This is a genomic window from Rhodococcus sp. O3 (genome assembly GCF_048897285.1).
Taxonomy (GTDB): domain Bacteria; phylum Actinomycetota; class Actinomycetes; order Mycobacteriales; family Mycobacteriaceae; genus Rhodococcus.
Window position 1 is genome coordinate 1 of sequence record NZ_JBMBTE010000024.1, and the last position, 53415, is coordinate 53415.

The 53415-nt window shown below is 68.7% G+C and carries 51 protein-coding genes and 1 pseudogene; 32 read left to right on the forward strand and 20 right to left on the reverse strand.

The window, feature by feature from the left end; genetic code table 11:
- Positions 1–34: 34 nt before the first annotated feature.
- Together ACN675_RS09710 and ACN675_RS09715 are read right to left on the reverse strand one after the other, a co-directional pair.
- Positions 35–835, reverse strand: a complete 801-nt coding sequence (locus tag ACN675_RS09710; protein ID WP_420750660.1) for an enoyl-CoA hydratase/isomerase family protein — start codon at positions 833–835, stop codon at positions 35–37.
- Positions 836–854: 19 nt separating this feature from the next.
- The gene (locus tag ACN675_RS09715) at positions 855–2057 is read right to left on the reverse strand and encodes a cytochrome P450 (RefSeq protein ID WP_420750661.1); all 1203 of its coding nucleotides are present in this window, start codon (positions 2055–2057) and stop codon (positions 855–857) included.
- Between the two features lie 148 nt (positions 2058–2205).
- Here ACN675_RS09715 and ACN675_RS09720 point away from each other — a divergent pair, with 148 nt between their 5' ends.
- The 10 genes from ACN675_RS09720 to ACN675_RS09765 are packed head-to-tail and all read left to right on the forward strand — an operon-like array spanning position 2206 to position 14141.
- Complete coding sequence (locus ACN675_RS09720; RefSeq protein WP_420750662.1) at positions 2206–3441, forward strand: cytochrome P450; 1236 nt, start codon at positions 2206–2208, stop codon at positions 3439–3441.
- 25 nt (positions 3442–3466) lie between these two features.
- Positions 3467–4963, forward strand: coding sequence for an acyl-CoA carboxylase subunit beta (locus tag ACN675_RS09725; RefSeq protein WP_420750663.1), 1497 nt, complete (start codon positions 3467–3469; stop codon positions 4961–4963).
- 41 nt (positions 4964–5004) lie between these two features.
- Positions 5005–6207, forward strand: coding sequence for an amidohydrolase family protein (locus ACN675_RS09730; RefSeq protein WP_420750664.1), 1203 nt, complete (start codon positions 5005–5007; stop codon positions 6205–6207).
- Positions 6208–6240: 33 nt separating this feature from the next.
- Positions 6241–7863, forward strand: a complete 1623-nt coding sequence (locus tag ACN675_RS09735; protein WP_420750665.1) for an AMP-binding protein — start codon at positions 6241–6243, stop codon at positions 7861–7863.
- 2 nt (positions 7864–7865) lie between these two features.
- Entirely contained in the window at positions 7866–8708 is an 843-nt protein-coding gene (locus ACN675_RS09740) for an amidohydrolase family protein (protein WP_420750706.1), read from the forward strand.
- Between the two features lie 20 nt (positions 8709–8728).
- On the forward strand, positions 8729–9763 hold the full coding sequence (locus ACN675_RS09745) for an acyl-CoA dehydrogenase family protein (RefSeq protein ID WP_420750666.1): 1035 nt from the start codon (positions 8729–8731) through the stop codon (positions 9761–9763).
- Between the two features lie 40 nt (positions 9764–9803).
- Positions 9804–11000 (forward strand): acyl-CoA dehydrogenase family protein, encoded by a 1197-nt coding sequence (locus ACN675_RS09750; RefSeq protein WP_420750667.1) that lies wholly within the window; start codon positions 9804–9806, stop codon positions 10998–11000.
- Positions 11001–11012: 12 nt separating this feature from the next.
- Positions 11013–12215 carry an amidohydrolase family protein gene (locus ACN675_RS09755; protein ID WP_420750668.1) on the forward strand — a complete coding sequence of 401 codons (1203 nt, stop codon included), beginning with the start codon at positions 11013–11015 and terminating at the stop codon, positions 12213–12215.
- 1 nt (position 12216) lies between these two features.
- On the forward strand, positions 12217–13122 hold the full coding sequence (locus ACN675_RS09760) for an alpha/beta hydrolase (protein ID WP_420750669.1): 906 nt from the start codon (positions 12217–12219) through the stop codon (positions 13120–13122).
- Between the two features lie 14 nt (positions 13123–13136).
- The gene (locus tag ACN675_RS09765) at positions 13137–14141 is read left to right on the forward strand and encodes an aromatic ring-hydroxylating oxygenase subunit alpha (protein WP_420750670.1); all 1005 of its coding nucleotides are present in this window, start codon (positions 13137–13139) and stop codon (positions 14139–14141) included.
- A gap of 109 nt (positions 14142–14250) precedes the next feature.
- Here the strand turns inward: ACN675_RS09765 and ACN675_RS09770 are convergent, their stop codons facing one another.
- On the reverse strand, positions 14251–15036 hold the full coding sequence (locus ACN675_RS09770) for an alpha/beta fold hydrolase (protein WP_420750671.1): 786 nt from the start codon (positions 15034–15036) through the stop codon (positions 14251–14253).
- Between the two features lie 604 nt (positions 15037–15640).
- On the opposite strand from ACN675_RS09770, the gene ACN675_RS09775 reads away from it, so the two are divergent.
- The 3 genes from ACN675_RS09775 (at position 15641) to ACN675_RS09785 (ending at position 20430) form a co-directional block, all read left to right on the forward strand.
- Positions 15641–17881, forward strand: a complete 2241-nt coding sequence (locus ACN675_RS09775) for an NADP-dependent isocitrate dehydrogenase (protein ID WP_420750672.1) — start codon at positions 15641–15643, stop codon at positions 17879–17881.
- 439 nt (positions 17882–18320) lie between these two features.
- Complete coding sequence (locus ACN675_RS09780) at positions 18321–19508, forward strand: hypothetical protein (protein ID WP_420750673.1); 1188 nt, start codon at positions 18321–18323, stop codon at positions 19506–19508.
- A gap of 115 nt (positions 19509–19623) precedes the next feature.
- Positions 19624–20430, forward strand: a complete 807-nt coding sequence (locus ACN675_RS09785) for a crotonase/enoyl-CoA hydratase family protein (protein ID WP_420750674.1) — start codon at positions 19624–19626, stop codon at positions 20428–20430.
- 18 nt (positions 20431–20448) lie between these two features.
- Here ACN675_RS09785 and ACN675_RS09790 read toward each other — a convergent pair whose 3' ends face one another.
- The 6 genes from ACN675_RS09790 to ACN675_RS09815 form a co-directional block, all read right to left on the reverse strand.
- Positions 20449–20652, reverse strand: a complete 204-nt coding sequence (locus ACN675_RS09790) for a zinc-ribbon domain-containing protein (RefSeq protein WP_420750675.1) — start codon at positions 20650–20652, stop codon at positions 20449–20451.
- A gap of 21 nt (positions 20653–20673) precedes the next feature.
- On the reverse strand, positions 20674–22023 hold the full coding sequence (locus ACN675_RS09795) for a permease prefix domain 1-containing protein (protein WP_420750676.1): 1350 nt from the start codon (positions 22021–22023) through the stop codon (positions 20674–20676).
- Positions 22023–22388, reverse strand: coding sequence for a PadR family transcriptional regulator (locus ACN675_RS09800; protein ID WP_420750677.1), 366 nt, complete (start codon positions 22386–22388; stop codon positions 22023–22025). The genes ACN675_RS09795 and ACN675_RS09800 overlap by 1 nt, the downstream gene beginning before the upstream one ends.
- 93 nt (positions 22389–22481) lie before the next feature.
- Positions 22482–23780 (reverse strand): amidohydrolase family protein, encoded by a 1299-nt coding sequence (locus tag ACN675_RS09805; RefSeq protein ID WP_420750678.1) that lies wholly within the window; start codon positions 23778–23780, stop codon positions 22482–22484.
- Between the two features lie 60 nt (positions 23781–23840).
- Positions 23841–23987, reverse strand: coding sequence for a DUF1059 domain-containing protein (locus ACN675_RS09810; RefSeq protein WP_197255683.1), 147 nt, complete (start codon positions 23985–23987; stop codon positions 23841–23843).
- Positions 23984–25204 (reverse strand): CaiB/BaiF CoA transferase family protein, encoded by a 1221-nt coding sequence (locus tag ACN675_RS09815; RefSeq protein ID WP_420750679.1) that lies wholly within the window; start codon positions 25202–25204, stop codon positions 23984–23986. Before ACN675_RS09815 ends, ACN675_RS09810 begins: the two co-directional genes overlap by 4 nt.
- A gap of 163 nt (positions 25205–25367) precedes the next feature.
- On the opposite strand from ACN675_RS09815, the gene ACN675_RS09820 reads away from it, so the two are divergent.
- The 10 genes from ACN675_RS09820 to aroB all read left to right on the forward strand — a co-directional run bounded on the left by ACN675_RS09820 (position 25368) and on the right by aroB (position 35267).
- Positions 25368–26828: an aldehyde dehydrogenase family protein gene (locus ACN675_RS09820; RefSeq protein ID WP_420750707.1), complete on the forward strand. Its 1461-nt coding sequence runs from the start codon at positions 25368–25370 to the stop codon at positions 26826–26828.
- 61 nt (positions 26829–26889) lie between these two features.
- Positions 26890–28065, forward strand: a complete 1176-nt coding sequence (locus ACN675_RS09825) for a thiolase family protein (RefSeq protein ID WP_420750680.1) — start codon at positions 26890–26892, stop codon at positions 28063–28065.
- Positions 28066–28112: 47 nt separating this feature from the next.
- Positions 28113–28874, forward strand: coding sequence for a crotonase/enoyl-CoA hydratase family protein (locus ACN675_RS09830; RefSeq protein ID WP_420750681.1), 762 nt, complete (start codon positions 28113–28115; stop codon positions 28872–28874).
- A gap of 27 nt (positions 28875–28901) precedes the next feature.
- Positions 28902–29672: an SDR family oxidoreductase gene (locus ACN675_RS09835; protein WP_420750682.1), complete on the forward strand. Its 771-nt coding sequence runs from the start codon at positions 28902–28904 to the stop codon at positions 29670–29672.
- 87 nt (positions 29673–29759) lie between these two features.
- A complete protein-coding gene (locus ACN675_RS09840) occupies positions 29760–31217 on the forward strand; it encodes an MFS transporter (protein ID WP_420750683.1) in 1458 nt (485 codons plus the stop codon).
- Positions 31218–31230: 13 nt separating this feature from the next.
- Positions 31231–31719: a hypothetical protein gene (locus tag ACN675_RS09845; RefSeq protein ID WP_420750684.1), complete on the forward strand. Its 489-nt coding sequence runs from the start codon at positions 31231–31233 to the stop codon at positions 31717–31719.
- Between the two features lie 16 nt (positions 31720–31735).
- Positions 31736–32335 (forward strand): prepilin peptidase, encoded by a 600-nt coding sequence (locus tag ACN675_RS09850; protein WP_420750685.1) that lies wholly within the window; start codon positions 31736–31738, stop codon positions 32333–32335.
- A 48-nt stretch (positions 32336–32383) separates the two neighbouring features.
- A complete protein-coding gene (gene aroC, locus ACN675_RS09855; RefSeq protein WP_420750686.1) occupies positions 32384–33571 on the forward strand; it encodes a chorismate synthase in 1188 nt (395 codons plus the stop codon).
- Between the two features lie 5 nt (positions 33572–33576).
- Positions 33577–34161, forward strand: a complete 585-nt coding sequence (locus ACN675_RS09860; RefSeq protein ID WP_420750687.1) for a shikimate kinase — start codon at positions 33577–33579, stop codon at positions 34159–34161.
- Entirely contained in the window at positions 34158–35267 is a 1110-nt protein-coding gene (gene aroB, locus ACN675_RS09865; RefSeq protein ID WP_420750688.1) for a 3-dehydroquinate synthase, read from the forward strand. Before ACN675_RS09860 ends, aroB begins: the two co-directional genes overlap by 4 nt.
- A gap of 72 nt (positions 35268–35339) precedes the next feature.
- On the opposite strand, the gene ACN675_RS09870 is transcribed toward aroB, so the two are convergent.
- The gene (locus ACN675_RS09870) at positions 35340–35759 is read right to left on the reverse strand and encodes a hypothetical protein (protein WP_420750689.1); all 420 of its coding nucleotides are present in this window, start codon (positions 35757–35759) and stop codon (positions 35340–35342) included.
- A 662-nt stretch (positions 35760–36421) separates the two neighbouring features.
- On the opposite strand from ACN675_RS09870, the pseudogene ACN675_RS09875 reads away from it, so the two are divergent.
- A pseudogene (locus ACN675_RS09875) lies at positions 36422–36523 on the forward strand (acyl dehydratase); the annotation flags it as partial.
- 89 nt (positions 36524–36612) lie between these two features.
- Here ACN675_RS09875 and ACN675_RS09880 read toward each other — a convergent pair.
- The 5 genes from ACN675_RS09880 to ACN675_RS09900 all read right to left on the reverse strand — a co-directional run bounded on the left by ACN675_RS09880 (position 36613) and on the right by ACN675_RS09900 (position 42131).
- Positions 36613–38805, reverse strand: a complete 2193-nt coding sequence (locus ACN675_RS09880) for an acyltransferase family protein (RefSeq protein ID WP_420750690.1) — start codon at positions 38803–38805, stop codon at positions 36613–36615.
- Between the two features lie 122 nt (positions 38806–38927).
- On the reverse strand, positions 38928–39701 hold the full coding sequence (locus ACN675_RS09885; RefSeq protein WP_420750691.1) for a DUF6544 family protein: 774 nt from the start codon (positions 39699–39701) through the stop codon (positions 38928–38930).
- Between the two features lie 63 nt (positions 39702–39764).
- Positions 39765–40451, reverse strand: a complete 687-nt coding sequence (locus ACN675_RS09890; RefSeq protein WP_420750692.1) for a DNA alkylation repair protein — start codon at positions 40449–40451, stop codon at positions 39765–39767.
- Between the two features lie 298 nt (positions 40452–40749).
- Positions 40750–41217, reverse strand: coding sequence for a DIP1984 family protein (locus ACN675_RS09895; RefSeq protein ID WP_420750693.1), 468 nt, complete (start codon positions 41215–41217; stop codon positions 40750–40752).
- A gap of 89 nt (positions 41218–41306) precedes the next feature.
- Complete coding sequence (locus ACN675_RS09900; RefSeq protein ID WP_420750694.1) at positions 41307–42131, reverse strand: MBL fold metallo-hydrolase; 825 nt, start codon at positions 42129–42131, stop codon at positions 41307–41309.
- A 35-nt stretch (positions 42132–42166) separates the two neighbouring features.
- On the opposite strand from ACN675_RS09900, the gene ACN675_RS09905 reads away from it, so the two are divergent.
- A complete protein-coding gene (locus ACN675_RS09905) occupies positions 42167–44239 on the forward strand; it encodes a phage holin family protein (protein ID WP_420750695.1) in 2073 nt (690 codons plus the stop codon).
- Positions 44240–44390: 151 nt separating this feature from the next.
- Here ACN675_RS09905 and ACN675_RS09910 read toward each other — a convergent pair whose 3' ends face one another.
- Positions 44391–45551 (reverse strand): patatin-like phospholipase family protein, encoded by a 1161-nt coding sequence (locus ACN675_RS09910; RefSeq protein WP_420750696.1) that lies wholly within the window; start codon positions 45549–45551, stop codon positions 44391–44393.
- A gap of 272 nt (positions 45552–45823) precedes the next feature.
- Here ACN675_RS09910 and ACN675_RS09915 point away from each other — a divergent pair, with 272 nt between their 5' ends.
- A complete protein-coding gene (locus ACN675_RS09915) occupies positions 45824–46642 on the forward strand; it encodes a class II glutamine amidotransferase (protein ID WP_420750697.1) in 819 nt (272 codons plus the stop codon).
- Between the two features lie 91 nt (positions 46643–46733).
- Here the strand turns inward: ACN675_RS09915 and ACN675_RS09920 are convergent, their stop codons facing one another.
- The 4 genes from ACN675_RS09920 to ACN675_RS09935 all read right to left on the reverse strand — a co-directional run bounded on the left by ACN675_RS09920 (position 46734) and on the right by ACN675_RS09935 (position 48716).
- Positions 46734–46937, reverse strand: a complete 204-nt coding sequence (locus tag ACN675_RS09920) for a cold-shock protein (protein ID WP_068158269.1) — start codon at positions 46935–46937, stop codon at positions 46734–46736.
- A 137-nt stretch (positions 46938–47074) separates the two neighbouring features.
- Positions 47075–47341, reverse strand: coding sequence for a hypothetical protein (locus ACN675_RS09925; RefSeq protein ID WP_420750698.1), 267 nt, complete (start codon positions 47339–47341; stop codon positions 47075–47077).
- A 48-nt stretch (positions 47342–47389) separates the two neighbouring features.
- Positions 47390–47986, reverse strand: coding sequence for a TIGR03086 family metal-binding protein (locus tag ACN675_RS09930; RefSeq protein WP_420750699.1), 597 nt, complete (start codon positions 47984–47986; stop codon positions 47390–47392).
- 169 nt (positions 47987–48155) lie between these two features.
- A complete protein-coding gene (locus tag ACN675_RS09935) occupies positions 48156–48716 on the reverse strand; it encodes a B-4DMT family transporter (RefSeq protein WP_420750700.1) in 561 nt (186 codons plus the stop codon).
- Positions 48717–48822: 106 nt separating this feature from the next.
- On the opposite strand from ACN675_RS09935, the gene ACN675_RS09940 reads away from it, so the two are divergent.
- The 6 genes from ACN675_RS09940 to ACN675_RS09965 form a co-directional block, all read left to right on the forward strand.
- Positions 48823–49920 carry a M24 family metallopeptidase gene (locus tag ACN675_RS09940; RefSeq protein ID WP_420750701.1) on the forward strand — a complete coding sequence of 366 codons (1098 nt, stop codon included), beginning with the start codon at positions 48823–48825 and terminating at the stop codon, positions 49918–49920.
- Between the two features lie 34 nt (positions 49921–49954).
- The gene (gene efp / locus ACN675_RS09945) at positions 49955–50518 is read left to right on the forward strand and encodes an elongation factor P (RefSeq protein ID WP_420750702.1); all 564 of its coding nucleotides are present in this window, start codon (positions 49955–49957) and stop codon (positions 50516–50518) included.
- Positions 50519–51049, forward strand: coding sequence for a transcription antitermination factor NusB (nusB, locus tag ACN675_RS09950; RefSeq protein ID WP_420750703.1), 531 nt, complete (start codon positions 50519–50521; stop codon positions 51047–51049).
- 190 nt (positions 51050–51239) lie between these two features.
- Entirely contained in the window at positions 51240–51860 is a 621-nt protein-coding gene (pyrR, locus tag ACN675_RS09955) for a bifunctional pyr operon transcriptional regulator/uracil phosphoribosyltransferase PyrR (protein WP_197252147.1), read from the forward strand.
- Positions 51857–52801: an aspartate carbamoyltransferase catalytic subunit gene (locus ACN675_RS09960; protein WP_420750704.1), complete on the forward strand. Its 945-nt coding sequence runs from the start codon at positions 51857–51859 to the stop codon at positions 52799–52801. The genes pyrR and ACN675_RS09960 overlap by 4 nt, the downstream gene beginning before the upstream one ends.
- On the forward strand, positions 52798–53415 hold a 618-nt coding region (locus tag ACN675_RS09965; protein ID WP_420750705.1), incomplete at its 3' end, for an amidohydrolase family protein. The genes ACN675_RS09960 and ACN675_RS09965, both read left to right, overlap by 4 nt.

Genomic DNA, 53415 nt, shown 5'->3' on the forward strand with positions numbered 1-53415 from the left:
TGAATGTACCGTTCGCTCGGAAAACAGGGGCGCGTCAGCGCTCGGCAACGGGGGTGCGGCGATAGATCGGGTCGCGCTTCTCGGCGAACGCCGCGAACGCTTCGAGGACATCCGGTGTCGCCAGGTTCACGGCCTGCGCCGCGGCCTCGCCGTCGAGCGCTTCGTCGAGGGTCCGGTCGATCCCGTTGTCGATCAGGGACTTGGTCTGCGCCAGCGCGATCGGTGGTCCGGCCGCCAGTCGGGTCGCGAGGGCGGTGACGAACACGTCGATCTCCGATTCGGGCTGCAGCCACGTGACCAGCCCGAGCGCGTGTGCTTCGTCGGCGCCGATCATGTCGGCGAGCATCGTCAGCCGCTTGGCCTGCTGCAGCCCGACGAGGCGCGGCAGCAGCCACGAACCGCCGGTGTCGATCGACAGGGCTCGCCGGGCGAAGATCTGGCAGAAGTGCGCCTCCGGGGTCGCGACCACGAAATCGCAGCCCAGCGCCAGATTCCATCCGGCTCCCACCGCGACGCCCCGCACCTTCGCAATCGTCGGGACCGGTAGACCGTGCAGCAGTCGCACGGTGTCGTTGACGCGGCGGGTCTCCTCGGCCGGGTCGGGGAATTCGTCCATGCCCGCGGTGGCGGACAGGTCGGCCCCGCTGCTGAACGCGCCGCCCGCGCCGGTCAGCACGACCGCGCGGACGTCGTGCCCCGGTTCGACGTCACGCAACCGTTCGCCCAGCAACGTCCACATCTGCGAGGTGATCGCGTTGCGACGGTCCGGGCGGTGCAGGGTCAGCGTGAGCACACCGTCGGTGAGGTCGGTGAGCAGGACGGACTCGTCGGTCACGTGCGTTTCCTTTCGAATCTCAGACGACGTCGAACGTGACCGGCAGCCGGTTGGGGGAGCGGAACGGCTGCCCGCTGATGTGCGGATCGCGGTCGTCCTGCAGGCGGAAGTTCGTCAGCCGCGTGAGCAGGCATTCGACGGCGACCCGCGTCTCCATCCGGGCCAGGTGCAGGCCCAGGCAGGTGTGGGCGCCGGCGGTGAAGCTGATGTGCGGCAGCGTCTTTCGGAAGATGTCGAACTCTTCCGGCCGCTCCCACCGGTCCTCGTCCCGGTTCGCCGAACCGAGAACGAGATCGACGACCGCCCCGGCCGGGACGGGAACACCGCCGAGTTCGGTGTCCTCGGTGGTGTACCGCTGCACGAACGTCAACGGGGTCTCGTAGCGCAGACCCTCCTCGACGGCCTGCGGAATCAGACCGTGATCGGCCTGCACGGCGGCGAACTGGTCCGGGTGCCGCAGCAGCAGGTACAGCAGGTTGCCCGACGACCGGTAGGTGGTCTCCAGGCCGGCCGGGAGCAGCAGGCGCAGGAACGAGTAGATCGCCTCGTCGGTCAGGTTCTCGCCCTCGACCTCGGCGGTCACGAGATCGCTGATGATGTCGTCGGTCGGCTGCGACCGTCGCTGTTCGATGTGGCCGAGGAAGTAGTTCTTCAGCTCCTCGGAGGCCTCCAGTGCGCGCGGCACGTTGCCCGCGTAGCTGATGATCGACACCGCGGCCCTGCGGAAGAACGGCAGGTCTTCCGCGGGCAGCCCGAGCAGCCGCGCGATCACCCGGGTCGGGAATTCGAACGTGAAGTCCGCGACGAGATCGGCGTGGCCCTCGCCGGCGAACTCGTCGATCAGCGCGTTGCAGATCGGCCGCACGATCTCCGGTTCCCACACCCGCAGCGACTGCGGCTTGAACGCCGCCGACACCAGGTTGCGGTGCGCGCGATGTTTCGTGCCGCTCATCGCGAGGATGGTCGGTCCCATGAATACACCGATGGTCGCGTCGTACAGCTTGGAGCTGAACACGCGGTCGTTGCGCAGGGCGGCGCTGACCGTCGAATAGGTGAGTGCGGCATACGAATCCGCCGGGCGCAGTGATTCCGGGGTGCGCGAGTAATCCATGACCGTGCCGTGGAAGACGCCGCCCTCGCGGCGGCGCGCGGCGAAGAACGGATAGGGGTCGCGGAAGTCGAGTGTGGCGGTGGCCGATTCGTCTCGGACGGAGCTGTCCACTGATCACCTCTGGAGGTTGCTTCCCATCACCCGGAGATTGCGGTCCGCCGTAACGGAAAGAGTTATAGAATGCTTGACAGTAAGGCTCACTATAAATCACTCTGGTGCCCGGAACAACGCTTCTCGGACGGAACGGAAAGTGCCACGGATGAGCATGTCGATCGTCGAGCAAGCCGCGAAAGTGCTGGCAGAACCCGCGGCCTACGCCGACGAGCCGCACCTGCACGCCGCGCTGACGACACTGCGCGCCGAGGCGCCGGTGGCCTATGTCGACGTGCCGTCCTACAAGCCGTTCTGGGCGGTCACCAAGCACGCCGACATCATGGCGATCGAACGCGCGAACGAGCGCTTCACCAACTGGCCGCGGCCGGTGCTGATGCCCGAGGAATCCGACGCCATGCAGGCTGCTGCCGGCGTCCGGACCCTGATCCACATGGACGACCCGCAACACCGGGTGGTGCGGGCGATCGCCGCCGACTGGTTCCGCCCGAAGTCGATGCGCGCCATGGAGATCCGGATCGAGGAACTGGCGAAGCGCTACGTCGATCGGATGCGGGAGTACGGCGGCGCGTGCGACTTCGTGCAGGACATCGCTATCGACTTCCCGCTCTACGTGATCATGTCGCTGCTCGGTGTCCCCGAATCCGACTTCCCGAAGATGCGCAAGCTCACCCAGGAACTCGTCGGCAGCGACGACGACGAACTCAAACGTGCCACGCCCGCCGACGAGAAGATCAATTCACTGCTCGAGATGTTCGAGTACTTCTCGGCGCTCACCGCGGCCCGCCGCGAAGATCCCACCGACGATCTCGCGTCGACCATCGCCAACGCCCGCATCGACGGAGAGCCGCTGTCGGACATCGACACCATGTCGTATTACACGCTCATCGCCACCGCCGGACACGACACCACCAGCAGCAGCATCTCCGGGGGACTGCACGCGCTGATCGAGAACCCGGATCAGCGCGAAACACTCTGTGCAGACCTCGATCTCATGCCGCGGGCAACCGAGGAGATCATCCGGTGGGTCACCCCGGTCAAGGCGTTCATGCGCACGGCCGCCGAGGACACGACCCTGCGGGGCGTGCCGATCGCGGCGGGTGATTCGCTGCTGCTGTCCTACGTGTCCGGCAACCGCGACGAGGACGTCTTCGACGATCCGTTCCGGTTCGACATCACCCGCGATCCCAACAACCACGTCGCGTTCGGGTTCGGTGTGCACTTCTGCCTCGGCGCCGGGCTGGCGCGGCTCGAGATCCGCAAGTTCTTCACCGAGCTGCTGCCGCGGCTCACCGCGATCGAACTCGACGGCGAACCCGCGAGCACCGCGACCACGTTCGTCGGGGGGCTCAAGCACCTACCGATCCGTTACACGCTGACCTGACCGCCCTCACCTCGAAGGACCACGCATGACCGATGCCGGGACCTGGGACGACACGCTCGCGGACCTCGAGCGCCGGCGCGACCACGCGCTGGCGATGGGCGGGACCGAGCGCGTCGCCAAACACTGCGGCAAGGGCAAACTCGACGCCCGCGCCCGGATCGAACGCCTCCTGGACCCGGGCACCTTCCACGAATTCGGCACCCTCGTCGGCGGCGACGTGCCGGCCGACGCGATCGTCGCCGGATCCGGGCTGATCCACGGGCTGCCCGTCATGGTCGGTGCCGAGGACTTCACCACCCTCGCCGGCACCATCGCGCCCGGCAGCAACTCCAAGCGGTACCGGCTCGCCGAACTCGCGGTGCGCAACAAGGTGCCGCTCGTGATGCTGCTCGAGGGTGCCGGTTTCCGTCCCACCGGCGACCACTACGGCCGCACCCCGACGGACCTGCTCGCGCAGGCCCGGTGCTCCGGGAAGGTGCCGATGGTCACCGCGGTGCTCGGCCCGTCCGCCGGGCACGGCGCCCTCGTCGCACCGGTCGCGGACTTCGCAATCATGAGCCGGCAGGGATCGATCTTCACCGCCGGACCACCCGTGGTGAAGATGTCCACCGGCGAGGACGTGACGAAGGAAGACCTCGGCGGGCCCGACGTCGCGCTCACGAGCGGGGTGATCCACAACGTCGCCGACACCGACGAGGACGTCCTCGACGAGATCCGCCGCTACCTGTCGTACTTCCCGCCGAGCGCCTGGTCGTACCCGCAGATGACCGAACCCGACGAGTACTCGAACCCGCGTGAGACACCGGAACTGCTCGACATCGTCTCGCGCGACAACCGGCGCACCTACGACATGCGTGCCGTCATCGACGTCGTGTTCGACACCCACGACTGGTTCGAGGTGCAACCGAAGTACGGCCAGGCGATCATCTGCGCGCTCGCGCGCCTCGGTGGGCATCCGGTCGCGGTGGTCGCGAATCAGCCGCAGGTGCTCGCCGGATCGATCGACGCGGCCGCGGCCGACAAGGCCGCGCACTTCATCGCCGTGGCCGACGCTTTCCACCTGCCGCTGGTGTTCCTCACCGACAACCCGGGCATGCTGCCCGGCAGTGAATCCGAACGCGAGGGCGTGCTGCGCGCCGGCGCCCGCATGTTCGTCGCGCAGACGACCGCGACCACCCTGAAACTGCACGTGACGCTGCGCAAGGCGTACGGATTCGGGTCGATGGTGATGTCGCTCATCGGGTTCGACGGCCAGGCCGCCACCTACGCGTACCCGGGGGCGACGATGGGTGCGATGAGTGCGGCGGCGCTGAGCAACGCCTCCGGCGCCGACGCCGACCTCGACGCCACGCTGCGAGCCATGGAACTCGAAGCATCCTACCGGTCGGCCGAACAGATGGGGTTCGACGAGCTGATCCGGCCCGAGGAAACCCGCAACGCGCTGCTGCTGTCGCTGCAGCGCGGCATCTACGCCCGGCAGGCCGTCGCGGAACCGGTGATCCGCACCGCGATCGTGCCCTGACCCGTCGACACGACCCGCTCGAGACACGAAAGAAGGAACCGATGACCAGCCTCGATTACCGTGCGATCGACGTCGACAACCACTACTACGAGCCGCTGGACGCCTTCACCCGGCACCTCGACAAGAGCTTCCGCCGCCGCGGAGTGCAGATCGTGCAGGACGGGCGGCGGAACACCGCCATCATCGGCAACAAGGTGAACCGGTTCATCCCGAACCCCACCTTCGACCCGATCATCGTGCCCGGCTGCCTGGACCCGCTGTTCCGTGGGCAGGTACCCGAAGGCGTCGACCCGGCCACGCTGATGAAGGTCGAGGAACTCGAGCTGCGACCCGAGTACCGGGACCGGGACGCCCGCGTCGCCGTGGTGGAGCAGCAGTCGCTCGACACGATCTTCATGTTCCCCACATTCGGGTGCGGCGTGGAAGAAGCCCTGCGCGAAGACATTCCGGCCACCATGGCGTCGTTGCACGCATTCAACCTGTGGCTCGACGAGGACTGGGGATTCGACCGGCCCGACGGGCGGATCCTCTCGGCCCCGATGATCTCGCTCGCCGATCCGGAGGCCGCGGTGGCCGAGGTCGACTTCGTGCTCGACCGCGGCGCCCGCATCGTGCACATCCGGCCGGCGCCGGTGCCGGGCATCGGCAAGCCCCGATCGCTCGGCGACCGCGCACACGACCCGGTCTGGGCGCGCCTTGCCGAATCGAACGTGCCGGTCGCCTTCCACCTCGGCGACAGCGGCTACCTGAAGATCGCCGCGATGTGGGGCGGCAAGGACACCTTCGAGCCGTTCGGTCCGGGCGACGCCCTCGACAAGATCCTCGTCGACGACCGGGCGATCCACGACACGATGGCCTCACTGATCATCCACGGTGTCTTCGACCGGCATCCGGGGTTGCGCGTGGCCAGCATCGAGAACGGCTCCGACTGGGTGCACCGCCTCGCCAAGCGGATGACGAAGCTCGCGAACCAGTCGCCGCGCTCGTTCCCCAACGACCCGGTCGAGACACTGCGCGAACACGTGTGGGTGGCACCGTACTACGAGGACGACCTACCGCGTCTGGCCGAGCAGATCGGAGCCGACCGCATCCTGTTCGGCTCCGACTGGCCGCACGGCGAAGGCCTGGCCGAACCGATGTCGTTCACCGACGAACTCACCGCATTCGATGCGGCCGATACCCGGAAGATCATGCGGGACAACGCCCTGGCGTTCCTCGGCGCCCCGATCACGGCGTCGGTCTGAGCCGGCGGCCGGGACACGGATCAGGAGGATGCGTTGACGGAATGGAGCCTGGGCGCGGTGTTCGACGCCGTCGCCGACGCGGTCCCCGACCGCACCATGACGGTGTGCGGCGAGCGCCGGAGCACCTTCGGAGAATCCGCCTCGAGGACACGCCGATTCGCGAACTTCCTCGCAGACCGCGGTTTCGGGGAACACACCCCGCGACACCGGCTCGACCGATGGGAATGCGGACAGGACCGCATCGCGCTGATCATGCGCAACGACCTGTACCCGGACCTGATGATCGCGTGCGCGAAGGCGCGGGTGGTACCGGTGAACATCAACCACCACTACACGCCCCGCGAGATTCACGACCTGCTCGCCTACATCGCCCCGCGCGGGATCGTCTACCATCGATCGTTCGGGCCGGTCGTCGCCCAGACCGCTCCGCCCGGGGTGGACCTGCTGGTTTCCGTCGACGACGGCGCCGACGTGCCCGAACTCGCCGGGGCGGTACCGTTCGAGGAGGCCGTCGAACTCGGCGATCCCGACACCGTGATCGCGACCTTGCCCGACGACCTGATCATGCTGTGCACCGGCGGCACCACCGGCCGGCCCAAGGGCGTGCTGTGGCGGCAGGGCGACATGTACGTCTCGTCGATGAACGGCGCCGACCACGACTCCGCCGAACCCGTGCAGGCGCTGGCCCGCGCGACCGGGCAGGTGTGGTTCGCCGCGTCGCCGCTCTCGCACGCCGCCGGCACCTGGACCACCTTCGCCGGACTGCTCGCCGGACAGACCGTCGTGCTCTACGACGACCGGGAGAAGTTCGACGCGCGCACCGCACTCGAAACGGCCGAGCGGGAGAAGGTCACGCTGATGACCATCGTCGGCGACGCCTACGCCGGACCGCTCGTCCGCGAGATGCAGCGCCGCCCCTACGAACTGTCGTCACTGTCGGTCATCGGCACCGGGGGAGCGGCGACCAACCCGGTGCACAAACGGGCACTACTCGAACAACTTCCGCACGCCTTCCTCGTCGAAGGGTACGGCTCGTCGGAAACCGGTGGGATGGGATACGGGCGCAGCACCCGCGGCGCCGAGGTCGACACCTTCGACCCGATGCCCGGCGGCACCGCGGTATCCCACGACCGCACCCGGCTGCTGATCCCGGGCGACTCCGAAATCGGCTGGGCCGCCCGCACCGGCCGCGTCCCGCTGGGTTACTTCGACGACCGCGCCGCCACCGAAGCGACCTTCCCGATCATCGACGGGCAACGCCTGGCGATCCCCGGCGACCGCGTCACCGTCGACGCCGACGGCTCCCTGCGACTGCTCGGCCGCGATTCGCTGGTCGTCAACACCGGCGGTGAAAAGGTGTTCGTCGAGGAGGTCGAGGAGGTGTTGCGGGCGCAACCCGGCGTCGTCGACGCGCTGGTCGTCGGCAGATCCAGTCCCCGCTGGGGTCAGGAGATCGTGGCGCTCATGCAGTCCGCGGACGGTGAGTCCGCCGAATTCGCACTGCGGCAGGCGTGCCGCGATGCGCTGGCCGGGTTCAAGGCACCGAAGGCCTTCGTGTTCGTCCCCGAGATCCGGCGGCTCGGGAACGGAAAACCCGACTACCGATGGGCGGCACAGCAGGTCGCCGAGACGGCACTCGGGAAGGACGGAGCGTGAGCATGCCGAAGGTCCTCGACTGCCTGGTGAACGTGCACTTCGGCGAACGCGAACAACCGGCGTGGATGCTCGAGGTGCGAGACAAGTACTTCAAGGGGCCGCAGTCGATGTATCGGCAGGTGGACCTGGCCGAACTGCTCGACGAGATGGACGAACAGGGCGTCGAGAAGGCGATCCTGATGTACTCGATGGTCAAACCGTCACCGACCGCGCTGAAGTTCGTCGAGGAGATGCCGGACCGGTTCGCGCTCGCCGTCAACGGCGTGGACCTGCTGCACCCGGTGTCGTCGCTGCGTGAACTCGCCGCGCTCGTGCACGATCTGCCGGTCGCGTACACGACGGTGGGACCGAGCTTCTGGGGCGACGGCATGTACCCGCCCACCGACGCCGTGTACTACCCGCTGTACTACAAGTGCGCCGAACTGGGCCTGCCGTTGTGCATGAACACCGGCCTCCCGGGCCCACCCATTCCCGGCGAGGTCCAGAATCCGATCCACCTCGATCGGGTCTGCTACCGCTTCCCGGAACTGAAGCTGTGCATGATCCACGGCGCCGACCCCTGGTGGGACGTCGCGATCCGGCTGCTCATCAAGTACGACAACCTGCGGCTGATGACCTCGGCGTGGTCACCCAAGCGGCTGCCGGACAGCCTGCTGCACTACATGCGTACCCGCGGCAAGGACAAGGTGATCTTCGGATCCGACTGGCCGGTGCTGCCGATGCGCCGCCTCGTCCCCGAGGCGATGGCGCTGGACCTGCCGGACGACGTCCGCGACAACTACCTCTATCGCAACGCACAGGAATTCTTCTTCGGCGGCCGACCTTCGGGCGACACGGCCGAATGACGGGACAGGGGGCACACGGGATGGACCGCTACGAATTGCGCAGGCAGGACTACAGCCTGTCCGAGGACCAGACGGAACTGCAGGCCGCGTACGCGAAGTTCTTCCGGTCGCGCAGTCCCCTCGAGGTCGTCCGCGCCGCCGAACCCGGCGGATTCGACAAGAACCTGTGGGAACAACTGTGCGCGACCGGCGCGACATCCATGGCGCTGCCCGAAGACGTCGGCGGCGACGGCGCGACCCTCGTCGACCTGACCCTCGTCGCCGAGGAACTCGGCCGCACCCTTGCCCCGGTGCCGTGGATCGACCACGTGTGCGCCTCCCGGCTGCTCGCGCGGCTCGGTGCGTGCGACACCCCCGACATCGTCACCGGACGCGAAATCGTCGCGCTGGACCCTCGATTCGATGCTCCGCCCGGCAGGCGCCTCGTCCCGTCGGGATCGGTCGCCGACCGCATCGTCGTCCGTGACGGCGACGACCTCGTGCGGCTCGAATTCGACACCCGGCCCGCGAAGGTCGACAACATCGGCAAGCTGCCGGCGGCATGGATCGATCCGGCCGCCGCGGATCGTCGCACCGTGCTCGCGAGCGGACCCGAGGCGGTCGCGCAGTACGATCGGGCGCTCGAGGAATGGCGGCTCCTGACCTCCGCCGCGCTCGTCGGACTGACCGAGGAAACACTCACCATCGCAGCGGAATTCGCCAAGAACCGCTACACGATGGGGGTGCCGATCTCGACCCTGCAGGGCATCTCGCATCCGCTCGCGAACATCGCGATCGTCGTAGCCGGTGCCCGGAACCTGACGCGGCGGGCCGGGTGGTTCCTCGACAACGAACCCGACGCGGCGCCGGTGCTCGCGTCGGCGGCGTTCGTGTACCTGGCCGAAGAGGCACCGCGCGCGGCGACGATGGCCGTGCACGTGCAGGGCGGACTCGGGGTCTCGGCCGAATCGGCGGCCTCGGCCTACCTGGTCCGCGCCCGCGGCTGGGCACTGGCCGGCGGCGACCCCGTCGACGCCGCCGTTCGGGTCGCCGAGAGCTTCGCCACGCAGGCCTAGCCGAGTCGACAAGACCAGGCCGACAACAGCAGGGGGAACCATGGATTTCTCACTCGTGGAACTGTCCGACGAGGACGCCGCCTTCCAGCGGCGGGCACGCGCCTTCCTCGACACGCACGTCACCGACGAGGTGCGCCGCCGCGACCGGGAGACCGGCGACAACTTCGACGAGGGCGTGCACCTGGCGATGGGCGCCGAAGGCTGGCTCGCCGCGGAACGCGCACCCGAATCCGAGGGCGGCCTGAACCGGCTGCGGCGCCGGTTGTGGGACCTCGAGAAGCGGCGCGCCGAGGTGCCGTGGGTGACCGCGGGCACCACCGCCATCGTGACCACCTCGATCGAGCAATACGGATCGCCCGAGGTGCGCGCCGAGGTGCTGCCGAAGATCGACAGCGGCGAGGTCCGGCTGTGCCTGGGCTACACCGAACCCGAGGGCGGCTCCGACGTCGCGACCTGCAAGACCCGGGCGGTGCGGGACGGCGACGACTGGATCATCAACGGCTCCAAGATGTTCACCACCGGCGCCCACAACTGCCAGTACGTCTTCCTCATCACCAACACCGATCCCGACGCCCCCAAGCACAAGAGCCTGACGATGTTCCTCGTCCCGCTCGACACCCCCGGCATCGAGATCCAGGGACTGCGCACCGTCGACGGCGATCGCACCAACATCGTCTACTACTCCGACGTGCGCGTGCCCGACAAGTACCGGCTCGGCGAGGTCAACGGCGGCTGGGCCGTGCTGATGGGTCCGCTCGCCGAGGAACACGGCATGGTCGACGCCGCGAACGACGGTCTGCAGGACGTGTCCATCCTGATCCATCAGGGCACCACCATGGCGACCCGCGTCGACCGCGTCGCGCGGATCCTCGGACAGGAGGGCCCGGACGGACGCCGGCCGCTCGACGACCGGGCGGTCGCGTACCGGCTCGGCCGCAGCATCGCCCGGATGGAAGCGGCGCTGTCCGCGCCGCACATGTTCGGGCGCGTCGCGATCGCCCAGACGATGCGCGACATCTCCCCGGACCTGATGGACATCCTCGGTTCCGCATCCGCACTGCCCGTCGACACCGAAGGTGCCGCCGACGACGGCGGCGCCGAGCACCTGTTCCGGTGGGCCCCGCTGTGCGGCATCTACGGCGGCACCCTCGAGGTGTTCAGGAACATGATCGCCCAGCACGTGCTCGGTCTCGGCCGGCCCAACTACTCGCAGCCCGCACGCGCCAAGGCGCACTGAGGAGCGTTCACCATGGCGACGAATCCGCACCCGTTCCCGATCTTCGACTCGGACAACCACATGTACGAGACGCGGGACGCGCTGACCAAGTACCTCCCGGACCACGCGAAGGACGCGATCCGCTACGTCGACATCGACGGGCGCACCAAGATCGTCGTGCAGAACACCATCAGCGAGTTCATTCCCAACCCGACGTTCTCCGTCGTCGCCGCGCCCGGGGCGCAGGAGGACTACTTCCGCAACGGCAACCCCGAGGGCAGGTCGGCGCGAGAGATCATGGGCAAACCCATCAAGTCGATCCCCGCGTTCCGGGACCCGGCGGCGCGGCTCGAGAAGCTGAACGAACAGGGTCTCGACTACGCCCTGATGTTCCCGACCCTCGCCAGCCTCGTCGAGGAACGTCTCAAGCACGATCCGGAACTGACCCACGACGTCATCCACGCGTTCAACCGGTGGATGTACGAGCACTGGAGCTTCGACTACGAAGGCCGCATCTTCGCGGTCCCTGTGGTCACCCTGCCGATCGTGGACCGGGCACTCGAGGAACTGCAGTGGTGCCTCGAACGCGGCGCGAAGACGGTGCTCGTCCGGCCCGCGCCGGTGCCGGGCTTCCGCGGCAGCCGCTCGTTCGGGTTCGAGGAGTTCGATCCGTTCTGGAAAGCCTGTGTGGACGCCGGGATTCCGGTGTCGATGCACGCGTCGGACAGCGGCTACTCGCAGGTCCTCGACATCTGGGAACCGGCCACCGAGTACAAACCCTTCGCGCCCACCGCATTCCGCACCGCTGCGATAGGTTCGCGCGCGATCGAGGACGCGATGACCGCGCTCGTGTGCCACGGCGCACTGTCGCGGAATCCGGATCTGCGGATCCTGTCCATCGAAAACGGCTCCGATTGGCTGCCCACCCTGTTCCGGAACCTGCGGCACGCCTACGACAAGATGCCGCAACTGTTCCTCGAGGACCCGATCGAAGCGTTCCGGCGTTGCATCTACGTGAACCCGTTCTGGGAGGACGACTACCGGGAGGTCGTCGACATGCTCGGCGCGGACCGCGTCGTCTACGGCTCGGACTGGCCGCACCCGGAGGGCCTGGCCGATCCGCTGAGCCTGCTCGCGCAGCTCGACGGACTGTCTGCCGAGGATGCGCGGAAGGTCATGGGAGGCAACATGCTCGACCTGCTCGGTCTCGACACCGCGGTCGCTCGGGGCGCCTGACGTGGCCGGCATCGCGGCCGCGGGTCCGACTCCGAACGGGCTCGGTACGGTCACCGAACGCGTCGTCGACATCGACGACATCCCCATGTCGGCGTTGTGCGCCGAGGTCGCCGAACCGCGCGCCGTCGTGGTCGCGTTGCACGGCGGCGCGACCACCTCGCGGTACTTCGATCTGCCGGGCAGACCCGAACTGTCCCTGTTGCGCGCCGGCGCCGCGCTCGGCTACACCGTGCTCGCGCCGGACCGGCCGGGCTACGGTGCGTCCGCGCCGTTCGGGGACGAATTCGACGATCCGGCGCGCCGCGTCGACGCGTGTTACGCCACCGTCGATGCCCTCCTCGGTTCGTCGCCGCGCGGGGCGGGCACGTTCCTGCTGGCGCATTCGGCCGGGTGCGACCTCGGTGCCCGGATGGCCGCCGATCCGCGCGGCGCGGGACTGCTCGGGCTGGAACTCGCCGGGACCGGCACGGTGAAGTACGCCGACGCCGAACGGCTGATCACGGCGATGCACGGCACCGGCGACCGCGCAACCATCCGGGATCTGCTCTGGTACCCGGAGGACCTGTACCCGGAGGAGGTGCGCGGCGGTCGATCGCTGTCGTCGCGCACCCCGCGGTACGAGGCGACGGTCGCCGTCCGGTGGCCGGCGAAGTTCCCGGCGCTGTCCCCGGACATCCGGATTCCGGTGCGGCTCAGCCACGCCGAACACGAACGGGTGTGGCGCACCGACCCGGACACCCTCGGTGAGATCGCGCGGGGCTTCACGTCGTCGCCGCGGCTGGTGTCGTACCGGCAGGCCGGGACCGGGCACAACATGAGTGTCGGGTTCGCGGCGACTGCCTATCACCGGAGCGTGCTGGCGTTCGTGGAGGAATGCACGCTCGCAGCCGAACGTCCGTCCGCTTGATCTCTGGAGGTGCTGTGAAGGTTCCGTTCACCTGGAAGGTCACCGGGTGGTTCATGGTGGGCTGGTCGGCGGAATTCCCGGTGGGGGAGGTACGGCCGCTGAAGTATTTCGGCGAGGACCTGGTCGCCTACCGTGACGAGTCCGGTGAGATGCACATCCTCACCGGCCATTGCCGGCACCTCGGTGCGCACATCGGCTACGGCGGCACGGTCGTGGGGGACTGCGTCGAATGCCCCTTCCACGGCTGGCGCTGGGGTCCCGACGGCACCAACCGCGCCATCCCGGGTGAAAACCGCACGCGGCCCACCGTGCGGCTGCGGGTGTATCCGGTGGTCGAACGCGACGGCTGTGTGTTCATGTGGCACCACCCGGACGGCGCCGCCCCGACCTGGGAGATGCCGGGAATCCTGGCGTTGTTTCCCGAGGTCGGCTCGGATGAGTCGTCGGACTACTACCGCCCGTATCCGGAGTTCTCCCGCAAGACCGAACGAGAACCGGTGCATCCGCAGGTGGTGCTCGAGAACGGTCCGGACAGCCTGCACTTCCAGTACGTGCACGGCGCGACCGTCACCCCGCAGATGCTCGACTACAGCGCCTCGGACCATGCATGGCGGTTCCTCACCGGCTGGCCCGATGCGCGCAGCGACGATCCGGAGGAGATGGCGCTGAAGATCCACGCCCACATGTTCGGGCTCGGCGGGTCGATCAGCGCGTTCGAAGGATCGTCGAATCACCGGCTGATCTTCGCCAGCACCCCCGTCGACGACGAGAGCTCGGACCTGTTCTATTCGATCTGGTGGCCCCGCAATCCCGGAGACGGTGACGTGCCGCCGGACGACGTCCGTGAACGCGTCGAGCGGCGGTTCCTCGTCACGGTGTGGGAGGACCTGAGCATCTGGCGGCACCAGAAGTACGTCGAACATCCTCCGCTGTCACCGAAGGACGCGAAACCGTATCTGTCGCTGCGTAAGTGGGCGCGGCGGTTCTACGACATCCCACCGGCCGACGCCACCGTCTGACCAGGCTCCCAGAGGCACGGGTTGCGCGATCGGATGGGCGTCGCCGGACCCCGGTCGAGACTCGTGTCGAAGATTCGTCCGCGGGCGGGTGTGAAACCGGCCGAGTCGGTCAGGTCGTGGCGTGGGCTCTTGCGGCGGTACGGCGCACCAGCTCGACGATTGTGTCCGGGGTGTCGGACTGCGGTGCATGACCGGCGTACGGCAGCGGAACGAAGCGAGCCCCGGGAATCAGCGGGGTGTAGCGCACCGTCTGTGCCGAGGCGACCATGTCGAGTACGCCCTGCGCGAGCGTGACCGGGCACGTGATGCGAGGCATCCCGATCGGGACGTCCCACAAGATCGCATCCCACAGCATCGACCAGCAGCCCTCGGCCTCGGCGAATCCGCCTTTCACCGAAAGTGATTCGCGACGCGACGCGCGCCACGGCAGTGCCCGCAGGCCGGCGGTGAGTGCGGTCCGTCCCACGACGTTGCGCGACATCCGTTCGATGAGCGGGTTGCGGAGTTTGTTGGCGATCCGTGCGGCCGTCATCAGGCCACCCTGGAACACCCGTTCCGGCGGCAATCCGAGTCCCGATGGCGACAAGGCCACCACCGACAGTGCCCGCCCTCGCGTCGCCATCTCGAGCGCGATCCGGCCGCCGAGGGAATTTCCGAGCACGTGTACCCGGTCGAGGCCGCGCGCGTCGAGGTCGGCGATGATGGCGTCGGTGATCGCGGCGACGGTGGGTCGGACCTCGAGCATGGGGGATGACCCGTGTCCGGGCAGGTCCACCGCCAGGACTTCGAAGTGCTCGGCCAGTCGCGGGATCAATTCGGAGAAATCGTCCTTGGTGGCGCCGATGCCGTGCAGGAGGAGGAGCGGTTCACCGCTACCGGCGAGTCGATATGCCATGTGAGGAGTGTGCATCGACTCGATTGTGCCAGGTCAGGGAAAGAAGTCGACTCGAAGCGGCCGAGTCGACCGGGTCGAGCGCACTCCGGTCCGTCGTCGTGGCGGCAGGAGCCGAGGCCACGGGCAGTCGACGACGCGTTTCGCCTTTGCGGCGGATCACCACAGGTAAGGGTCGACAGCGTGCTCTGTTCAGATGCTTGCTCCGAGCTCGGACCGGAAAGGTCGCAAAGATCGAATGGGGGTGTCATGAGTCCTCGTGGTCCACGCGAAGCCGGCGCGGCGCCGACCGTAGCCGAGATCGACGCGATCGCCGGGCGCACCGAGCCGCTCATTCGCAACCTCCCGATCACCCACGCCTACCACCAGCTGTCTCGCTCGCTCGCCTCAGAGCGGTGGCGCGCTGGACTGCGGCGTTCTTTGTCGCGAGCGGCCATGACGTTCACGGTGGAGCGTCCAGCTGGCCGTCGGAGCCTGGTAGCGGAGTTCGGGCTACCGGCGGGTAAATATGGTTCTTGCGCTCTCGCACGTAACCTGATACTCGGTGCAATACCGCACGCGGTGCACTTCGAAAAGCGGACCGAACTGACGTGGGAGACGAGACAAAATGAGCGCCGATAAGCAGTCGACCATCATCTATACGTTGACCGACGAGGCACCGTTGCTCGCGACCTACGCCTTCCTGCCGATCGTGCGTACCTTCGCTGGTGCCGCGGGCATCGAAATCGAGTCCAGCGACATCTCGGTGCCGGCGCGGATCCTGGCCGAGTTCCCCGAGCACCTCACGGAAGAGCAGCGCGTCCCGGACACCCTTGCCGAGCTGGGTCGTCTGACGCAACTGCCCGACACCAACATCATCAAACTGCCCAACATCAGCGCGTCGGTGCCGCAGCTCCTGGCCGCCATCAAGGAACTGCAGGACAAGGGCTACCAGGTGCCGGATTTCCCGGACAACCCGAAGACGGACGAGGAGCGTGCCATCCGGGAGCGCTACGGCAAGATTCTCGGCAGTGCGGTCAACCCGGTCCTGCGTGAGGGCAACTCCGATCGGCGCGCACCCCGGGCGGTGAAGGAGTACGCCCGTAAGCACCCGCACAGCATGGGCGAGTGGTCGATGGCCTCACGCAGCCACGTCGCGCACATGCGGCACGGCGACTTCTACCACGGCGAGAAGTCGATGACGCTGGACCGGCCGCGCAAGGTCCGGATGGAGCTGGTGACCGAGGGTGGCGAGACGATCGTCCTCAAGCCCGAGGTGGACCTGGGGAAGGGCGACATCATGGACAGCATGTTCATGAGCAAGAAGGCGTTGCTCGACTTCTACGAGGAGCAGATGGAGGATGCGCGCAAGACGGGCGTGATGTTCTCCCTCCACGTCAAGGCGACGATGATGAAGGTCTCGCATCCCATCGTCTTCGGCCACGCGGTGAAGACCTTCTACAAGGACGCCTTCGCCAAGCATCAGGAGCTGTTCGACGAACTGGGCGTCAACGTCAACAACGGTCTCGGCGACCTGTACGACAAGATCGAGACGCTGCCCAGCACGCAGCGGGACGAAATCAAGCAGGACCTGCACAACTGCCATGAGCACCGTCCCGAGTTGGCCATGGTCGATTCCGCCCGCGGCATCTCGAACTTCCATTCACCCAGCGATGTCATCGTGGATGCCTCGATGCCCGCGATGATCCGCTCGGGCGGCAAGATGTACGGCGCCGACGGAAGACCCAAGGACGTGAAGGCGGTCATGCCGGAGTCCACCTTCGCGCGCATCTACCAGGAGATCATCAACTTCTGTAAGACCAACGGCGCCTTCGACCCGACGACCATGGGCACCGTCCCCAACGTCGGGCTCATGGCGCAGAAGGCCGAGGAGTACGGCTCGCACGACAAGACCTTCGAAGTTCCGGAGGAGGGCGAGGCCAACTTCGTCGATGCCGACACCGGTGAGGTGCTGCTCACCCAGCACGTCGAGGCCGGCGATATCTGGCGCATGTGCACCGTCAAGGACGCACCGGTCCGCGACTGGGTCAAGCTTGCGGTCAACCGGGCGCGCAACTCCGGTATGCCGGTCCTGTTCTGGCTCGACCCGTACCGCCCGCACGAGAACGAGTTGATCAAGAAGGTCGAGCTGTACCTGCAGGAGCATGACACCGAGGGTCTCGACATCCAGATCATGTCGCAGGTGCGCTCGATGCGGTACACGCTGGAGCGGCTGATCCGCGGGCTGGACACCATCGCCGCGACCGGCAACATCCTGCGCGACTACCTCACCGACCTGTTCCCGATCCTCGAACTGGGTACGAGCGCCAAGATGCTGTCGATCGTGCCGCTGATGGCGGGCGGCGGCCTGTACGAGACGGGTGCCGGCGGGTCGGCGCCCAAGCACGTCAAGCAGTTGGTGGAGGAGAACCACCTGCGCTGGGATTCGCTCGGTGAGTTCCTGGCGTTGGCCGTAAGCCTGGAGGACCTCGGGCTCAAGACCGGCAACGAGCGCGCCGAGATCCTGGCAAAGGCGCTCGATGCAGCGACCGGCAAGCTGCTGGAGACGAACAAGAGCCCGTCGCGCAAGACCGGCGAGCTCGACAACCGGGGCAGCCAGTTCTACCTCGCGATGTATTGGGCGCAGGAGCTGGCCGCGCAGACCGAGGACCAGGAGCTCGCGGAACAGTTCGCCCCGCTGGCCGAGGCGCTGGCCAGGGACGAGGAGACGATCGTACGGGAGCTGATCGAGGTGCAGGGCGCGCCGGTCGACATCGGCGGCTACTACAAGCCGGACAGCGACAAGACCGCGGCCGTGATGCGGCCGAGTAAGACCTTGAACACCGCGCTGGCGGCAGCCAGCCGCTAGTCCGGAACCCGAACCGTGAGAAGCGGACCTGCATCCTTGTGAGCAAGGTCCGCCACTCCACGGTCGGGTGTGACCGCGAGATGGTCGAGCAGCCCAGGAATGCGCGGGTAGAGGGGAGGTCGGCGGTGGCCCCTGAACGGAGGGCCGGTCGACCTGCTCGCGTACTACGCGGGCGACGGCCGGCATCGGCACGAAATCACGCCGATCAGAATTGAATTGACGAAGTTTGTCGATCATCGGATCGGTTCCGCTGAGGACGGGTGCCCAAATCCACCGCATGACTTCTCGTTGGTCGAGGCGGTCGCAATGCGGTCCGCCGGACGACTACGCGATTCGCATTCGAGTCGGATCACGACGGGCCAGTGCTGACGGCGTGCTCTGTTCAGATGCTCCCTTCGAGGTCAGACTGGGAAGGTCGCAAAGATCGAGTGGGGGTGTCATGAGTCCTCGTGGTCCACGCGAAGTCCGTGCGGCGCCGACCGTAGCCGACATCGATGCGATCGCCGGGCAGGCCGAGCCGGTCATTCGCAACCTGCGGATCACCCACGCCTACCATCTGCTGTCGCGCTCGCTCGCTTCACGGACCGATGGTCACGCGAATTGGTGCACGTTCGCCGTGTGGGCGTCCAAGCAGGTCGGTCGGACGATTCGGCAGGAAGACCTGACGCATGCCCTGGAACGAGCACTGGCCGCGTCACCCGAGGCGAACGCCGGGATCGATCTGATGGTTCGGGCACTGCGCTGGGCGTTCCCTGGACACGCGGTGGTCGAACAGACGGTGCGCACGGTGATCGTGCGGGCGGCACGCCTGGACGAAGTCAGCGACGCCGCGGCGCGAGGCAATCTGAAGGTGTTCGCGGAGATCGCCCGCGAATTCGCCCGGTTCCTGGCCGAGTTCGCACAGGACACGGTGCTCGACGAGCGGAGGATCGCGGACTTCTGCGCCGCGTTGCGGCCCGGGAAACCACCCGACGGACAGGACTACCTGCGCCGCGCATTCACTCGGTACCACAAGGCGATGTTCGGCACCGACGAGAAAGAGCGCGCCGAGCTGCTGCTCCTGGCCAACCTCGAGATCGGCCTGCACGAACAGACCCGACTGCAACCGGAGATCACCGCGGCGTTGGAGGCGCCGATCCTCGATCCACGGGACCTGGAACGACGGCTGCTGTACCTGTTGCTGCCGGACAACCCGATTCTGAAGTGGCCCCGCCTGGCCCTGCTGACCGTCCTGGGCCGGCGCACACCGGTGCGGCTGGCAGCGGAGCAGTTGACCGAGCGCGTCCGCGGCCTGGTGCGCCGTGCCGTCACCGAGCACCTGATGGTCCTGTGTCTGCCGGACGGTGGCGTGCTCGACCTGTCCGAGGACCTGCCGGCGACGTTCCCGCCCCAGCTGGCGGAACTGGTCGACCCCGAACTTCGGGCCTTCCTCGCCCGAGTGGACCCGAGTCCCGACAGTGTGCGGGACACCGCGGTTCGCGACTGGTCCGACCTTCCGGACCGGATGCACTACATCACGGACCTGTTCCGGTGTTACGCCCAGCGCGCCGACCTGCTCGACCCGCCGTTCACCGCGGACCAGGTCGCGGACTTCACCGCGGGGCGCCTACCGTCCGGTCGCCTGTGACGGCCGTCGCGGTCGTGTCGATCCCCGGCGGACGTCGTCTTGTACAGTCGCTGCACGATCTCGGGCGCCGTTCCTCGAACGCCCGAACGGCGCCCGCACAGGAGGTTCGGTTCGGATGAGTGAGCACAGGGTTCGTATCGACGTCGACGAACTCGGGGTCGCGACGGTCACCTTGGATCGAGCCGAGAAGCACAACGCCCTGGATCCGGCGATGTTCGATGCGCTGGTCGACGCCACTACGCGGCTTGCCGCCGACCGCAGTGTCCGCGCCGTGGTGTTGCACGGTGCCGGCAAGAGCTTCTGTTCCGGCCTCGACATCACCGGTCTCGCGGATCGAAAGGGCACGGGCCCGCGGGATCTGCTGGCGCGTGAGGACGGTCAGGTCGCCGGCCACGGCCAGCGTGTGGCCTACGGTTGGTCCCGTGTTCCGGCCCCGGTGATTGCCGCGATCACCGGAAATTGCTTCGGCGGTGGACTGCAGATTGCGCTGGGCGCCGACATTCGATTCGCGACGCCGGATGCGCGGTTGTCGATCATGGAGGTCAAGTGGGGCCTCGTTCCCGACATGGGCATCACGCAGAGCCTGCCCCGACTCGTCGGCCTCGACGTCGCCAAGGAACTGACCTTCACCGGGCGGATCATCACGGGTGCCGAGGCGAAGGAGCTCGGTCTCGTCACCCACGTCGTGGACGACCCGCTCACCGCGGCATCGGAGTTGGCTCGCGAAATCGCCGGGAAGTCCCCGCATGCGGTCCAGGCCGCCAAGCGTCTCTACGAGGAGACCTGGACCGGCTCGGATCCGGCGTCCGCTCTGATGCTCGAAAGCGAACTGCAGGTCGAGCTGATGGGGTCGCCCAATCAGATCGAGGCGGTCACCGCGGGGAAGGCCGGGCGCGCACCCGTCTTCGTGGATCCGGACTGACTTCGGTCCGATTGCGGATCAGATTGCGACGGCAGCGCCGCAGATGCCGCACTGCTCCAAATGCCGGCGCTTCCAGCGCGCAACGGGAACGAAGAACAGGGTGAACTGCTGGAATTCCCGGACCCGTGCCCACTGCGTCGTGTTGTTGCAGCGCGGGCAGGTTCGGATCCGTCCTGGGCCGAGGTTCTGCCGCTTGGTGCCGAATCCGAACAGAAGGAACATCGCCCGAGCATAGAGCGACGCTCACACGAATCGGAACAGCGGCGGAATCGCGACGGCTGCGAGCACGGCCCACCCGCAGTAGACGGGGAGATACCGGGTCTGCCACCTTTCGACCGCGGCGAAACCGGCCCGCCCCCGGAGGAACGAGACGCCGAGCCGAGCGGCCCACACCAGGTTCACCATCAGGACGAGGTTCAGGCCGAGCGCGGTGACCTTGTTCGCGGTGACCCCGAATTCCGCGATGCGCGTGGCCATCGCGGTGAGCATCAGCAGGTCGACGGCGAGGGCCGCCGCGATCAGCACGACCTGGAGCAGATCGAACACGTCCGGCGCGGCGTGCGGGTCCCGGGCCGAGATCGAGTACAGCAGCAGCCCGAGCACGAGCACCAGGATCAGATCCATGAGGATCAGCAGGTCGCGATCGACGGTGACGACACTGCGGGACGCGATCACCGCGACGAACAGCGCGGCCAGCATGACGATCGTGATCGGTGTGAACACCCGGGTGAGGACGGGTGCGATGTTCTCGACGACCTGCTGTTTCGCCTCCACGAGCCACGCCGCGACGACGATCGCTCCCGCCGGGCCGAACGGCAGGATCCATTGCTCGAAGAACGGTTCGACGTCGATCCCGAGGGCGCTGAAGGCTCCCGCCGTCAACCCCATCAGTACGCCGCCACCGAGGGCGAGCAACGCCAGATACACCGCCCATTCCCCAGTGAAGCGCACGAAGTCCATGCGTCGGCGGTGGGAACGCCAGTCGCCTCCGACGTAGGCGGCTCCCACCACGAACCACAGGGCGACGGGGGCGTGGATCGCCGCGATGATCTCGGTGACACCACCCGGTTCGAAGGGGAACGCGTTGAGTACGACCGCCGCCGCGGCGAACGGGAGGGCGAGTGCCGCAGTCCTTCCCGGGCCCATGCCGCGCTTCCACGCGAAGTACAGGGTGAGGAACGGCAGGACGAGCAGTGCGGCGTTGCGCACGAGTGCCGACTCCGTCAGCCACTCGACTCCGGCCCGGACCGCGAGTCCGGCGCCGAGCGCGCACGCGAGCACGACCGCGAGTTCCCTGGGGCGGCGCAGAGCACCCGACTTCTCATCGGCATCCGGGGTGAGGACGAGTTGCTTCCACAGCCGGTCGGAATGTTCCTGGGCGAACTCCCGGGAGATCTCGTCGACACCGCCCATCCGGCCGACCGCGATGAGAAACGCCTCGTCGTCGGTCAGTCCGACCGAGACGAAGTCCGAGATCTGTTCTCTCAGATGATCTTCCATCTCGTCGATGTCCGCGGACGAGATCACCTGCCGGTCGGAGACATAGTTGCGCCAGCCGGCGATGCGGGATTCGAGATGCGCGTCGAGTGTCATCACGACCACCCCGTCGCGGCGGCGGTGGGAGGCAACTGGGCCGACTGCCACACCTGCTGCAGCGCGTCGGCGACGACGGTCCACTGCGCCGCCCGTTCGGCGAGCACGTTCCGGCCGGCGTCGGTGAGGGCGTAGTGCTTGCGGCGTCGCCCGTTGTCGGCGACGCGCCAGGTGGCGGACACGTGTCCCGCCCGCTCGAGGCGGTGCAGGAGCGGGTACAGCATCCCGTCCGTCCACTGCATCTGCCCCTGCGACAACTCGTTGACGCGTTTGATGATCGCGTACCCGTACGACTCGCCTTCGGCGAGGATGCCGAGCACGAGCGGGGTGGCCGAGGCGGCCACCAGGTCTTTCTCGATGAACATGTCGCCCTCATACCTAGCGGTGCTATGGATAACGGTGACCCTAGCAGATCTAGGTATGAGGGACGACTACCCGCCGCTGGGAGGGAGCGTCGGTCAGGACGCGGTGTGCGCGGTGGCCGCCTTGATCTGCGCCTGGAACGCCGTCAGCTTGTCCTCGGCGGGGGTGTGCTTGTGGCTGCGCGGCTGGATGCTCACGTCGTGCCCGGCGGCTGCAGCGCGCAGCGCGCCGACCGTCGCCTGCTCACGGGGGACGTGTGTGAACGGATCGAACGAGTACCAGCGCATCGCGTTCAGGTGCGTCATCTTGTCGATCTCGTCGTCGGGCACGTTCTCGCGTACGAGAACCGACGAGAGGACCTCGGGAGCGTCGGGCCACATCGAGTCGCTGTGCGGGTAGTCGCACTCCCACGCGATGTTGTCGATCCCGATGTCGTGGCGCAGCCGCACCCCGACCGGATCGCTGATGAAGCAGGTGAGGAAGTGCTCGCGGAAGACCTCGCTGGGCAGCTTGCCGTCGAAGTCCTGCAGGGTCCACGTGGAGTGCATCTCGTAGGTCCGGTCGAGGCGTTCGAGGAAATAGGGGATCCACCCGGTGCCGCCCTCGGACAGCGCGATCTTCAGGTCCGGGTAGTCCTTGACCGGCCGGGACCACAGCAGATCGGCCGCGGCCTGCACGATGTTCATCGGTTGCAGCGTGATCATCACGTCCGGCGGGGAATCGACGGCCGGGATCGACAGCCGCCCCGACGACCCGATGTGCACGCTGAGCACCGTGTCGGTGTCGACGAGCGCCTTCCACAGCGGATTCCAGAACGGATCGTGGAAGCTCGGGTAGCCGAGCGCGGCCGGATTCTCCGTGAAGGTGAGCGAATGGACGCCCTTCTCGGCGCACCGCCGCACCTCGGCGGCGCACAGTTCGGCGTCCCAGATCACCGGCAGCGCCATCGGGATGAACCGCCCCGGGTACGCGCCGCACCATTCGTCGATGTGCCAGTCGTTGTAGGCGCGCACCAGCGCGAGCGAGAAGTCCGGGTCCTCAGTGGCGAACAACCGGCCGGCGAACCCGGGGAAGGACGGGAAGTTCATCGACGCGAGGATGCCGCCGGCGTTCATGTCCTTGATGCGTTCGTGCACGTCGAAGCAGCCGGGCCGGATCTCGTCGAGCCCGTCCGGTTCGAGCCCGTACTCGTCCTTGGGGCGACCGGCGACCGCGTTGAGCGCGACGTTGGGCACCACCGTGTCCCGGAACTTCCACATGTCGGCGCCGTCCGGGGTGTGGACGAGCTTCGGGGCGTCGGCGGCGTACTTCTTCGGCAGGTGGTTGTCGAACATGTCGGGTGGCTCGATGATGTGATCGTCCACGCTGATCAGGATCATGTCGTTCTTGTTCACGTCGACGCTCCTCGGCGGCGGAAGATGTTGGGGGACAGTCGTGCTGCTTCTGAAAGCGGGTCAGTAGGCCATGAAGAGGATCTGCTCGCGGTCGTAGTCGTGCCCGGGATGCTGCTCGGCCAGATGCCGGCGTGCGTTCTCCACGAGTTCGTCCTCGTCGGCGCCGGTGAGGTATTCCCCGCAGGGGCAGGTGAGATGTCGTTTCACAGCACGGCTCCGGCTTCCTTGGCGGCGATGATGTCCTCCCAGTCGAATCCGAGTTCGAGCAGGATCTCCTCGGTGTGCTCGCCGTACTCGGGGGCGCGGCGGGGTGGCGGTGGGGTCTCGTCGAACTGGACGGGTGCGGCTGCGGTGCGGTACTCGCGGCCCGCCGCGTCCGTGACGGTCATGAGGTAGCCGTTCGCGACGACCTGCGGATCCGAGAGCACCTCCTTGGGACTCGCGAGGGTCGCCCAGACGCCCGGCTCGTCGGCGAGGATCTTCTGCCAGTCGGCGAGATCGCGTTCGGCGAAGGTGCGGCGCAGTTCCGCGGTCGCGGTCTCCTTGTTGGCAACCAGATTCGCCAGCGGCACGAACCGTTCGTCGGTGGCCATGTCGGGCCGGCCGATGCGTTCACAGAAGCCCTTCCAGAACCGGTCGGCCTGCAGGAACACCAGCTGGATCCACCGGCCGTCGCGGGTCCGGTAGCGGTTGACGGCGGGATTCGGCGCCGTGCCCGCATTGCCGACCGGGATCCGGTCGATGCCGTAGTAATCCGCCGCGGCGATGTCCGGTGCCATGGCCCAAACACCCTGGGACAGAAGGGAACTGTCCACGACGGGAGCGTGGCCGGTGGTGGCCCGGTGGAACAGGGCGGCGGCGATCCCGCCGGCGAGGGTGATGCCGCCCTGCAGGTCGCCGAACGCGGGCGTCTGCGTCACCGGGTATTCGGCATCCGGTGGGGTCAGGGCGTAGGCGACGCTGCCGCGGGCCAGGTAGCTCGCGGCGTCGAAGCCGCCGCGGTCGCGTTCCGGTCCGCGGCTGCCCTGCCCGCTGCCGCGCGCGACGATGACGTTCGGGTTGAACTCGCGGATGCGTTCGACGGACAGGTCGGCGCGCTCGAGTGCGGCGGGCAGCCAGTTGGTGAGGAACACGTCGGCGCGTTCGATCAGGCGCCGCAGGATGTCCCGGCCCCGTTCGGATTTGATGTCGACCCCGATGCTGCGTTTGCCGTGGTTCCCGAGTTCCATCATGAAGTTCGCGTCGACCCGCGACTGCGCCGGATCGAGGCCGCCGATGTTCAGGTAGCGGCAGGGATCGCCGCCGCGTGTGTCCTCGATCTTGACGACCTCTGCCCCCCAATCGCTGAGCGCCGCACCGGCGCTGGGGACGTACGTCCACGATGCCAACTCGACGATGCGAATGCCCTGGAGCAGACCCGACATCGGTTCCCCTTCCGATTCCAGACGGTGTGTTGAGGAACTATACGGTAACGTTTACAGTTAATCATCCAGGATGGCGAACGGGGGGTACGTGAGCGAAATCGGGACGCGGATCGCACCACAACCGAAGCGGCATTCTCGGGTGGCCGAACGCGCCGAACGTCGGATGCTCGTCGACGGCACACTGGTCGATGCCGTCTCCGGCGCCGTCTACGACAACCTCGACCCCGCCACCGGCCGGGTGCTCGGCACCACCGCGGCGGCCGGACCCGAGGACATGCACCGCGCGATCGCCGCCGCGCGCCGGGCCTTCGACGAGACCGACTGGTCCACGAACCGGCCCCTGCGGGCCCGGTGTCTCGACCAGCTCCAGGCCGGACTCGATGCCGAACACGACGATCTGCGTGACGAACTCGTCGCCGAGGCCGGCTGCCCGGTCATGACCACCGGCACCGCGCAACTGGACTGGCCGCTGGCCGAGGCGTTGCGCTACCCGGCCCACCTGATCGACGACTACCCCTGGGAACGCGTCCTCGACGGCGGCGGTCTGTTCGGTGCCCGCAACGTGCGGACCGTGGTGCAGGAACCGGTCGGGGTGGTCGCGGCGATCACCCCGTCGAACTTCCCGATCGAGGTGATCCTCAACAAGCTCGGTCCGGCGCTCGCCGCCGGCAACACCGTCGTTCTCAAACCGGATCCGCACACTCCGTGGAACGCCACCCGCATCGGGCGGATCATCGCCGAGCGCACCGACATTCCCGCCGGGGTCGTCAACGTCGTCACCACCGACTCGACCGGGGTCGCCGCGCTGCCGGTCTCCGACCCACGCGTCGACCTGATCTCCTTCACCGGTTCCACCGCCGTCGGCCGCACCATCGTGCGCGACGGCGCGGCCACCATGAAACGCACCTTCCTGGAACTGGGCGGCAAATCCGCGCTCGTCGTCCTCGACGACGCCGATCCGGCCGCGGCGCTGCGCAGCGCGGTGGGCGTGTGTGTGCACGCCGGTCAGGCGTGCGCGGCGACCAGTCGGATGCTCGTGCACCGCTCGTTGTTCGACGACCTGGTCGAGGACGTGGCCGTGATGTACGCGTCGGTGCCGGTGGGTGATCCGGCACTGCCCGACACGCTGGTCGGTCCCGTCGTCAGCGCCGCCCAGCGCGACCGCGTGCTCGACGCGTGCGATCGCGCGGTCGGCGGCGGGGCGAGGATCGTCACCGGCGGGGGAGCGGTGTGCGACCTGCCGCCGCAGCTGGCGGGCGGCTTCTTCGTCGAACCGACCGTGTTCGTCTGCGAGGACCAGAGCCTGGCGATCACCCGCGAGGAGATCTTCGGCCCGGTGCTGGTCATGATCCCGTTCGCCGACGACGACGAAGCGATTCGTCTGGCCAACGACAGCGACTACGGCCTGGCCGGGGCGGTGCTGTCCGGGTCCACCGAGCGCGGCATGGCCGTCGCGCGGCGCATCCGGACCGGCGCGATCGGCGTCAACGGCGGCATGTTCTACGGCGCCGACGCACCATTCGGCGGCTTCAAGAACAGCGGCGTCGGACGCCAGTGCGGGCTCGAAGGATTCCAGCAGTACCTCGAAACGAAGACGATCGGCTGCCGCATGCCGCGTCAGTGAACAGCAGAAGCGAACGCCTACCCGCCGGCCCCGTCGGCACGTCACCGAAAGGGCGACACACATGGTCGAATCCGTCATCGTCGGCGCCACCCGCACCGCGATCGCCCGGTCCTTCAAGGGAGCGCTGGTCGACGTGCCGGCAGAGACCCTCGCCGAGACCGTCCTGACCGAGGCGGTGCGCCGCGCCCGCATCGATCCGTCCCACGTCGACGACGTCATCTTCGCCGAATTGAACTACGGCGGTGGTGATCTCGCGCGCCACGCGGCGGTGGCCGCGGGCATGACCACGGTGCCCGGGCAGGCCGTCAACCGGCACTGCGCAGGCAGCCTCACCGCCATCTCGAACGCGGCCGCACACATCGGCGTGGGCATGGAACGGGTGATCGTGGCCGGTGGTGTGCAGTCCCTGTCGACCTCGCCGATCATGAAATGGCGCGTGCCGGGTTCGAATCTCGAGTTCCTGGAGCCGTGGATGCCGCCGTCGCACCCGGAAACGCCGGACGCGCCGACCCTCGACATGGCGATCACCGTCGGCTGGAACACCGCGCAGGCGGTCGGGATCAGCCGCGAGGAGATGGACGCCTGGGCCGAACGTTCGCATCGCCGTGCCGTCGCCGCGATCGACGCGGGGAAGTTCGTCGACGAGATCGTGCCGATCAAGGTGCAGCGGCCCGACGGTTCGGTACTGGACTTCGCGGTCGACGAGCACCCGCGCCGCGACACCACCCTCGAACGTCTCGCGTCGCTGCCGGTGCTCCATCCGGAGATCGAGGGCTTCTCCGTCACGGCCGGCAACAGCAGCGGCATCAACGACGCCGCGGCCGCGGTGACGCTGGTCGCCGGAGATTACGCCGCCTCCGAGGGGCTCGAGGTGCTCGGCAGGGTCCGGGCGTGGGCGAATGCGGCCCTGGCCCCGCGGGATACCGGGCTCGGCGCGGTCGCAGTGATCGGCAAGGTCCTCGACCGGGCGGGATTGGCCGCGTCGGATGTGACGCTGTGGGAGATCAACGAAGCGTTCGCGTCGGTGCCGATTGCCGCGTGCCGCGAGTACGGGCTCGACGAGGAACGGGTGAACTTCTCCGGAAGTGGCTGCAGCCTCGGGCATCCCATCTCCGCGACCGGCGCCCGCATGGTCACCACCCTGCTCTACGAACTGCGCCGCCGCGGCGGCGGAATCGGGGTCGCTGCGATGTGTGCCGGCGGCGGGCAGGGCGGCGCGGTCGTCGTCGAGGTCTGAGAAAACCCACGAAATTCTTCGCCACGAAACTCATTGGGAGGCAAACGGTGTCGGACGAAGTGCTGCGGGAACACCGCGGACGCACGTTGGTGATCACGATCAACCGGCCGGACGCGCGCAATGCGGTGAACCTGGCTGTCAGTCGGGGTCTGGCCGACGCGGTCGACGAACTCGACGAGAGCCCCGAACTGTCGGTGGCGGTGCTGACCGGCGCGGGTGGCAACTTCTGCGCGGGTATGGACCTGAAGGCGTTCGCGGCCGGCGAGATCGTCGCGATCCCAGGCCGTGGCATGGGCTTCACCGAACGACCACCGAGCAAGCCGATCATCGCCGCGGTGGAGGGATACGCGCTGGCGGGCGGAACGGAACTCGTGCTCGCGACCGATCTGGTGGTCGCGTCGACGACCGCGAAGTTCGGGATCCCCGAGGTCAAACGTGGCCTGGTCGCCGGCGGCGGTGGGCTGCTGCGGCTGCACCGGCGCATCCCCTATCAGAAGGCCCTCGAACTCGCGCTGACCGGCGACAGCTTCACGGCCGAGGAGGGACACGGGTACGGCTTCGTCAACGTGCTCGCCGAGCCGGGCAAGGCCCTCGACGAGGCGCTCGCCCTGGCCGATCGGATCACCGCGAACGGACCCCTCGCGGTCGCGGTCACCAAGGACATCATGACCAGATCGCGCGGCTGGTCGGACGACGAGATGTGGCAGAAGCAGCTCGAGCTCATCGTCCCGGTGTTCACCTCGCAGGACGCGAAGGAGGGTGCGCTGGCCTTCGCCGAGAAGCGCGCACCGCAATGGACCGGCGCCTGAGCGCACACCACAACCCCTGGAGGAACTGTGTCTTTCGAAGGTGAAGTAGTCCTCGTCAGCGGTGGCGCCGGCGGTCTCGGCGAAGCCACCGTGCGCCGGCTGCACGGTGCCGGCGCGGCCGTCGTGATCGCCGACGTCAACGACGCCAAGGCCCGCGCGCTGGCCGAGGAACTGGGCAACAAGGCCGTGTACGTGCGGACCGATGTCCTCGACAGCGCGAGCATCGAGGCGGCGCTGGCGGCCGCGGACGACCTCGGCACACTCCGGTACGCGGTGATCGCCCACGGCGGATTCGGGGTGCTCGAGAAGGTCGTCAACCGGGACGGCAGCCCCCACACGTTCGAGGGATTCACCGACACCATCGCGCTGTACCTGAGCGGCACCTACAACGTCCTGCGACTGGCCGCCGCGAAGATCGCCAAGCTCGACCCCGAGCCGAACGGGGAGCGCGGCGCGATCGTGATGACCAGCTCGATCGCCGCGTACGAGGGGCAGATCGGACAGTCCGCCTACGCCGCGGCGAAGGGCGGCGTGAACGCCCTGACCCTGACCGGCGCCCGCGACCTCAGCGCGGTCGGCATCCGCCTCAACAGCATCGCACCCGGGACCGTCCGCACCCCGATCATGGAGTTCCTCGGCGAGGAGAAGCTCGCCAAGTTCGCCGAATCGGTGCCGTTCCCGAAGCGGCTCGGGACCCCGGACGAATACGCCTTCCTCGCGCAGCACCTGCTCGAGAATCCGTACATCAACGGCGAGGTGGTGCGCCTCGACGGTGCGCAGCGATTCCAGCCGAAGTAGGGCGCCGAGGTCCGGGCGGCGACGAGGGGCGCCGCCCGGACCTCGGGATCGACTGCGGGGTGTCGGTGAGGCAGGCACCATGAACAGATGGCTGAGGCGACCGTCGGTCTGCACACCCGCCGGGGCCGGTGGGTCGTCATCGCCACCGTGCTCGGCTCGAGCCTCGCCCTGTTGGACGGCACCGTCGTCAACATCGCGCTGCCGCGCATCGCCGCCGACCTCGGATCCGGTGTCGCCGGCATGCAGTGGGTACTCAGCGGCTACACGCTGACCCTGGCGTCGCTGATCCTGCTCGGCGGCGCACTCGGTGACCGGTGGGGGAGAAGGTGCGTATTCGTCTGGGGCACAGTGTGGTTCGCGGCCGCGTCGCTGTTGTGCGGAGTCGCACCGAACGTCACCACGCTGGTGATCGCGCGAATCCTGCAGGGCGTGGGTGCGGCCCTGCTCACGCCGGGATCCCTCGCGCTGATCTCGGCGACCATCCGGGACGACGACCGGGGCGCCGCGATCGGCCTGTGGTCCGGCTTCGGCGGGGTCGCCGGTGCCGTCGGTCCGCTGCTGGGCGGCTGGATGGTGGAGGTCGCGGGCTGGCGGTCGGTGTTCCTGCTGAATCTGCCCCTCGCCGCCGTCGTCGTCTGGGTGTCGGTCCGTCACGTGCCGGAGAGTCGCGACCCGTCGCCACCGGATCGGCTCGACGTCGCGGGCGCGGTCCTGGGTGCGGTCGGGCTGGGTCTGGTGACCTACGGCCTGATCGAGGCGCAGCCCGTCGTCGCCGGTGTCGGCATCGCGGTGCTGGCGGCGTTCGTGCTGGTCGAGCGGCATTCCCCGGTCGCGTTGATCCCGCCGGATCTGTTCGTCTCCCGGCTGTTCACCGCCGCGAACCTGGTCACGTTCACCGTCTACGCCGCGTTCGGCGGCGTGTTCTTCCTGCTGGTGCTGCAACTGCAACTCGTCGTCGGCTACTCGCCGATCCTGGCAGGCACGGCCACGATCCCGATCACCGTCCTGATGCTGCTGCTGTCCTCGCGGGCGGGTCGCTACGCCCAGCGACACGGTCCGCGCGGACCGATGACGGTGGGACCCGCCGTCGCGGCGGTCGGGTTGCTGCTCATGCTGCGCATCGACGCGGACGCGACCTACCTGCGGGACGTGCTGCCCGCCGTCGTCGTGTTCGGTCTCGGCTTGTCGACGCTGGTGGCACCCCTGACGGCGGCGGTGCTCGGTGCGGTGCCGGTCGCACGAGCCGGGATCGCGTCCGGGGTCAACAACGCGGTGGCCCGCACCAGCCAGCTGCTCGCCGTCGCGGCGCTGCCCGGGCTCGCCGGGCTCGGGGGTGCGGCCCTCACCGACGCGGCCACGTTCGACCGAGGGTTCGACATCGCGATGCTGATCTGCGCCGGCTTGCTCGCGGTCAGTGCGGTCCTCGCGGCCGCCCTCATTCCCGCACCGGCCGCCGCGGTGCCCGCGGATTCGGTGGCGTGCAAGCCGCACTGCGACGTCACCGGACCGGCGGTACAGCCGGACGTCTCCAGGCCCGAGTCCTGAACGAAGATATGTCGTGAACGACGGTGCGCACGGCGCATGGTCGCCGGATGTAGTGATGATCGCCGACGGCGGCGAGGGGGATGTGTGGATGGGGACATCGAGGCCGATACGTGTGGTCGATCAGGACAAGGCTCGGCGGGCGATTCGTGTCGAGTGGGGGTGTGTCGCTGCCATGGCCGCATCCCTGTTCCTGCAGGGGGTGCTCGGAGGCTGGTGGTGGTGTGTGTCGGTCGTCTTCGGGGCGGTGGCGCTGATCATCAGGGTCGTCCGCTACTACCTCATGTTCCGGTTCGTCGGGGATTACGAGAGGACATTGAAGGAGGCGGAGAGGGCACTCGGGGAGCTCGAGAGGGCATTGGAAGAGGCGCAGAGAGAAGAGGCGCAGAGGGAAGCGGGAGGGAACCGAGGGATCTTCTCCCCGGAGAGGAGTTGTCCACACCCGCCCGATCCATCCACAGATTCGGGCTTTCCCACCCGACGAGGTCGATCGGCGATCTTGTAACCGGCACGCTGCGCCCATGGACATCGCGTTGTGTGCCGCGCCCGGACTCGTCGCCGGACTCGGAGCTCGACACCTGACGTCCCGGCTCTCCGGGCGCCCGCCGGCCCGCGGCGTCTGCGAGGCGACCTGCGTGGCCGGGGGTCTGGTTGCGGCCGTATCCGCCCCGGGTCCGGTCGAGGCCCTCGCACTCACCGCGCTGATCTGGTGGTGCGTGTGCCTGAGCGCCGTCGACCTGCTCGAGCGACGGCTCCCGAACGTTCTCACCGCACCCGGTGCGGCAGCGATCGTGGCGCTCGCGGCGGGGACCGGGCAGGGGCGCGCGGCACTCGTCGGCGCGGGCCTGCTCGCCGGGCCGATGCTGCTCGCCCACCTCGTCTCGCCGCGATCGCTGGGTGCCGGGGACGTCAAACTCGCGGTCGGTGTGGGTGCCGCCGCGGGGATGGCAGGACCGGCGGTGTGGCTGTGCGTCGCGGTCGGTCCACCGCTGCTCACCGCCATCGCGGGACTGGTGATGCGGGTGGGACAGAGGTGGCGACCGAGGGATGGGCCGGTGCTCGTTCCGCACGGCCCGTCGATGTGCGCGATCACCGTGCTCGCACTCCTCACCGCCGCCTGAGCGGACCACCGTCACGACAACCCGGTCGGGCATGGAAGGATATGCGGTGTGCTGCGCTGGATAACTGCTGGAGAATCTCATGGTCCCGCCCTCGTCGCGATGCTCGAGGGGATGGTCGCCGGTGTCGAGGTGACCTCGACCGACATCTCGGAACAGCTCGCCCGCCGCCGACTCGGCTACGGACGCGGCGCGCGCATGAAGTTCGAGGCCGACAAGGTCACCATCATCGGCGGTGTGCGCCACGGACTCACCCTCGGCGGCCCCGTCGCCATCGAGGTCGGCAACACCGAATGGCCCAAGTGGGAAACCATCATGTCCGCCGACCCGGTCGACGCCGAGGCACTCGCCGGTCAGGCCCGCAACGCGCCGCTGACCCGTCCGCGCCCCGGCCACGCCGACTACTCCGGCATGCTCAAGTACGGCTTCGACGACGCCCGCCCGGTGCTCGAACGCGCCAGCGCCCGTGAAACCGCGGCCCGCGTCGCCGCCGGCACCGTCGCCCGCAACTTCCTGCGTCAGCTGTTCGGCGCCGAGGTCGTCTCCCACGTCATCTCCATCGGCGCCTCCGACCCGTACGTGGGTGCGGAGCCGACCGCCGCCGACCTCGAGGCCATCGACGCGAGCCCGGTGCGCGCGTTCGACAAGGCCGCCGAAGAGTCGATGATCGCCGAGATCGAAGCCGCCAAGCGCGACGGCGACACCCTCGGCGGCGTCGTCGAGGTCGTCGTCCACGGGCTGCCCGTCGGCCTGGGCTCGTTCATCAGCGGCGCCGACCGCCTGGACGCGCGGCTCGCCGCGGCCCTCATGGGCATCCAGGCGATCAAGGGCGTCGAGGTCGGCGACGGCTTCGAGACCGCCCGGCGCCGCGGCAGCGCCGCCCACGACGAGATGAAGCCCGGCCCGGACGGTGTGCTGCGCTCGTCGAACCGCGCCGGTGGCATCGAAGGCGGCATGACCAACGGTGAGGCGCTGCGCGTGCGCGCGGCGATGAAGCCGATCTCCACCGTCCCGCGTGCCCTGTCCACCGTCGACATGACCACCGGTGAGGAAGCGGTCGCAATCCACCAGCGGTCCGACGTGTGTGCGGTGCCCGCCGCCGGTGTGGTCGCCGAGGCGATGGTCGCGCTGGTCGTCGCGCAGGCCGCGCTCGAGAAGTTCGGGGGCGACTCGCTCGCCGAGACCCGCAGCAACGCCGACCACTACATGAAGGGCATCGCGGCGCGTCCGCCGCGGTGACTGTCATGAGGCCACGCGCCGTACTGATCGGGCCGCCCGGCGCCGGAAAGTCGACGATCGGTCGGCGCCTGGCCCAGGCGCTCGATTTGCCGCTGCTCGACACCGACGCCGAGATCGAACGCGTCACCGGCCGCACCATCCCCGAGATCTTCGCCGAGGACGGCGAGCCGGCGTTCCGGGAGATCGAGGAACGCGTCGTCGCCGATGCCCTCACACAACAGGAGGGCATCGTCTCCCTGGGTGGCGGGGCGATCCTGTCCGAGCGCACCCGCAAGCGGCTCGCCGGGCACACCGTGATCTACCTCGAGATCAGCATCGCCGAAGGTCTGCGCCGAACCGGCACGGGCACCGGTCGCCCCCTGCTCGCGGGGGACGATCCGGCCAAGAAGTACCGAGAACTGATGCGCCGACGTCGCCCGCTGTACCGGCAGGCCGCGACCATCCGGGTTCGGACCGACGGCCGCAGTCCGGGCCGCGTCGTCCAGTACCTGATCACCAAGCTCGAGGCGGAAGCTGCTGCCGGCGCCACCGCGAGCACGTCCACCAGCGCCACGTCCACCAGCGCAGAGAAGCGGAGCACCACACCGTGACCGAACCGGTACGCGTCGACGTCCAGACGGCCCAGCCCTACCCGGTGATCATCGGCCGGGGCCTGCTCGGCGACATCGTCGACACCCTCGCAAGCACCCGCACCGTCGCGATCTTCCACCAGCCGCCGCTCGAAGCGACGGCCGAGGCGTTGCGGGAAGTGCTCGCGGAGAAGGGAATCGACGCGCACCGCGTGGAGATCCCGGATGCCGAGGACGGCAAGGACCTCGCGGTCGCCGGGTTCTGCTGGGAGGTGCTCGGCCGCATCGGCCTGACCCGCAGCGACGCGATCGTCTCGCTCGGCGGCGGCGCCGCCACCGACCTCGCCGGATTCGTCGCCGGCACCTGGATGCGCGGGGTGCGCATCTTCCACATTCCGACGACGCTGCTCGCGATGGTCGACGCCGCGGTCGGCGGCAAGACCGGCATCAACACCGAGGCGGGCAAGAATCTGGTCGGCGTGTTCCACGAGCCGTCCGCCGTGTTCGTGGACCTGGCGACCCTCGAGACCGTGCCGCGCAACGAGATCATCGCCGGCATGGCCGAGGTCATCAAGACCGGCTTCATCGCCGACCCGGCGATCCTCGATCTCATCGAGGCCGACCCGCAGGCTGCGCTGGATCCGACCGGCACGGTCCTGCCGGAACTGATCCGCCGTTCCATCGAGGTCAAGGCCAAGGTCGTCGCCGCGGATCTGCGCGAGTCGAGCCTGCGCGAGATCCTCAACTACGGGCACACCCTCGGCCACGCCATCGAGCGCCGCGAACGGTACCGGTGGCGTCACGGCGCCGCCGTCTCCGTCGGTCTCGTGTTCGCCGCGGAACTGGGCCGGCTGGCCGGCCGTCTCGACGACGCGACCGCCGATCGGCACCGGACGATCCTCGAAGCGGTGGGCCTGCCCACCACCTACGACGCCGCCGCCTTCGCCGAGCTGCACAAGGGCATGCAGACCGACAAGAAGAACCGCGCCGGAATGCTGCGGTTCGTCGTCCTCGACGGTCTCGCCAAGCCGGGCCGGCTCGAGGGGCCGGACCCGACGCTGCTCGCCGCGGCCTACTCCGAGGTCGCCAAGCAGGGCAAGGCCGACGCCGGCACCGTGCTGCTCTGACACGGTAAGGTCCTCCGGTCGCGACGGGGCGGTTGAACTGCCCCATGGCCGGCCGGAGGACCCGATCCGCCGCTAGTCGGTGCCGGTTCGCACCGCAGCGACCACCACCGCGACAAGAAGTGCCAGCAAGAGGACCACGAGCAGCACCGGCCCGAGCAGGAGTGCGAGGGACAGCACGAGAACGAGCCCGATCTTGGCCTCGAGGCTCAACCCGGCAACCAGGCCTTTGATCGCAGCCCACACCGGATTCTTACCCGCCAGAACGGCCTGAAGTCCTGCCAGCGCGGCTTTCATGCCCGCGCGTCCGTGCGCAACTTCATCGACAAGCGGGTCGATCCACTTCCGGATCTTTTTCGCCAGGTCACCGCGATTCTGCACGCCGGTGAGCTGGTGAACACGGTTTTCCAACGCTTCGACGGCGGCCCCGAGCGATCGACGCACCACCTCGAAGACAGCGCCGGCAGGCCCGGTGTCAGTAGTGCCGCCGCGCACCGTCGATGAGATTTCCGGCTGATGCGTGTTGATCGGCGAGGCGGCCCGCGGGTGCGCGGGCGGGCGGGCACCCTCCTTTCGGGGGCGTTTCCGTGTGGCCGGATTCGTGGTGGTCGGCTCCGCCTGGGGATGCTTTCGGGGCACGGCACCGTCGGGTCGTTCTCGCGCACGGCGCGTGGTCGGAGCCGACGTGCCGGACGCGACATCTGTTCGTTTCCGTCGAGTCGGCGGTTCTGCCCGTGACGGTTGGCCGCGTCGCGGTGCGGTCGACCTCGGGCCGGCCGTTTCCTTGTGGGGGGCTCGCGCCGAAGGCGTCTCGGGGGACGCCTTCGTCCTCGTCGCCGCCTTCGGTGAACGGACTCCCGTGCGGGGTGCGGTGGCTGCCGTCGCGTCGCCGCTGTTCGTGGAATTCCGGTCGCTCGCCGCGCCCCGACGGTGCGGCTCGGCCGACGCGGCCCGGCCCTGTGAATTCTGTTGTGTACTCATACCGCTCGCCTTGCTTGCTGTCCCTCGGCGTGCTTGCCACCTCTCAGTGTGCTCGCTTTTCGTGGAAAGAGGGGCGGTCGGCGCCGTCCCCGCCGGAATCGGGGTCACAGCTTCCAACAGCATTCCGGTGGCAGGCTTCGGGCTCGTGTCGCTGCCACAACCACGTCATCTCGTAGGAGACCCGGTTCACGCGGCCGGTCGTGGTCGACCAGATGGAAGGTGCCGAACTGTCGATCTCGGCGAAGGTGGCTCGCCTCGACGAAGAGGAACGTACGGCGTGGCCGGACGGCGCGATGCCGTTCACCCACTGCAGCTCGAGCCCGTACCCGGCCGCGCCGTTTGCCGATCACCCAGGCCCGACGGAACTCTAGCGCGGGGCCAGAGCTCGGTCCGCGAGTGCGCCGACGACAGGAGCCAACGCCTGGGCGTGCTCGATCGTGAGGTGGTTGTCGTCGCGGAACACCAAGCCGTTTCCGACGATCACCGGGCAGCTCTGGGCAGTGCAGAACAGCTCGGTGAGATCGGCATACTCCCCGCCGCCGGCGGCAGTGGCCGCGGCCTCGGCGACGACGCCGGCAGCGTTCAGCGCCACCGACCGCTCCGGTGAGCAGGCCGTCGCATCGTCGATGTGCTCGGACAGGCACGTCGGCACCACCGTGTGCGGATCCGGCACCGGGCCGAGGACGAGGACCTTCGCGCCGGTCGCCCGGAGTTGGGCAACCACCCGGGTCAGGCTGTTCTGCCACTCCGGGCCGTACGTGGTGAAACCGAAGTCGCCGCCGTATCGGCGGGACATGCCGAGCACGACGAGTTGTGGTCTCTCCTCCTGCAACCGCGAGACGATCTCCCCACGCCACTGCTCGCACTCGGTGTACTCGCGCCCCAGGTACGGGCTCGTCAACGACAGGTCCAGCAGTGGACAGGTGACCTTGCCCAGGGTTTCCAGCCGCCACTGCCGTTCCACGGCAACCGATTCGAACGCCGGAGCCCACATCGCGGCGTGCGAGTCACCTACCAGCGCCACCGTGATCGGTGACGTGATGTCACCCGACGCGCACTCGTCCTGTCCGACCTCCAGCCACGAGCGCACACAGCCGTTGAGGAACACATCCGGCTTGCCGGACGGCGCATCGGCCAGTGACGGGGACAGGTTCGACGGGACGGCAGCCTGTCCCGCCGTCGCCGCGACCGCGGCCTGAACCTGTGCGGTCAGTTCCCGCACGGCGACATCGTGCGGGTCGGCCGTGGGCGCCGGATCCTGCGTCGGCGCAGAGACCGTCAGTGCCGCGGCGGCCTCCCCGTGGCCGACCGGAACCGGCCGCAGCACCAGCAGCCCCAGACACACGCAGACGCTGAGCGCGGTGATCGCTGCCCCGACAACGAGACTGCGGGAAGCCGAGCGGCGCAGGGGGAGTGCAAACCGGAGGGGGTTCTCCACCGCCGTCAGGGTGAGCGCGGCGAGCCCGGCGGCGAGCGTCACCACGGCGAGACGGCCGACCACCCCGAGGTCGCGGTCGAGGAATGCCGGCGTGAGGATCAGCAGGGGCCAGTGCCACAGGTACCAGGAGTACGACAGGCGCCCGAGCGCGCGCATCGGCCGCAGCGACAATCCGCGTCCGACACCCAGTCGCGGCGACGCACAGCCAGCGCCGATCACCAGCGCCGTACCCAGAACCGGCAGCAGCGCGGCCGTGCCCGGATAAGGGGTCGTTTCGCCCAGACGCACACAGGCGAGGACGATCAGGGCCAGCCCGGCCCATCCCGCGGTGGCCGCGAGGAGACCCGGCAGTCGGCGCCACAGCGGGACGGACAGCGCCACCAGGCCGCCGACAGCCAACTCCCACGCCCGAGACGGCAACGAGAAGAACGCCCACGGCGGCAGCGTGCCGGTCCAGGACAGTGACACCGTGAGCGACGCCGCCGCAACCAGTACCAGGACCGAGACGTACGGCACCGCCGACGGGGCCCCGCCGCCGCGGCTGCGACGGACCGACCAGGCGGTCGCGACAATCAGCGCCGGCCACACCAGGTAGAACTGCTCCTCGACCCCCAGCGACCAGAAGTGCTGGAACGGGGACGGGGGCGCGTCCGCCGCCAGATAGTCGGTGCCACGCAACGCGAATCGGTAGTTCCCCGCATAGAGCGCACTTGCGATACCGTCGCCCAGCGCCTCCCGTGCCTGCAACGGAGGCAACAGGAACGCCGAACCGATCGCCGTGGCCACCAGCACGAGACCGCCGGCCGGGAGGAGTCGACGCGCTCGTGCGCCGTAGAAGCGGGCGATCCGCACGGCCCCGGTGGATGTCACGTCCCGCCACAGCAGCCCGGTGATGAGGAAACCCGAGACGACGAAGAAGACGTCGACACCGACGAATCCGCCGCCGATCCCGGGCACACCCGCGTGGAACAGGACCACGGCGAGCACCGCAACGGCCCGCAGGCCCTCGATGTCGGGGCGGAATGTCGCACTCGGTTTCTCGGACGGTGCTGCGGCGGCGGGATCGACGGGATCCACGCGCCCGACCCGGCGCCGTTGTTCCGGGATGCCAACCAGATTCATCCGCGCATCCTTGCAGAGGCCGGCGCTGCGTGCCCGATGAACTGTGACTCTCCGGTGCGCACAGGTGTCGTTGCGGCTGTGTTCCCGGCGAGATGCTGTGTTCCGGGCGGACTGCGGTGTTCTCAGCGGAACACGGCGGCGCTGATCTCCGCGCGGAAGAACTCACCCTCGGACCAGCGGTTCGTGCCCCACCACCATCCGGCGCGGAGCCGGGTCGGAATCGTGATGCCGCCGAACGACGACTCGGCCTCGATGTCCACCCCGAAGGGGTAGCGGCCGAAGGGTTCTCCGTTCGGATTGCCCCAGCGATCCAGGTGGACCGCTCCGAGCCGGCCGTTTCCCGCGAGTTCGAGGCACACCGTCTCGGTGTGGCGGCCGATACGCCAGGTCGCGAGCGCGGAACCGGTACCCGCCTCGTGCCACGTCGCCATCGCGAATGTCGTTGGTACGAAAACGAATTCTGAGGCCAATCGGCCGGCGGCGCTGGTGTCGACGTCGGTGGTCGCCGCCGACATCACCGGGACGAGACCGGCCAGTTTCCAGTTCATCTCGCCGCGTCCGTCGGTGTACCGGTCGTAGCCGAGAACCGGCAGACCCGCGACCCGCGCGGTCGCCGCCCACACGAACCCGATGCCCGGTGCGAGGACCTGCGCTGCCCGGAACGGTCGCCACGATCCGAGCTTGATGTGGCCGCGCATGGTCAGGTGCACCGCGCGGGCGAGCGGCACCCCCGGTTCCAGTGCGTGCGTGAGCCATCGTTGCGCGGCCGGGGGAAGGTCTTCGACCTGCTCGGGGTCGAACCGCTCCGTCGACGGCGGCAGGGAACTCAGCGCGTCCCATTCGCGCCGAACCGGTCGCGCCGAGCGTGGTGGAGGCGGGAACACGGGTCCGTCCATGTGTGAAGCATGAGGGCGCGCACCCGACCGGGCAACCGGACGAGGTGAGCGGCGTGACGATCGTTACGTCGCGCTGCGGCGCCGCACGATCTCGGCGATCCAGGTCGGGGCGAACGGGGACGTGCATCCCGGGGACGTCGGGTAGTCCTCGAGCACCTTCAGGCGCTCACCGATCGCGATCGCACGGTCGCGCAGGTCGGCGTGCTCGATGCCGATCTCGGCAAGGCAGTGGTTCATGGCCCACTGCAGTCGATCCGGGGCGTCCTTCATCTGCGCTTCGATGATGTCGAGCAGTCCGGGCAGGTCGAGGTCGCCGGGGTTCTTCGCGACGCGGTCGACGGTCAGTTCCCACCCGGCACTCGCGACGACCGGATCCGGGTCGGCGAACCATGTCGCGCGCAGGTCCTCGCAGTGCGGGTTCTTCTTGACCACGTAGTTGACCAGCCAGTCCTGCACCTTGGGGGTGCGCGCCGCCCGCAACATCGCGTCGAGATCGTCGCGGTCGAACGCCTTCGGGCGACAGATGAGAACGGCCAGCAGCCGGGCTGCGCTGTCGCCGGTGTCCCAGAGTTCCCGCGCGAGATCCTGCTGCGTCTTCAGTCGTTTCGCGACGGCGCGCAGCTTGGTGAGGTTCACCCCGTGGTCGTCGCCGTGTTTCAGGTTGACCGCACGGATCTTGGGGTCGTCGAGTTCGGCGAGTTCGGCCATCACCTCGGCAACCGTGGTGCTGCTGTGTTCCGTAGCGGCCATCGCTCCACTCCTCTTGTTCGCATCCGTGTGCTCGCGCACGCTACTCGCCTCGATTCGAGGCGATCCCGATTCGAGGCGCGAGGAGCGCCGAGATGCCCCCGAACCCGCCCTCACCGGTCGAAGATCAGCACGTGGTGGTGAATCGTGCGTGGTGCACGGTCTCTTGTGCGTGGTGGTGGGCCTGCATGGTGAATTTTGTTGCGCTGCCCCCGCGCACCGAGGTGCCGGAGTTGACCGCCCGGCGCGGTTGTGTGCTCGCCTCTTCGGCCGGCTACCAGCTCTCGGCCCTCCTCGCGGTCTAGTCCAGCAGATCGACCTCCCAGTTGGTGCGCTGGATGTCCATGTCGACGGTGCGGATTTCGCGCGCCAATCGGTCTGCGCGAGTGCGTAATTCGGCGACCGGAAGGACTGCGACATGTACCAGCTCGGAGCGCAGCTGGCGACCGAATCCGCGCTCGGAGCGCCCGGCCGCGGCGTCGGCGGCCGCAGTGACCGCGGAATGATGCAGGCGCAGCACATCTCGGCGGGCCAGCGCATCGGTCACGGTGCCGTCCCCGAGCGGTGACGCCGCGTTCGTCCGGTTGATACGGCGGATCAGCTGCTCGTATTCGTCGAGCGCGTCGGTGAGTTCGGCGAGCAGTGCGACGGCGTCCTCGGCCGGTTCCTCACCCTCCTGGTGGCGGGCGTTGTCGAGGATCCGTTCCCGCAGCTGCGTGATCCTGCGGAACAGATCTGCGCGCGCGGCCAGTGCCTCGGCCAGCTTCATGTGTCGTCCCCCTCGGATGATCGTCGGTAGGACCCTAATGTGGCCCGGCCGCGGCGTGGGGGAGGTGCGTGGGTGGTGTGTCGGCGAGGCTATCTGCGATGCGTCCCGGACGAACCGGGTCCCCTGTCCGGTCCGCCGAGCGCGTCACCCGGACGCAACTCCACGGCTACGAGCCCTGCGCGCTCGGCATGGTGGACGAACTCGGCGCCGGGTCCGAAGAACGAGCGGGGACGCACGGCGTCGAAGCCGATCGGCCACAGCGTGCCGTAGTGGATCGGCACCGCCAGGGCTGCCTCCAGCAGCCGCGCCGCGACCGCGGCCCGAGGCGGGTCGAGGTGACCGACGCCGAGTGTGGGACCCCAGCCCCCGACGGGTAGCAGCGCGAGATCCACCCCGGGGCCGACGTGGTCTTCCAACCCGGGGTACAGATCGGTGTCGCCGGCGAAGTAGGTCCGCCGGTCGCCCTCGACCACGTATCCGACCGCCGGCGCGAGCTGCGGTCCACGTCGCCAGCGGCGACCGTCGTGGTGTGCGGGCACGGCGCGCACGGTGATCTCGCCGATGCGTGTCTCGTCACCGGGCCGCAAGGGCACCAGGCGGTCGCCGAAGCGGCGCAGCGCGGGCAGGCCGTCCATCGCCCGCCAGGGGACCACGATCGGAACGTCCGGGTCGAGCAGCCGCAGCGACGGCAGATGGGTGTGGTCCGCGTGTAGATGCGAGAGCAGGACGACGTCCGGGTTGCGCGTGCCGAATCCGAGGGGAGTGGGGCCCCGCCGGCGGCGCAGGTGGGCGACGCGGTCGGTGAGCACCGGATCGGTCAGGACGACCGTCCCGCGGTCCACGATCAGCGTGCTGGCATGCCCCAGCCAGCGCATCCCGGACGCGGCGGTATTCCCACCCGGCGGCGCGCTCACGCCCCTTACGATTCCAGACAACGAGAGGGAGTGCGATGCGCACGGTGGGCGGTGTATTGCGGATACTCGTCGAATTCCTCGTGCTCTGGGGATCGTCGGCGTTCGCGGTCCTCGTGCTGGACCGCATCCTCCGCGGCATCACCTTGGACCCGTCGAGCTTTGCTCCGCTGCCGACGCTTCCCGCTGCGCTGGCGGTGGCGCTGGTGTTCGGCATCCTCAACGCGGCCCTGTGGCCGTTGACGATGCGCTTCATGTCGTGGATCGGCCCCGTGCTGCTGTTCGTCGGGGTGTTCCTCGCGGGCGGCGCGATCATGCTGTTGACGCTGTCCCTGGTGCCGGTCGCCACGGTGGACGAGCCGCGCGATGCGGTCGTCCTGGCGGCGGTGGTCTCGCTGGTCACTTCCGTGGTCTCGGGTGCGATCGCGTCCCGCTCCGACACCGCGTACCGATTGATGCAGGTGCGCCGGAACCGGTTCCGTTTGCGACGCAACGCTGCTCGCGTGGACGCGGCTCCGGGGCTGTTGTGCATCCAGATCGACGGCCTGGGATACGACGTGCTGCGGCGCGCGATCGCCGACGGTGTGACGCCCGGGCTGGCGAAACTGGTGCGCGAGACCCACCGGCTGGTCCCGTGGCACACCGACTGGAGCAGCCAGACCGGGGCGACCCAGCTGGCCGTGCTGCATGGTTCCAACCACAACGTGCCGGCTTTCCGCTGGTACGACAAGACGACCGGGCGCATCTCGGTGTTCAGCAACCCCGCCGACAACGAGCAGCGCGAACTCGAACGAGCCGAGATTCCGGGTCTGCTCGCGCACGACGGTGCGAGCCGCGGCAACCTGTTCACCGGCGGAGCACACGACAACGTGCTCGTCGTCAGCCGCATGCGCGGTGCCCGTCTCGGCGGCGGCGCCGGCTACAGCGACTACTTCGCCGACCCGGCGAGCGCGCTCCGCACGTTCATCCGAATGGTCGCGGAACTCCAGCGGGAGCTCCGTCAAGCATTGCGGCAGAAGCGAAAGGACATCCAGCCGCGAGTGTCGCGGGGAGGGGTGTATCCGTTCGTGCGGGCGTTCGCGACCGTGCTGGCCACCGACGTCACCGCCGCGGCGGTGGTCGGTGACCTGATCAAGGGGCGCAGCATCGCCTACGTCGACCTGATCGGATACGACGAGGTCTCCCACCACTCCGGGATCTCCCGGCCCGAGACCCTCGCAGTGCTGACCAAGCTCGACGAGATCGTCGAGATGCTGCTCGCGGTGACGGAGCAGGCGGACCGGCGCTACCGCGTCGTCGTGCTCTCGGACCACGGGCAGAGTCAGGGCGCCACCTTCCGGCAACGCTACGGGGAGACCTTGGGGGAGTTGGTTGTCCGGCTGGCGGGGCGGGGTGAGCCGTCCGCGGAAGGGCGGCACCGGCACGAGCGCGCTGCCGCCGCATCCCCCAAGCCCGGGGCGGAGAGCCGTGCCTACGCGGCGGCCAGCATGCACGCGTCGGCGGCCGACGAGGAGGCACTTCCCTCCGCGGGCGAGCCGATCGTGCTCGGCTCGGGCAACCTCGGTCTGATCTACTTTCCGCACCTGCCGGGACGTGCCGATGTCGATGCCATCGAGGCCGCCCATCCCGGGCTGCTCACCGCGCTCCGCGAGCATCCGGGAATCGGGTTCCTGTTCGTGGCCGCACCCGGCGGATCCGTGGTGCTGGGGTCCGGCGGCCAGGTCGACGTGACGACCGGTGAAGTCACCGGTCGGGACCCTCTCGCGGTGATGGGCCCCGATGCGCTGGCGAAGATTCGACGCACCGACACTTTCGACAACGTGGCCGACATCATGGTCGGCGGCATGTACTGGCCCGAAACCGACGAGGTCGCGGCGTTCGAGGAGCAGGTCGGCTCGCACGGCGGCATGGGCGGACCGCAGAGCACCCCGTTTCTCATCTACCCCGTCGACCTGCCGGCAGCGCCGGAACCGTTGCACGGCGCCGAGAATCTGCACAAGGTGCTCGTCGGATGGCGAGATCATTCGCCGGGTGTGCACACACCTGCGAGGAAGGCCGGACCGGCCGACGCACCCGCACCGCATGCCTCGGCCGGGCGACACGATCGGTGAGGAAGACCGGAGGCGGTCGTTCCCCGTGACGGGTCACCGACCGGGCTGACCTCCCGCGACCGGGTACACCGGGCGGCGCGCCGGCTCGTACACCTGGATGGTGACACCCTTCGGGGCGGTCCGGGACTCGACGAGGTCGGAGCCGGACCCATCATGCGGGAGTACCGCCGGGTCCGGAGAATTGCGGCGTGCACTTGCTGCCGAGATCCGCGGCGGGCGCGGTGAATCTCGAGTCGAACATCGTGTAGCTCAGCAGCTCGCTGTGGCTGGGCCGTCCGTCACTCATCAGACCGGTCACCGCCGACGCGAGCGGGTGTCGCAGCCGGCGCAGAAGTCCGAGCATCTCGTCGAACGCTTTGTCCGCGAGACGGTCGATCTCGGCGGTTTGCTGCAGGGTCGGCCCGGCGAACACCGACTCGACGTGCCGGTAGCCCTTCCTGCCGTTGCACTTACGCAGCGTCCACAGGTCGTCGATCATGCGGTCCGTGAGAATTGCGCGCAGCGACAATGCGGCGGTGCCGAGCACGTCGGGCGGATTTTCCTCGGCCGGCGACACGGACGGAAGTGGCAGACGCTCCTGCGGATGGGAAGCGACCACCCCTATCCGGTTCGCCCCCAACTTCACGGCCGGCTTGATGGGCGTGTTGAGCAGCAGCCCGCCGTCGACGTACCAACCCCGGTATTCGGGTGGCTCCTCGGTGATCTCGACAGGTTGGAAGAGCATCGGGATCGCAGCCGACGCGAGCAGATGCTCGACGCTCAGGGTGGTCGAGACGTACTGGATGTTGCGGTGCGCGTCGTAGTCGGGAAGACGCACGTCCTCGTGGTGTTCGACGAACACCACGGTGCCGCCGGTGGCCAGCGAGGTCGCGGTCACGGCCACCGCCCGCACCTTGCCTGTGTGGATGTTCTCGTGAAGCCGCTCGAAGGGAACCTGCTTCTCGAGCTCCGCCCGCATCGGCGACGTGTCGAGAAGCCCGGCGGGAGGAGGAACCGGAAGCCCGATCAGCCTGCCGAGCGTCGATCCGCCCGTCCGCAGCAGGGTGCCGATCGGGGAGAACACCTTCGTCAGCTCGGCCCCGCTCCACGCCGCCACCACCTCCTTGGCCGCCCTCTCGGCACCGAGGTGTGCATAGGCCGCCAAGCCCGCCACGTTCAACGCCCCGGCGCTGGTCCCGACCAGGATCGGCGGAACCGCGTCGTCGGCCGCGAGTACGGGAAGCAGGGCCTGGACGGCACCCGCCTCGTACGCACCACGCGCGCCGGCACCGGACACAACCAGGGCAGTGAGCTGCTCCGACTCCTTCGACATGCGAACCCCCGTGTCGTCGACTGTGTGATCCCATTAGGCGCGCCGGGCGCCGGGTTCGCGGGGGAGTTCGGTGAAACGTTGCAGGAGCGTGGTTCCGGCCTCGGGTGCCGGCGTCGTTTCCGAGCGAATGTACCGCTCGTCTCCTCAGATCGACCGACTGTACCGTTCGCTCGGGAAGACCCGGGGTCGCACTCGGAAAACCCGGGGCAGCACTCGGAAAACGCGGGGTCGGCGCGGACCACTCTGTTTCAATGGAAGACGTGTGCAGATGGATGGCATATTCCGGCGAGCCGATCCTCGCCGAGGATCTGCTGTTCAGACCGGTGCACTCGCTCATCGATCAGAGTCTGCACTCGCAGCTCGGCGCCACGACCACGAACGGGGACGGGTTCGGCATCGGCTGGTACGGCGAAGGGCCCCGCCCGGCGCTGTTCAAGAGCATCGAACCCGCTTGGAACGACCGCAATCTGAGGGAACTCGCCAGCCAGATCCGCAGCGGCATGTTCTTCGCGCACGTGCGTGCGTCGACGGGATCGCCGGTCCAGCGCAGCAATTGCCATCCGTTCCGGTACGGCAACTGGTTGTGGATGCACAACGGCGAGATCGTGGACTACCGGAAGATCAAGCGGGAACTGCTGCTCGCGGTGGACGCGGAGCTGTACACGGAGATCATGGGATCGACCGACTCGGAGGCGCTGTTCTACCTCGCGTTGACGTTCGGACTGACCGACGACCCGCTCGGCGCCGTCGGCCGGGCGGTCGGATTCGTCGAGAGGACCGCCCGGGCGCACGGCATCGAGAACCCGGTGCAGATGACAGTCGCGACATCGGACGGAACGTCGATGTGGTTCTTCCGATATTCCAGCCAGGTGCAGTCGCGGTCGCTGTACTACTCCACCGACATGACGACGCTGCGTGCTCTGCACCCAGAGGTGGAGGTGCTCGCGAAACTCGGACCGAGGGCGCGCCTCGTGGTGTCGGAACCGCTGCGTGACCTGCCCGGGGCATGGAACGAGGTGCCCGAAGCCAGTGCGGGGACGGTCGGACCCTACGGGGACGAAATTCTGCCGTTCGTGCCGCTGGCCCCCTAGATCCCGTCGAGCTCCCATGGCGACGGCGACGCAACGCCATCGGGGCGCACCCACATGGGATGCGCCCCGAATTTCGGCGTTCGCGGACTTGTCAGAGGGCGCGGACCTGCTGGGCCTGCGGCCCCTTCTGTCCCTGCCCGACCTCGAATTCCACCCGCTGGTTCTCTTCCAGCGAGCGGTAGCCGCTGCCCTGGATCTCGGAGAAGTGGACGAAAAGGTCGGCGCCCCCGTCATCGGGAGCGATGAATCCGAAACCCTTCTCGCTGTTGAACCACTTCACGGTGCCCTGCGCCATCTTGCCCAACTTCCTGTTCGGGAGCCGAACGTCACGTCGACGTCACGATCTCCACAATCGATCGTGCCACCCCTACGCCGTGTGCACACCTCGTAGAGCACCACCGATCCGAACCCACGAGGGATGGCGCGCCGGGCCTACGACGCGGTGCCGGCGCCCTTCGGGGAGGTCTCGAGCTCGAGGTCGGCGTCGTCGGCGAAGACGAGTCGGCCGTCGTCGAGTGCGACCGCCCACCGGCGCACCGGAGCCCAGTCGCGGCCGAGGTCGTCGGCGACCAGCGATGCGGCCTCGCCGTAGTCGGCGACGATCGCACCGCGTTCCGGTGCTGCGTGGCCGGAGCCGGATCGAATCGTCACCCGCGCGCCCAACGCGAGCGCGGCAGAGTTCTTCGTCTTAGCGCTCATGGCCATCAATTGTGACAGCTCACAACAAACGATGCAGGTCGGCCCGGGTCAGTTCTCGCGCGGAGGCGTCCAGGACGGGTCACGGCCGGTGAGCCCGAGCAGCCGATCGAGTGCGGACGCATCCCCCGGAACCTCCACGACCGGACCGAACAGACCACCTTCGGCCCGCTGCTCCGGGGTGACGGTCGACGCGAACGCCGTGCAGGCCGCCACCGCCGCATCGTCGCAGGTGTAGGGCAGGCCGGCTGCGGCCGCGAGGTCCCAACCGTGGATCACGAGCTCGTCGAGCGCGACGAGTCCCGCGATCCGGCCGGGCAGGTCCAGCCCGGCGGCCTGCGTCGTTCCGGTCCACGCGGCGGAATCGTGCCACGCCTGCGCAAGCGCCGCGACCTGCGCGGGGATGCGCGTGCGCCAGTCGTCGCCCAGGTTGGCGGCGCTCGGCGCCGGCGGACGCGCCGTGATCTCCCCGAGCTCCTTGGTCGCCGCGGCCGTCAACGCCACGGACAGGCCGCCGATGTGGTCGAGGAGATCGCCGACTGTCGCGTCCCGGCACGGTGTGCGGGCGGTGAGCTGGTCGTCGCGGATCCCGGCGATCACCCGGGTCATCGTGCGGGCGGCGGGATCGAGATCGAGCATTTCGGTCATCGGGCACCTCGGTTCTCGGAGCAGTGGGGTCGATGAGGACAGACCCGTCCCGCGACGGAAACTCAGCGGGGCGACCGGTACAGACGGCCGCGGGCCGTCGCGACCACAATGGTCGCGGCGGCCCGCGGAAAGAGGGCCCGCGGAAAGAGGGAGACCCGATGTTTGCCTGTCAGGCCCTGCCGTCCCGTTGCGGATCGACGGCCGGGAACACCTCGGTGGGGGAGTCGTCACTGCTCCATGCCCTGTCGGCCCCGACCGCAGCACCCACCGGCGCCGGTTCCGCGGCGGACTGCTCGACCGGCTTCGCCTGCTCGCGTCGCACCAGGAAGCGGCCGACGGTCACGGCGAACATCGCGGGCAGGAACACCAGCAGCACGGTGAACGCCGCGCCGGAGGTGAGCTCGAAGAACAACGACTTGACGCCGACCGGGATCGCAGTGACGGTATCGACGAGCCACGTGAGGAACCCGCCGAGCAGGCCGGTGACCGCGCCCGCCTTCAGCCACAGCATCGTCAGATCCGCGCCGCGATCCGGATCGGGATTCGCGCGCCGATCCCGGATCCCGTCGATGCCGCCCCAGATCAGGGCCGCGAACAGGACGACGAGCAGACCACCCCACCTCAGGACCGATCCGTGCAGGGGCCACTGGACGAGCGCCGCGCCCAGCAGGACGCGGACGAGCACATGCACGAGGGTCAGGCCGAGCCCGCGAATCAACCAGGGTTTCATGTATCCGAGAGTAACGTCTGTCACGGCAGAAGTGTGTCTCGGCCCACACCCGAAACCGGCCCGTCGTCCTGTGACCGGCCACGAATCGTCGGGGTAGGTTGGTTCGATGGCCGCCGATCATGCCTCCCGCCGCGCCGCGCTGCGCGCCGTCCTCGCCGACCGCGGACTCGACGCGCTGCTGGTGACTAACCTGCTCAACATCCGCTACCTCACCGGATTCACCGGGTCCAACGCCGCGCTCCTGGTCACCACCGACGACGACGCCGACGAATCGCGGACCGTCGTCTGCACCGACGGCCGGTACGTCACGCAGATCGCCGAACAGGTCCCGGACCTGCGCGCCGTCCTCGCACGCGCCAGCGCCGACCACCTCATCGCATCGGCCGGGACGCACGCGGCGGGCTGGGGTTTCGAAAGCCACACGGTCACCGTTGACGAACACACCCGCTGGTCCGGGCTCGGCGGCAAGGTGACGTTGACCGCGACGCCGGGACTCGTGGAACAGCTGCGGGCGGTCAAGGACGAACACGAGATCGAGCTGCTGCGCGCGGCGTGCACCGCGGCGGACCGGGCGCTCGCGGACCTGATCGCCGCCGGCGGCCTGCGCCCCGGGCGCACCGAGAAGGAGGTCGGCCGCGACCTGGAGTCCCGCATGCTCGACCACGGCGCCGACGGGATCTCCTTCGAGACGATCGTCGCCGCGGGCGCCAACTCGGCGATCCCGCACCACCGGCCGACGCACGCGGTGCTGGCCTCCGGGGACTTCGTGAAACTCGACTTCGGGGCGCAGGTCGGCGGCTACCACTCCGACATGACCCGCACCTATGTGCTCGAGAAGGCCGCGGACTGGCAGCGCGAGCTGTACGACCTGGTGTTGCGTGCCCAGCAGGCCGGCCGGGAGGCGCTCGCGCCGGGCGTCGAATGCGCCGCGGTGGACGCGGCAGCCCGGTCGGTGATCACCGACGCCGGATACGGAGAACTCTTCCTGCACGGCCTCGGTCACGGGGTGGGGCTCGAGATCCACGAAGCGCCGGGAATCGGCGCCGCGGCGACCGGTACACTTGTCGCCGGTGCGGCGGTAACCGTCGAGCCGGGCGTGTACTTCTCCGGGCGCGGAGGCGTGCGGATCGAGGACACGCTCGTGGTGCGCGAGCAGGCACCGGAACTGCTCACGCTGACCGACAAGACATTGACCGTCGTATAAGGGCGGTTCCTCGACTCTAGGAGACGCGAAGTAAGTGGCCGATACCAGTGATTTCAAGAACGGGCTCGTGCTGAAGATCGAGGGTCAGCTCTGGCAGATCATCGAGTTCCAGCACGTCAAGCCCGGCAAGGGTCCGGCGTTCGTGCGCTCGAAGCTGAAGAACGTGCTCTCCGGTAAGACCGTCGACAAGACCTGGAACGCCGGTGTCAAGGTCGAGACCGCCACCGTCGACCGCCGCGACATGACCTACCTGTACAACGACGGCACCGACTACGTCTTCATGGACGGCGAGACCTACGACCAGATCTCCATCTCCCCCGAGACGCTCGGTGACGGCGCCCGCTTCCTGCTCGAGAACATGGAAGTACAGGTCGCCACCCACGAGGGCACCCCGCTGTTCGTCGAACTCCCCGTCACGATCGAGCTGGTCGTCCAGCACACCGATCCGGGTCTGCAGGGCGACCGCTCCACCGGCGGCACCAAGCCCGCCACCCTCGAGACCGGCGCCGAGATCCAGGTCCCGCTGTTCATCAACACCGGCGACAAGCTCAAGGTCGATTCCCGTGACGGCAGCTACCTCGGGCGAGTGAACTCCTGAGTGTCCGGAACGCAGAAGAAACTCGGAGCCCGGCACAAGGCGCGTAAGCGCGCCGTGGACCTGCTGTTCGAGGCCGAAGCCCGCGACACCGACCCGATCGACCTCGCCGCGGACCGCGTGGCGCTGGCGCTCACCGACGACCAGGTGGCCCCGGTCGCGCCGTACACCCGGACCCTGGTCCGTGGTGTCGCCGAGCACCTCGACGAGCTCGATCGGCTCATCGCCGACCACCTGCACGAGTGGACGCTCGAGCGGCTGCCCGCGGTGGACCGCGCGATCCTGCGGATCGCCGCGTGGGAGCTGTTCCACGCCACCGACGTGCCGTCGGTGGTGGCCGTCGACGAGGCCGTCGAACTCGCGAAGTCGTTGTCGACGGACGATTCACCGGCGTTCGTCAACGGGGTACTCGGTCAGCTCGTCGCCGTCGCCGACCAGGTGCGTGCCGCGGCCGCAGCGACGTCGGTGCACGCGAAGCAGGCCGACGCTTCCGAACGACCCGGCGCTCCGGAACAACCCGGTTCGGAACAGTAGGACACCGATGCAGCGCAGGCGGGTCCGGACGAGATCGACGATTTCGTCCGGACCCGCCTTCGTCGTCGGTGCCCGTGTGTCGCGCTTCACCGTCAACCTTGCCGTGACGCCTCTCGGCCGCTGATAGGCTGTTTGAACGTCAGGCATCCTTTAACGATCCGTCCAGCGAGGCGGAGAAGGAGGTCGCTGTATGGCCATGTCCGAGGACGGCTCGTCAGCATCCACCGATCCATCGGCATCCGGAACCGGAGCGCCCGCCCGCGAGCTGTTGTCCGCCGCGGACGTCGGACGCACCGTGGCCCGCATCTCGCACCAGATCATCGAGAAGACCGCACTCGACGCCCCGGAGGGCGAAGCGCCCCGCGTCGTGCTGGTCGGAATCCCCACCCGCGGCACCACGCTCGCGAACCGCATCGCCGAGCGCATCGAGGAGTTCTCCGGTGTCCGCGTGCCGGTCGGCTCCCTCGACATCACGCTCTACCGCGACGACCTGCGGACCAAGCCGCACCGTCCCCTCGAGCGCACCTCGGTGCCGGAAGGCGGCGTGGACAACGCCCTGGTCGTCCTCGTCGACGACGTGCTCTTCTCCGGCCGTTCCGTCCGCGCCGCCCTCGACGCCCTGCGTGACCTGGGCAGGCCGCGGGCCGTCCAGCTCGCGGTGCTGGTCGACCGCGGGCACCGTGAGCTGCCGCTACGCGCCGACTACGTCGGCAAGAACGTTCCCACCGCCCGCACGGAGGACGTGCGCGTGCTGCTCACCGAACAGGACGGACGTGACGCGGTGGAGATCTCCGGAGGCAAGAACCTGTGAAACACCTGCTCTCCATCGCGGATCTGACCAGGGATTCCGCGACCGAGCTTCTGGACGAGGCAGAACGGTTCGAGCAGGCGTTGCTCGGCCGCGAGGTGCGCAAGTTGCCGACACTGCGCGGCCGCACCGTGATGACCGTGTTCTACGAGAACTCGACCCGGACCCGGGTGTCCTTCGAGGTCGCCGGCAAGTGGATGAGCGCGGACGTCATCAACGTCAGCGCGTCGAGTTCGTCGGTGTCCAAAGGCGAATCGCTGCGCGACACCGCGCTGACCCTGCACGCGGCGGGCGCCGATGCGCTGATCGTGCGGCACCCGGCCTCCGGTGCGGCGCACCGCATCGCGGACTGGACGACCGACGCCGACGGCAACGGCCCGGCGGTGATCAACGCCGGTGACGGCACCCACGAACACCCCACGCAGGCGCTGCTCGACGCGCTGACCCTGCGGCAGCGGCTCGGATCGCTGGAAGGGCGGCGCATCGGCATCGTCGGCGACATCCTGCACAGCCGGGTGGCGCGCTCGAACGCGCTGCTGCTGTCGATGCTCGGTGCCGACGTGGTGCTCGTCGCGCCCCGCACGCTGCTGCCGGTCGGGGTGGAGACCTGGCCGGTGACCGTGGCGCACTCGCTCGACGCGGAACTGCCCGGCCTGGACGCGGTGCTCATGCTGCGGGTGCAGGCCGAACGCATGAACGGCGGGTTCTTCCCATCGGCGCGCGAGTACTCGATCGGTTACGGACTGTCCGAACGCCGGCTGCGGCTGCTCTCCGACGACGCGGTGGTGCTGCACCCCGGCCCGATGCTGCGCGGCATGGAGATCGCCTCCGCGGTCGCCGACGCCCCGCAGACCGCGGTGCTGCAGCAGGTGACCAACGGTGTGCACGTGCGCATGGCGGTGCTGTTCCGTCTGCTGGTCGGCACCGAAGAGGCGTCGGCATGACGGAAACTATTGGAACAGGAGACAATTCGGTGACCCCGCAGGTGCTCATCCGCAACGTGCTGGTCTACGGCGAGGGCGATCCGGTCGACGTCCTGCTCGGCGACGAGCAGATCCTCGCGATCGGTTCCGGCCTCGAGGCCGACGCCGATGCCGAGGTGATCGACGGCACCGGCCAGGTCCTGCTGCCCGGCTTCGTCGACCTGCACACCCACCTGCGCGAACCGGGCCGCGAGGACACCGAGACGATCGACAGCGGCTCGGCCGCCGCCGCGCTCGGCGGCTACACCGCGGTGTTCGCGATGGCCAACACGAACCCGGTCGCGGACTCGGTCGTCGTCACCGATCACGTGTGGCGCCGCGGCCAGGAGGTCGGGCTGGTCGACGTGCACCCGGTCGGGGCGGTCACCGTCGGTCTCGCCGGCAAGCAGCTCGCCGAGATGGGCACCATGGCCGCCGGCGTCGGCCGGGTCCGGATGTTCTCCGACGACGGGCACTGCGTGTACGACCCGCTGATCATGCGGCGCGCCCTCGAATACGCGGGCACCCTCGGGGTCCTCGTCGCCCAGCACGCCGAGGAGCCGAGGCTCACCGTCGGCGCCGTCGCCCACGAGGGT

Bases quoted from the DNA above. Each gene is read 5' to 3' on its own strand.
- ACN675_RS09775 (WP_420750672.1), top strand. From the start codon at position 15,641: ATGAGCGCCGATAAGCAGTCGACCATCATCTATACGTTGACCGACGAG.
- ACN675_RS09800 (WP_420750677.1), bottom strand. From the start codon at position 22,388: ATGTTCATCGAGAAAGACCTGGTGGCCGCCTCGGCCACCCCGCTCGTG.
- ACN675_RS09840 (WP_420750683.1), top strand. From the start codon at position 29,760: ATGGCTGAGGCGACCGTCGGTCTGCACACCCGCCGGGGCCGGTGGGTC.
- pyrR (WP_197252147.1), top strand. From the start codon at position 51,240: ATGGCCATGTCCGAGGACGGCTCGTCAGCATCCACCGATCCATCGGCA.
- ACN675_RS09785 (WP_420750674.1), top strand. From the start codon at position 19,624: ATGAGTGAGCACAGGGTTCGTATCGACGTCGACGAACTCGGGGTCGCG.
- ACN675_RS09745 (WP_420750666.1), top strand. From the start codon at position 8,729: ATGGACCGCTACGAATTGCGCAGGCAGGACTACAGCCTGTCCGAGGAC.
- ACN675_RS09930 (WP_420750699.1), bottom strand. From the start codon at position 47,986: ATGACCGAAATGCTCGATCTCGATCCCGCCGCCCGCACGATGACCCGG.
- ACN675_RS09795 (WP_420750676.1), bottom strand. From the start codon at position 22,023: ATGACACTCGACGCGCATCTCGAATCCCGCATCGCCGGCTGGCGCAAC.
- ACN675_RS09935 (WP_420750700.1), bottom strand. From the start codon at position 48,716: ATGAAACCCTGGTTGATTCGCGGGCTCGGCCTGACCCTCGTGCATGTG.
- ACN675_RS09740 (WP_420750706.1), top strand. From the start codon at position 7,866: ATGCCGAAGGTCCTCGACTGCCTGGTGAACGTGCACTTCGGCGAACGC.
- ACN675_RS09755 (WP_420750668.1), top strand. From the start codon at position 11,013: ATGGCGACGAATCCGCACCCGTTCCCGATCTTCGACTCGGACAACCAC.
- ACN675_RS09825 (WP_420750680.1), top strand. From the start codon at position 26,890: ATGGTCGAATCCGTCATCGTCGGCGCCACCCGCACCGCGATCGCCCGG.
- ACN675_RS09880 (WP_420750690.1), bottom strand. From the start codon at position 38,805: ATGAATCTGGTTGGCATCCCGGAACAACGGCGCCGGGTCGGGCGCGTG.
- ACN675_RS09750 (WP_420750667.1), top strand. From the start codon at position 9,804: ATGGATTTCTCACTCGTGGAACTGTCCGACGAGGACGCCGCCTTCCAG.
- ACN675_RS09910 (WP_420750696.1), bottom strand. From the start codon at position 45,551: ATGTCGAAGGAGTCGGAGCAGCTCACTGCCCTGGTTGTGTCCGGTGCC.
- ACN675_RS09890 (WP_420750692.1), bottom strand. From the start codon at position 40,451: ATGGCCGCTACGGAACACAGCAGCACCACGGTTGCCGAGGTGATGGCC.
- ACN675_RS09905 (WP_420750695.1), top strand. From the start codon at position 42,167: ATGCGCACGGTGGGCGGTGTATTGCGGATACTCGTCGAATTCCTCGTG.
- ACN675_RS09915 (WP_420750697.1), top strand. From the start codon at position 45,824: ATGGCATATTCCGGCGAGCCGATCCTCGCCGAGGATCTGCTGTTCAGA.
- ACN675_RS09720 (WP_420750662.1), top strand. From the start codon at position 2,206: ATGAGCATGTCGATCGTCGAGCAAGCCGCGAAAGTGCTGGCAGAACCC.
- ACN675_RS09790 (WP_420750675.1), bottom strand. From the start codon at position 20,652: ATGTTCCTTCTGTTCGGATTCGGCACCAAGCGGCAGAACCTCGGCCCA.
- ACN675_RS09815 (WP_420750679.1), bottom strand. From the start codon at position 25,204: ATGTCGGGTCTGCTCCAGGGCATTCGCATCGTCGAGTTGGCATCGTGG.
- ACN675_RS09730 (WP_420750664.1), top strand. From the start codon at position 5,005: ATGACCAGCCTCGATTACCGTGCGATCGACGTCGACAACCACTACTAC.
- ACN675_RS09920 (WP_068158269.1), bottom strand. From the start codon at position 46,937: ATGGCGCAGGGCACCGTGAAGTGGTTCAACAGCGAGAAGGGTTTCGGA.
- ACN675_RS09780 (WP_420750673.1), top strand. From the start codon at position 18,321: ATGAGTCCTCGTGGTCCACGCGAAGTCCGTGCGGCGCCGACCGTAGCC.
- ACN675_RS09925 (WP_420750698.1), bottom strand. From the start codon at position 47,341: ATGAGCGCTAAGACGAAGAACTCTGCCGCGCTCGCGTTGGGCGCGCGG.
- ACN675_RS09820 (WP_420750707.1), top strand. From the start codon at position 25,368: ATGCTCGTCGACGGCACACTGGTCGATGCCGTCTCCGGCGCCGTCTAC.
- ACN675_RS09940 (WP_420750701.1), top strand. From the start codon at position 48,823: ATGGCCGCCGATCATGCCTCCCGCCGCGCCGCGCTGCGCGCCGTCCTC.
- ACN675_RS09725 (WP_420750663.1), top strand. From the start codon at position 3,467: ATGACCGATGCCGGGACCTGGGACGACACGCTCGCGGACCTCGAGCGC.
- ACN675_RS09895 (WP_420750693.1), bottom strand. From the start codon at position 41,217: ATGAAGCTGGCCGAGGCACTGGCCGCGCGCGCAGATCTGTTCCGCAGG.
- ACN675_RS09850 (WP_420750685.1), top strand. From the start codon at position 31,736: ATGGACATCGCGTTGTGTGCCGCGCCCGGACTCGTCGCCGGACTCGGA.
- ACN675_RS09770 (WP_420750671.1), bottom strand. From the start codon at position 15,036: ATGGCATATCGACTCGCCGGTAGCGGTGAACCGCTCCTCCTCCTGCAC.
- ACN675_RS09860 (WP_420750687.1), top strand. From the start codon at position 33,577: ATGAGGCCACGCGCCGTACTGATCGGGCCGCCCGGCGCCGGAAAGTCG.
- ACN675_RS09885 (WP_420750691.1), bottom strand. From the start codon at position 39,701: ATGGACGGACCCGTGTTCCCGCCTCCACCACGCTCGGCGCGACCGGTT.